General features: G+C 29.8%; 49 protein-coding genes and 1 pseudogene (1 of these 50 running past the window's edge). 34 read left to right on the plus strand and 16 right to left on the minus strand.

From position 1 onward, the window contains the following. Positions 1–282: 282 nt before the first annotated feature. From EYW44_RS18095 to EYW44_RS18110, 4 genes are all read right to left on the minus strand, one after another. Positions 283–1,017: a LytR/AlgR family response regulator transcription factor gene (locus EYW44_RS18095; RefSeq protein WP_132725964.1), complete on the minus strand. Its 735-nt coding sequence runs from the start codon at positions 1,015–1,017 to the stop codon at positions 283–285. Next, entirely contained in the window at positions 1,017–2,876 is a 1,860-nt protein-coding gene (locus tag EYW44_RS18100; protein ID WP_132725967.1) for a tetratricopeptide repeat-containing sensor histidine kinase, read from the minus strand. The genes EYW44_RS18095 and EYW44_RS18100 overlap by 1 nt, the downstream gene beginning before the upstream one ends. Before the next feature lie 126 nt (positions 2,877–3,002). Then, complete coding sequence (locus EYW44_RS18105) at positions 3,003–4,631, minus strand: acyl-CoA carboxylase subunit beta (protein ID WP_132726127.1); 1,629 nt, start codon at positions 4,629–4,631, stop codon at positions 3,003–3,005. Between the two features lie 268 nt (positions 4,632–4,899). Then, complete coding sequence (locus EYW44_RS18110) at positions 4,900–5,103, minus strand: hypothetical protein (protein ID WP_132725969.1); 204 nt, start codon at positions 5,101–5,103, stop codon at positions 4,900–4,902. 549 nt (positions 5,104–5,652) lie between these two features. Here EYW44_RS18110 and tnpA point away from each other — a divergent pair. Both tnpA and EYW44_RS18120 read left to right on the plus strand, forming a co-directional pair. Then, positions 5,653–6,087, plus strand: a complete 435-nt coding sequence (gene tnpA, locus EYW44_RS18115; protein ID WP_132726129.1) for an IS200/IS605 family transposase — start codon at positions 5,653–5,655, stop codon at positions 6,085–6,087. Between the two features lie 378 nt (positions 6,088–6,465). Further along, on the plus strand, positions 6,466–7,746 hold the full coding sequence (locus EYW44_RS18120; RefSeq protein WP_132725972.1) for a hypothetical protein: 1,281 nt from the start codon (positions 6,466–6,468) through the stop codon (positions 7,744–7,746). A 266-nt stretch (positions 7,747–8,012) separates the two neighbouring features. Here EYW44_RS18120 and EYW44_RS22720 read toward each other — a convergent pair whose 3' ends face one another. Further along, positions 8,013–8,144 carry a hypothetical protein gene (locus tag EYW44_RS22720; RefSeq protein WP_256369382.1) on the minus strand — a complete coding sequence of 44 codons (132 nt, stop codon included), beginning with the start codon at positions 8,142–8,144 and terminating at the stop codon, positions 8,013–8,015. Positions 8,145–8,540: 396 nt separating this feature from the next. Here EYW44_RS22720 and EYW44_RS18125 point away from each other — a divergent pair, with 396 nt between their 5' ends. Together EYW44_RS18125 and EYW44_RS18130 are read left to right on the plus strand one after the other, a co-directional pair. Beyond that, complete coding sequence (locus tag EYW44_RS18125; RefSeq protein ID WP_165872269.1) at positions 8,541–9,581, plus strand: helix-turn-helix domain-containing protein; 1,041 nt, start codon at positions 8,541–8,543, stop codon at positions 9,579–9,581. Positions 9,582–9,691: 110 nt separating this feature from the next. Further along, positions 9,692–10,828 (plus strand): nuclear transport factor 2 family protein, encoded by a 1,137-nt coding sequence (locus EYW44_RS18130; RefSeq protein ID WP_132725977.1) that lies wholly within the window; start codon positions 9,692–9,694, stop codon positions 10,826–10,828. A 141-nt stretch (positions 10,829–10,969) separates the two neighbouring features. On the opposite strand, the gene EYW44_RS18135 is transcribed toward EYW44_RS18130, so the two are convergent. Further along, a complete protein-coding gene (locus EYW44_RS18135; RefSeq protein ID WP_132725980.1) occupies positions 10,970–12,454 on the minus strand; it encodes a helix-turn-helix domain-containing protein in 1,485 nt (494 codons plus the stop codon). 128 nt (positions 12,455–12,582) lie between these two features. Here EYW44_RS18135 and aceB point away from each other — a divergent pair, with 128 nt between their 5' ends. The 14 genes from aceB (at position 12,583) to pbpC (ending at position 25,561) form a co-directional block, all read left to right on the plus strand. Further along, positions 12,583–14,178 carry a malate synthase A gene (gene aceB, locus EYW44_RS18140; protein WP_132725983.1) on the plus strand — a complete coding sequence of 532 codons (1,596 nt, stop codon included), beginning with the start codon at positions 12,583–12,585 and terminating at the stop codon, positions 14,176–14,178. A gap of 202 nt (positions 14,179–14,380) precedes the next feature. Further along, complete coding sequence (locus EYW44_RS18145; protein ID WP_132725986.1) at positions 14,381–15,991, plus strand: isocitrate lyase; 1,611 nt, start codon at positions 14,381–14,383, stop codon at positions 15,989–15,991. Between the two features lie 268 nt (positions 15,992–16,259). Next, a complete protein-coding gene (locus EYW44_RS18150) occupies positions 16,260–16,706 on the plus strand; it encodes a hypothetical protein (protein ID WP_132725988.1) in 447 nt (148 codons plus the stop codon). A gap of 197 nt (positions 16,707–16,903) precedes the next feature. Further along, positions 16,904–17,083, plus strand: coding sequence for a hypothetical protein (locus EYW44_RS18155; RefSeq protein ID WP_132725991.1), 180 nt, complete (start codon positions 16,904–16,906; stop codon positions 17,081–17,083). A 39-nt stretch (positions 17,084–17,122) separates the two neighbouring features. Continuing rightward, positions 17,123–17,944 carry a PhzF family phenazine biosynthesis protein gene (locus EYW44_RS18160; protein WP_243643696.1) on the plus strand — a complete coding sequence of 274 codons (822 nt, stop codon included), beginning with the start codon at positions 17,123–17,125 and terminating at the stop codon, positions 17,942–17,944. 13 nt (positions 17,945–17,957) lie between these two features. Further along, positions 17,958–18,437, plus strand: coding sequence for a hypothetical protein (locus tag EYW44_RS18165; RefSeq protein ID WP_132725994.1), 480 nt, complete (start codon positions 17,958–17,960; stop codon positions 18,435–18,437). A 28-nt stretch (positions 18,438–18,465) separates the two neighbouring features. Further along, positions 18,466–18,861: a hypothetical protein gene (locus tag EYW44_RS22505; RefSeq protein WP_132725997.1), complete on the plus strand. Its 396-nt coding sequence runs from the start codon at positions 18,466–18,468 to the stop codon at positions 18,859–18,861. 131 nt (positions 18,862–18,992) lie between these two features. After that, on the plus strand, positions 18,993–19,589 hold the full coding sequence (locus EYW44_RS18175) for a hypothetical protein (RefSeq protein ID WP_132726000.1): 597 nt from the start codon (positions 18,993–18,995) through the stop codon (positions 19,587–19,589). 14 nt (positions 19,590–19,603) lie between these two features. After that, a complete protein-coding gene (locus EYW44_RS18180; protein WP_132726003.1) occupies positions 19,604–20,062 on the plus strand; it encodes a hypothetical protein in 459 nt (152 codons plus the stop codon). Positions 20,063–20,181: 119 nt separating this feature from the next. Then, positions 20,182–20,994: an alpha/beta hydrolase gene (locus EYW44_RS18185; RefSeq protein WP_132726006.1), complete on the plus strand. Its 813-nt coding sequence runs from the start codon at positions 20,182–20,184 to the stop codon at positions 20,992–20,994. A 47-nt stretch (positions 20,995–21,041) separates the two neighbouring features. Next, positions 21,042–21,395: a VOC family protein gene (locus EYW44_RS18190; RefSeq protein ID WP_132726009.1), complete on the plus strand. Its 354-nt coding sequence runs from the start codon at positions 21,042–21,044 to the stop codon at positions 21,393–21,395. A 135-nt stretch (positions 21,396–21,530) separates the two neighbouring features. Next, positions 21,531–22,559, plus strand: coding sequence for an aminotransferase class I/II-fold pyridoxal phosphate-dependent enzyme (locus EYW44_RS18195; RefSeq protein WP_132726012.1), 1,029 nt, complete (start codon positions 21,531–21,533; stop codon positions 22,557–22,559). Positions 22,560–22,647: 88 nt separating this feature from the next. Beyond that, positions 22,648–23,025 carry a hypothetical protein gene (locus EYW44_RS18200; protein WP_132726015.1) on the plus strand — a complete coding sequence of 126 codons (378 nt, stop codon included), beginning with the start codon at positions 22,648–22,650 and terminating at the stop codon, positions 23,023–23,025. A 184-nt stretch (positions 23,026–23,209) separates the two neighbouring features. Continuing rightward, positions 23,210–25,561 (plus strand): penicillin-binding protein 1C, encoded by a 2,352-nt coding sequence (gene pbpC, locus EYW44_RS18205; protein WP_132726018.1) that lies wholly within the window; start codon positions 23,210–23,212, stop codon positions 25,559–25,561. 5 nt (positions 25,562–25,566) lie between these two features. On the opposite strand, the gene EYW44_RS18210 is transcribed toward pbpC, so the two are convergent. The 3 genes and pseudogenes from EYW44_RS18210 to EYW44_RS18220 form a co-directional block, all read right to left on the minus strand. Beyond that, positions 25,567–26,337 (minus strand): hypothetical protein, encoded by a 771-nt coding sequence (locus EYW44_RS18210; RefSeq protein WP_132726021.1) that lies wholly within the window; start codon positions 26,335–26,337, stop codon positions 25,567–25,569. A gap of 78 nt (positions 26,338–26,415) precedes the next feature. Then, positions 26,416–27,150, minus strand: a pseudogene (locus EYW44_RS18215) (DUF4184 family protein). Positions 27,151–27,160: 10 nt separating this feature from the next. Next, positions 27,161–28,375, minus strand: a complete 1,215-nt coding sequence (locus EYW44_RS18220) for a class I SAM-dependent rRNA methyltransferase (RefSeq protein ID WP_132726024.1) — start codon at positions 28,373–28,375, stop codon at positions 27,161–27,163. Between the two features lie 158 nt (positions 28,376–28,533). On the opposite strand from EYW44_RS18220, the gene EYW44_RS18225 reads away from it, so the two are divergent. Then, complete coding sequence (locus EYW44_RS18225) at positions 28,534–30,354, plus strand: cation:proton antiporter (protein ID WP_132726027.1); 1,821 nt, start codon at positions 28,534–28,536, stop codon at positions 30,352–30,354. A gap of 6 nt (positions 30,355–30,360) precedes the next feature. Here EYW44_RS18225 and EYW44_RS18230 read toward each other — a convergent pair whose 3' ends face one another. From EYW44_RS18230 to EYW44_RS18245, 4 genes are all read right to left on the minus strand, one after another. Further along, positions 30,361–31,770, minus strand: a complete 1,410-nt coding sequence (locus EYW44_RS18230) for a carboxypeptidase-like regulatory domain-containing protein (protein WP_132726030.1) — start codon at positions 31,768–31,770, stop codon at positions 30,361–30,363. Positions 31,771–31,820: 50 nt separating this feature from the next. Further along, positions 31,821–33,170 carry a Kelch repeat-containing protein gene (locus EYW44_RS18235; RefSeq protein ID WP_132726033.1) on the minus strand — a complete coding sequence of 450 codons (1,350 nt, stop codon included), beginning with the start codon at positions 33,168–33,170 and terminating at the stop codon, positions 31,821–31,823. Positions 33,171–33,289: 119 nt separating this feature from the next. Next, complete coding sequence (gene dnaX / locus EYW44_RS18240; protein ID WP_132726036.1) at positions 33,290–34,999, minus strand: DNA polymerase III subunit gamma/tau; 1,710 nt, start codon at positions 34,997–34,999, stop codon at positions 33,290–33,292. 127 nt (positions 35,000–35,126) lie between these two features. Further along, complete coding sequence (locus EYW44_RS18245) at positions 35,127–36,026, minus strand: DUF6607 family protein (RefSeq protein ID WP_132726039.1); 900 nt, start codon at positions 36,024–36,026, stop codon at positions 35,127–35,129. A 92-nt stretch (positions 36,027–36,118) separates the two neighbouring features. On the opposite strand from EYW44_RS18245, the gene EYW44_RS18250 reads away from it, so the two are divergent. The 3 genes from EYW44_RS18250 to msrA all read left to right on the plus strand — a co-directional run bounded on the left by EYW44_RS18250 (position 36,119) and on the right by msrA (position 40,559). Next, a complete protein-coding gene (locus tag EYW44_RS18250) occupies positions 36,119–38,272 on the plus strand; it encodes a TonB-dependent receptor plug domain-containing protein (RefSeq protein WP_132726042.1) in 2,154 nt (717 codons plus the stop codon). 5 nt (positions 38,273–38,277) lie between these two features. Then, on the plus strand, positions 38,278–39,819 hold the full coding sequence (locus EYW44_RS18255; RefSeq protein WP_132726044.1) for an HmuY family protein: 1,542 nt from the start codon (positions 38,278–38,280) through the stop codon (positions 39,817–39,819). A gap of 140 nt (positions 39,820–39,959) precedes the next feature. After that, the gene (gene msrA / locus EYW44_RS18260; protein ID WP_132726047.1) at positions 39,960–40,559 is read left to right on the plus strand and encodes a peptide-methionine (S)-S-oxide reductase MsrA; all 600 of its coding nucleotides are present in this window, start codon (positions 39,960–39,962) and stop codon (positions 40,557–40,559) included. Between the two features lie 104 nt (positions 40,560–40,663). Here the strand turns inward: msrA and EYW44_RS18265 are convergent, their stop codons facing one another. Next, a complete protein-coding gene (locus EYW44_RS18265; RefSeq protein ID WP_132726050.1) occupies positions 40,664–43,924 on the minus strand; it encodes a T9SS type A sorting domain-containing protein in 3,261 nt (1,086 codons plus the stop codon). 263 nt (positions 43,925–44,187) lie between these two features. Between EYW44_RS18265 and EYW44_RS18270 the strand changes: the two genes are divergently transcribed. From EYW44_RS18270 to EYW44_RS18320, 11 genes are all read left to right on the plus strand, one after another. Then, entirely contained in the window at positions 44,188–45,528 is a 1,341-nt protein-coding gene (locus EYW44_RS18270) for a microtubule-binding protein (RefSeq protein ID WP_132726053.1), read from the plus strand. Positions 45,529–45,606: 78 nt separating this feature from the next. Continuing rightward, on the plus strand, positions 45,607–46,656 hold the full coding sequence (locus EYW44_RS18275; protein WP_132726056.1) for a hypothetical protein: 1,050 nt from the start codon (positions 45,607–45,609) through the stop codon (positions 46,654–46,656). A gap of 36 nt (positions 46,657–46,692) precedes the next feature. Further along, on the plus strand, positions 46,693–47,058 hold the full coding sequence (locus tag EYW44_RS18280) for a four helix bundle protein (RefSeq protein ID WP_132726059.1): 366 nt from the start codon (positions 46,693–46,695) through the stop codon (positions 47,056–47,058). A 47-nt stretch (positions 47,059–47,105) separates the two neighbouring features. Continuing rightward, positions 47,106–49,070 (plus strand): AAA family ATPase, encoded by a 1,965-nt coding sequence (locus tag EYW44_RS18285; protein ID WP_132726062.1) that lies wholly within the window; start codon positions 47,106–47,108, stop codon positions 49,068–49,070. A 184-nt stretch (positions 49,071–49,254) separates the two neighbouring features. Further along, complete coding sequence (locus EYW44_RS18290) at positions 49,255–49,842, plus strand: NUDIX domain-containing protein (RefSeq protein ID WP_132726065.1); 588 nt, start codon at positions 49,255–49,257, stop codon at positions 49,840–49,842. Between the two features lie 16 nt (positions 49,843–49,858). After that, positions 49,859–50,320 carry an RDD family protein gene (locus EYW44_RS18295; protein WP_132726068.1) on the plus strand — a complete coding sequence of 154 codons (462 nt, stop codon included), beginning with the start codon at positions 49,859–49,861 and terminating at the stop codon, positions 50,318–50,320. After that, positions 50,313–51,548, plus strand: a complete 1,236-nt coding sequence (locus EYW44_RS18300) for a DUF6638 family protein (RefSeq protein ID WP_132726071.1) — start codon at positions 50,313–50,315, stop codon at positions 51,546–51,548. The genes EYW44_RS18295 and EYW44_RS18300 overlap by 8 nt, the downstream gene beginning before the upstream one ends. 50 nt (positions 51,549–51,598) lie before the next feature. Then, positions 51,599–51,955, plus strand: coding sequence for a four helix bundle protein (locus EYW44_RS18305; RefSeq protein WP_132726074.1), 357 nt, complete (start codon positions 51,599–51,601; stop codon positions 51,953–51,955). A 154-nt stretch (positions 51,956–52,109) separates the two neighbouring features. Continuing rightward, complete coding sequence (locus EYW44_RS18310) at positions 52,110–52,631, plus strand: hypothetical protein (protein WP_132726076.1); 522 nt, start codon at positions 52,110–52,112, stop codon at positions 52,629–52,631. Between the two features lie 59 nt (positions 52,632–52,690). Then, positions 52,691–54,388 carry a hypothetical protein gene (locus EYW44_RS18315; protein ID WP_132726080.1) on the plus strand — a complete coding sequence of 566 codons (1,698 nt, stop codon included), beginning with the start codon at positions 52,691–52,693 and terminating at the stop codon, positions 54,386–54,388. Positions 54,389–54,469: 81 nt separating this feature from the next. Beyond that, entirely contained in the window at positions 54,470–55,267 is a 798-nt protein-coding gene (locus EYW44_RS18320; RefSeq protein ID WP_132726082.1) for a hypothetical protein, read from the plus strand. A 64-nt stretch (positions 55,268–55,331) separates the two neighbouring features. Here EYW44_RS18320 and EYW44_RS18325 read toward each other — a convergent pair whose 3' ends face one another. Together EYW44_RS18325 and EYW44_RS18330 are read right to left on the minus strand one after the other, a co-directional pair. Further along, entirely contained in the window at positions 55,332–56,234 is a 903-nt protein-coding gene (locus EYW44_RS18325) for a DMT family transporter (protein WP_132726085.1), read from the minus strand. An 82-nt stretch (positions 56,235–56,316) separates the two neighbouring features. Then, a complete protein-coding gene (locus EYW44_RS18330; protein ID WP_132726087.1) occupies positions 56,317–57,252 on the minus strand; it encodes a LysR substrate-binding domain-containing protein in 936 nt (311 codons plus the stop codon). Positions 57,253–57,439: 187 nt separating this feature from the next. Here EYW44_RS18330 and katG point away from each other — a divergent pair, with 187 nt between their 5' ends. Further along, on the plus strand, positions 57,440–57,671 hold the 5' portion of the coding sequence (gene katG / locus EYW44_RS18335; RefSeq protein WP_243643697.1) for a catalase/peroxidase HPI. It continues 1,964 nt past the right edge of the window; only the first 232 of its 2,196 coding nucleotides appear in the window; its start codon is at positions 57,440–57,442; its stop codon lies beyond the right edge, outside the window.

Consider the following 57,671-nt stretch of genomic DNA (forward strand, 5'->3'; position numbering starts at 1 on the left):
CTATTTCTAATTCTATCATATCTTTGCTTAGTACTTGGTACATAGGGTTGTGTTTTTATGTTTCGCAACACAAATATCTACAACCCTTAATTTTTTCTCAAAAAAAGTCAAGATGACTTCATAGTCCTAAAACAACACTAAAAACAATTAATAAAATTTGTTTTAAATTTTCGGTAATAGATTTTTTCATGCTTCTATTTTTCTTGTTAACAATAGAAAGCTAAACTATTAATTAGATTTAAAACTTTGTTATTTTATTGAGTAAATATTAAAATATGAAGTTTATAAGCTTTTAATAAAGCTTAATAATTGTTCTTTTTTACTTTTAGCTACAGGTAGTGAAATGTTGTTTTGTAGTACAATTTCATCACTTTTTTTATGATATCTTTTGATGTATTTTAAGTTGATTAAGAACTTTTGATGAATTCTAAAGAATAGGTGAGGAGTTAGTTTTTCTTCAAAAGATTTTAGTGATTTAGAGACTAGTATTTTTTCATTATCGGTTGTGAAAACAGTAGTGTAGCTATTATCAGACATTGCGTAAATGATACTGTCAATAGAGGTTATGTGTATATCGTCAGAATTTGAAAGAATAATTTTTTTATCGCTAGATGTATGATTGTGGTATAGGGTTGCTAGTTTTTCTAGATAATTGATGCTGTTTTGTGATGAAATAACTTTATTAACGGCGCTTACAATTTCTGAGGGAGAAAAAGGTTTTAAAACAAAATCTAAAGCACTAAATTTAAAAGCTTCTACTGCATATTTACTAAAGGAAGTGATGAAGATTATTTTAAAAGTTGGATTTGGAAATGAATTTAAAACTTCAAAACCCTCACCATCATCTAAATTTACATCAAGAAAAATAAAATCAGGATTTTCATTTTGAATCAATTCAATACCTTTTTTAACAGAAGAAGCATGCCCTGTTACTCTAATATTTTTAAAATGGTCATTTACAATAGTTTTTAAAACTATTACCGTGTTATAATCATCCTCAATAATGATACATTTCATTAGATAGTTCCTTTTTTAGGAAATGTAAGCTTTATTTTAGTTTCATTTGGTGTGTTAGAGAAAACTTCATGAGTTATTTCGTAATTGTAGGTTTTCTGTAAGTTGAGAATTCTTTGTTCAATGACTTTAGAACTCGATTTTTTCTCTAATAATTGTTGGTTGCTTTTGCTTTCAAATCCTTTTCCGTTATCAAAAATAATAACTTCTATGCTATTGGGTTTATTGTTGTAGTTTACCGAAACTTTTCCGTTTTCTAGTTGTTTTATTCCATGCTGAATTGCGTTTTCAATATAAGGTTGAATAAACATTGGAGGGATTTTATAGTTTAAAATCTCTTTATCAGCATGAATTGAAAAATCTACATTATTTTTAAAATTTACTTTTTGAAGTTCTAAGTATGCTTTCATATGATCAACATCTTCCTCAATGGTGATAAAATCAATAGAAGAGTTATCAAAAATAGAGCGCATTAACTTACTGTAGTTGCTAATGTAATTTAGGGAATCTTCTTTTTTATTTAAATAAATGAAAGATTGAATACTGTTTAGTGAATGGAATAAGAAATGCGGGTTTAATTGTGTTTGAAATAGTTTGTGCTTCAGTGATGCTTCTTGAAGTGATTGTTTGTTTTTTTGATGTTTAAACCATAAAAAAGTAAAAGCAGTTAATAAAATGACTATTGACGTGATTGCGATAAGTAAACCTTTTTGATTTTGTATTTTACTTTCTTTTAATTTATTTTCTGAATTTAATAATTGTATTTGTTGTTCTTTCTTTTCTGATTCAAATTTCTCTGTAATAGCAGTAACTTTTTCTTTTTGTTGCGCATTGTTTAAAGAGTCTTTGTAACGGTCTTTAAGTTCGGCAAAAGTCATTGCTTTTTTGTAGTTGTCTAATCCTAAATAAGCGTCTTTTAAGTTGTTTAAAACATAACTTTTTAGAAGACCTTTTGCTGTTGGGAGTGCACTATCTAAATACATGATAGCGTTTTGGTGTTGTTTGTTTTTTAAATATGCATGACCTAGGTTATTGTATGCTAAAGCGAAATTGGCATTATGATTTTGTTCTTTTTTTAATGCTATCGATTTTTTACCGTAGGAAACAGCTTTTTTGATGTTAGTTTTATGGGTAGTGTAATAATCGGAAAGATTATTATAAATAACAGCTAAAGTTCTTTTTGAGTTGAATTTTAATGCTAGTTTTTCAGCGATAAAAATATTTTTTTCAAACAGATCAAATTGTTTTTGTTGTTTGTAAATATTGGTTAGGTTGGTTAGTATTTGAAGTCTTAGAGGTGTGTCTGGTTGAATCAGATCTAAAGATTTTTCAAGATATTTTTGAGCGTTTTTAAAATTTTGCAAGCGAGCATTAATAACACCTATGTTAGTGTATGTATTTACCAGTAGTTTTTTGTTGTTTGATTTTTCTGTTGTTTTAGCAGCTTCTACATACAATTCTAAGGCTTTTTCAAATTCTTGTTTTTTATATTGAATGGTACCTAGATTATGGATTGTTTGCCCTTTAATATGGAAAGGAAGCTCTTTCTTTAAATTTAATGAAAGTAGAGAATCTGCTTTTATTAATTGATTGGAAAGTATGTGTAAGCTACTTTTTTGTAACAGAGATTTAGCTAAAAGGGTATCGTTATTGATTTGTGATGCTAATTGAATTGATTTTTCAGAAAAATAGAAGGAACTATCAATAGCTTTTGGCGCTAATTCTTTTGATTTTTTTATATAAGATTCTATCAATTGCAAATTTTCAGTTTGTGCTTTTATTTTTTGAATTAAAAAGCAGAAAAGAAAAATATAAGTATAGCGTATGTTTATAAAATTAAAATAGCTTTTAAGTATTGTCATTCTGATTTATCATGGTTGCTTTGCAAGCTACTAAAATTTATTTTTAGTAAAATAGGGGTAAATAAAAAGAGTTTTCAATAATAATTAAAATTGAAAACTCTTTCTGTTGTTATATTGGTTTGTTTGTTAAACCTGAATAACCCCTAAGTTAAAAGGTTTTTCAATAGGAGCATGATTAGCAGCTTCAATACCCATAGAAATCCATTTTCTGGTGTCTAAAGGATTGATAACAGCATCTGTCCATATTCTAGCGGCTGCATAGTATGGAGAGATTTGCTCATCGTATCTCGATTTTATCTTGTTAAATAACTCTTCTTCTTTCTCTTTAGTGATTTCTTCACCCTTTTTCTTTAAAGCAGCAGTTTCAATCTGAAGTAAAACTTTAGCAGCAGAATTTCCACTCATTACTGCTAATTCGGCACTTGGCCACGCAGCAATTAAACGAGGATCGTATGCTTTTCCACACATAGCATAATTACCAGCTCCGTAAGAGTTACCAATTACAATAGTGAATTTAGGTACTACTGAGTTACTTACAGCATTTACCATTTTAGCACCGTCTTTGATAATTCCACCGTGTTCAGATTTACTACCTACCATAAATCCAGTAACATCTTGTAAAAATACTAATGGGATTTTCTTTTGATTACAGTTAGCAATAAAACGCGTTGCTTTATCAGCAGAGTCATTATAAATTACTCCACCAAATTGCATTTCACCTTTTTTACTTTTTACTAATTTTCTTTGATTGGCAACAATACCAACAGCCCAACCATCAATGCGAGCATATCCTGTAATAATAGTTTGCCCATAACCAGCCTTGTATTCATCAAATTCAGAATTATCAACAACACGTTTGATAATTTCCATCATATCATATTGTTCATTTCTGGCTTTAGGTAAAATTCCAAAAATATCATCTTGATTTTCTTTAGGCTCAACAGATTCTTTTCTGTTAAATCCTGCTTTATCAAAATCACCAATTTTATCAACAATATTTTTAATAGTATTTAAAGCATCTTTATCGTCTTTTGCTTTATAGTCAGTTACACCTGAAATTTCACAGTGAGTAGTAGCACCACCTAAAGTTTCATTATCTATAGATTCACCAATAGCAGCTTTTACCAAGTAGCTACCAGCTAAGAAAATACTTCCTGTTTTATCAACTATTAAAGCTTCATCACTCATAATAGGTAAATAAGCTCCACCAGCAACACAACTTCCCATAACAGCAGCTATTTGAGTAATACCCATGCTACTCATTACAGCATTGTTTCTAAAAATTCTTCCAAAATGTTCTTTGTCAGGAAAAATTTCATCTTGCATTGGTAGGTATACTCCAGCAGAATCAACTAAATAAATAATTGGAAGTCTATTTTCAATAGCGATTTCTTGAGCTCTTAAATTCTTTTTTCCAGTAATAGGAAACCAAGCACCAGCCTTTACCGTAGCGTCATTAGCAACTACAATACATTGTTTGCCTTTTACGTATCCAATTTTTACGACTACACCTCCAGAAGGGCATCCACCGTGCTCTTTATACATTCCTTCACCTGCAAAAGCACCAATCTCAATAGCATTAGCATCATCATCTAATAAGAAATCAATACGCTCTCTAGCAGTCATTTTTCCTTTTGCATGATGTTTTTCAATCCTTTTTTCACCACCACCTAAAGCTACTTTAGTAAGTTTTCGTTTTAAATCGGAAACTAGTAATTTATTATGATCTTCGTTTTTGTTGAAGTTGATATCCATAAAGTTGTCTGTCTGTTTTGTTTTCAAAATGTAAAAATAATAAAAATAGGGCGGATTTATTCAAGATTTCATAAAAGGGAGATGACGTGTTTTTGTTAGGATTTTTCTGTGTTTTGAAATTGTAAGTTTAATTTTTTGATAATCAATGTTTTTGTTGATGTAATGATGAGGGGGAAAAATACATTACTCCTAAAGAGGAGGGTTATTGAATTTTGGTAAGTATCATTTTTTTTGAAAATGAGCCATTGTGTCAAAATCACGTTTTCTATTATTTATAAGATTCAATAATACCTTTTACAGTACTTTCAATTTCTTTGTAGCGTTCTTTTCTTTGCAAACGCCAAGGTTCAGCAGCTCTATCAGAGCAATCCTTTACAGAACAACTTTCACAAGTAACACCAACTAATTGTTTTTCAAAAGTATCTTCCTTTAAAAACTGTAGTTTTCTTTTTAGGTGAGGAGAAAGTAGCATTCCAATACTAATACTTCTGTAAATATCTTTTTTAAACGGATCTTTATTAGCGGCAGAAAGTACTAGGTATTCATTTGGTGAATTTTCATAAGATGAAATTTGAATTCCAGAAGAAGATTTTTCCTGTGATGATTGCTGAAAATCGTGAATTGTTTTTAAAGATACCCAACGACGGCAATAGTGTTCTTGATTTCTATTTGCGTGTGGTGCTTGTTGTTGAGTAATATGTAGCTCTTTGCTTAATCTGTATGAATTAGAACCTTCTTTGTGAGTAAAACGTAAAAAGAATAAGTTTAATGTTGAATAAATTAAGAATTAAAACAGGTATAGTTTGAAAGGTAGTGCTATATTTGGTTTTATAGAAAAACTTGTTAGAAACATATAAATTTAAAAACATTGAATTTAGATAATCAATTAATATTTTTTTTCAGCGCTTTAGGGGCTTTTAATAGTACTATTTTAGGTATTTATTGGTCTCAAAAATAGTTAAAACTATGCACTTTAGTGCATCTCGCTTTAGCTTCTAAAAACTTTCGTTACATTTATAGAATGTCAGTTATTGAAAGAAGCAATAGCCATTCAGTAAGTCGTTTAACCGTTCATATAGTTTGGAGTACGAAGTATCGGTATGATGTTTTGCATGGAGATATCAAAATAAGATGTCGAACGATTTTGAAACAGGTTTGTGAATCTGAAAATGTTCATATTTTGAAAGGAGTAGTTTCAAAGAATCATGTTCATATGCATGTAGAATATCGTCCTTCGTTGTCAGTTAGTGATTTGGTTAAGAGGTTAAAGGGTAGGAGTTCAAGGAGATTACAACAAGAGTTTCCTGAATTAAATAAGCGTTACTGGGGTCGTCATTTCTGGGGTATAGGTTATGGATGTTGGAGTACAGGTAATATTACAGATGAAATGGTAAATGAATATCTAGAGCATCATAGAAAGCCTGATGATGACGGTTCAAATTTCATATTAGAATGACTTTCAGTCGTAACAAAAACTATGGCACTTTCAGTCCATAGTGGTTTATTTCTTGTTTTTTACTAAGCCCAAAAACATCTCAAATTACTTTTTGGGAGGTTTGTTATTTGTTCTTAGCATGATAGCATGGAAATCTCTGGTTAAAAAATTATAGAAAAGTTAAATTGTTATTGAATTTTACAGTATCAATCAGTAAATAATTTAGTTAACGAGTAGTCTATCTCAAAATTTGTTTGAAATTTTATTAGTGGTTTATTTGAGTGAATTTGATGATTGAGTTTAGTTGTTTTAATGATTATTTTATTTACTTTTGATCTGCTGTTGTGAAATTATAACACAGACTTCAAAAAAAAATTGATCAATAAATTATATATAAACATGAAAAGTAGAATTTTAATATTGTTATTTACAATAAGTATAGTTAATAGTAGCTATGGACAGTTTGGTAAGCTTAATAAATTGAAAAAGAAAACTTCAAAAGTTTTAAAAAAGAAAGTAAAAACTTCATCAAAGAGCACAAGTGTTAGTAGTAAATCTTCAAAGAAAGATAATAAGGAAGATGGAAGACCAGATGCAGGAAGCAAAATTTACTCAAAATACTCTAGAGTTAGAAGTTTATTAAGTTTTACAGAAAGTTCTTTAAATCAATATTGGAAAAACAACCCAGAATCATATAATAATGAAGTAATATCAAATTTAGAAGGAGCTAGAAAAGCGTTAGATTTCTTAAAGAAAGAAGGAGAGAGTGAAAAACCGTATTTCATCGATTTTGAATCTAAATACAAAGCATATTCAGATCAAAGAGAAAAACAATGGCAAGCATTTAGTAATAAAGACAAGTATACAAAAGCGTTAAGTGATTTTGAAAGATGGGTGGATTTTGGTAAGAAAGATTATTTTGCAGAGAAACTTACATATAATTATTATCCAGCTACCTGCAAAGGTTACCAAGCTTTAAAAGAAGAAATGCAAAAAGAAACTCCTGATGATTATAATTCGGAGGAAGTTCAGAAGAAAATGACCGAGCTAGACTATTTTTTTGATAAAGAAGTATATAACGTTATTCCAAGTATCGAAAAAAGATTAACAAAGTTAAGTACAGATATTCATAAGAAGAATTCTAAAGGAGAAGCGTACTATGAAGTAGGAGGTACGACACAATATTTAAAAGATTACAATGAATTAATAGCGTCTATTGAATATCAAAAAGAAACATTCTTATCGAATCACGATAAAATAAATTCTCTGTTAGAAAAAGCAGAACAAGAGAGAGATTTGATTAGTAGTTTTATTAAAGGGGGTGGAATAGAACGAAAAGATGCAGAACGAAAAGCAGGAGAAAGGGAAAAAGTTAGAGTTGGTAAAAGAGGAATGAGTAATGCTAATTACGAAAGTATGGCAAAAAAAGGAACAAAACATGAAGGAGAGGTTTTAAGAGTTGTTATAACATCTTCTTCTTGGAAAGTTAAAAAGAATGATTATGATTTACCGTTGCATAAGTATTTAGGAGTTGATACAGTAGTTAAAAAAGATGGAAAATGTTATTTGGCATACGGGCAAATACAAAAGGATTACGAAGGAGCTGGTGTATATGGCGGTCCTTATTATAAGTATTGGAGTCTACAAGAAGAAATGAATTGTAGTAATACAAATAAATAAAAAGAAGTAGTTTTTTTGTTATCAAAAGGCAGTAAATTTCATAATTTACTGCCTTTTTTATGGTGTTAGAAATAGTTTAAATTGTAATTTTGGAGTATTTTAATCTCGGTTTAAGTAGTTTTAATTGACTTGGATTTATACATTTAGTCAAGATACTGAGTCTACTTTGTGCTAAATACTAAGTACTGAAAAAACTATTTATACAAATTTATAATTTCCTTTACAGTGCTTTCAATTTCTTTACAGCGTTCTTTTCTTTGCATACGTCAAGGTTCAGCAACTCTATCAGAGCAATCTTTTACAGAACAACTTTCACAAGTAACACCAACTAATTGTTTTTCAAAAGTATCTTCATTTAAAAACTGTAGTTTTCTTTTTAAGTGAAGAGAAAGTAGCATTCCAATACTAATACTTCTGTAAATATCTTTTTTAAACGGATCTTTATTAGTGGCAGAAAGTACTAGGTATTCATTTGGTGAATTTTCATAAGATGAAATTTGAATGCCAGAAGAAGACTTTTCCTGTGATGATTGCTGAAAATCGTGAATTGTTTTTAAAGATACCCAACGGCGACAATAGTGTTCTTGATTTCTATTTGCGTGTGGTGCTTGTTGTTGAGTAATATGTAGTTCTTTGCTTAATCTGTATGAGTTAGAACCTTCTTTGTGAGTAAAACGTAAAAAGAATAAGTTTAATGTTGAATAAATTAAGATTTAAAACAGGTTTAGTTTGAATGGTAGTACTATATTTGGTTGTTTTGAAAAACTTGTTAGAAACAGATAAATTTAAAAACATTGAATTTAGATAATCAATTAATATTTTTTTTCAGCGCTTTAGGTGCTTTTAATAGTACTGTTTTAAGTATTTATTTTTTACTTTTTGCTAAATCCAAAAGTGTATCAAATTATTTTTTGGGAGGTTTATTAGCAGTTCTTAGTATTCGTGTATGGAAATCTCTTTTTTTCTATTTTAATCCACAATTGTCAAAAATTTATTTACAAATAGGTTTATCAGCTTGTTTTTTTATAGGACCTTTTCTGTATTTCTATATTAGTTCTAAAAGTTTAGGTTTAAAAAGGGTAAGAAATAATTTTTACATTCAATTTTTAATATTATTAGTTTTAACCATAATTACAGGTGTTTTATATCCCTATGAAAACTATGTTGATTTATGGTGTGATTATTTTTACAGAATTATTAATTATCAATGGTTGATTTATATTTTGTTATCTGCTTTTTTGTTAAAAAATGTATTTCTTAAAATTATTAGATTTAAAGAAAAGTTAAATTATTCAGAAACTTGGAAAGTAAGTGTGTTTTTTGGGGTTTTTGTTATTTGGTTAGCATATTTTACAGCAAACTATACCTCATACATTACTGGAGGTTTCTCGTTCTCGTTTGTTTTCTATTTATCGGGTTTACTTATTTTTTATAAAAGAAATAAAGAGTATGTAGTTTCAGTTAAAAAAGAAAAATATGCTAATGTTACTATAGAAGAAGAAAAAGTAACTCAATATTTGAAAGAAATAGAAAATGTTTTGGAAACAGAAAAACTGTTTAAAAACCCGAATTTAACATTGGTTACATTGGCTCAAAAAATTAATATTCGACAACAATTACTATCGCAATTACTAAACAATAATTTAAACAAAAGCTTTTCTCAATTTATTAATGAATATAGAATAGAAGAAGCAAAAAAACTTTTAAAAACTCATCCTCACTTAAAAGTAGAAGTGATAGCAGAAGAATGTGGGTATAATTCAAAGAGTACTTTTTATACAGCTTTTAAAAAAATAACAAACACAACGCCAGTTAAATATGTTAAAGGGGAATAGGGTCTTAAAATTCCTGATGTGTAATTTAGGACTTTTAAAGTATAAAATAAGACTCTAAATAGCAATTTGCATAAGTATTATTGTTCAAAAATTAATTTAACAAAATACTTATGAAACATTTTCTTTTATTACTCGTATTTCTAATTTTTGGAACCTCTACAGAAGCACAAACAGAGGAAGCTAAAATACGTACTACTGTAGTAAATTATATTAACGGTACTTCTTATAATAAACCAGAGCTTATTCAAAAAGCATTTTATAATGATGCAAATCTTTATTTAGATCATAAAGAAAAAGAATTATGGATTGTAAAAGCTAAAGAATATGCTAGTTGGTATAATAATAATAAATATGGTGAGTTTTCGGGAAGAATAGGTAATGTGGTTGCCATAGACCGAGTCAATAAAATAGCTACAGCCAAAGCAGAAATAATTTTTCCAGAAAAGAATTTAAGGTATGTAGATTTATTTCTTTTAAAAAAAATAAAGAACGATTGGAAGATTATTAGTAAAACAGCTAGTATAGATGATAGTGAATTTTCAAGTAAAGCAAATGGCGATAAAATTTTGTTTATAGTTTCAAATGCATCGTTTTACGGAACTTCAGAGATTGCAACAGGAAATAGTTTTTCTGAATTAGTGAATGCTTATGATACTTTTAAAAAAGCAGGTTTTACAGTAGATTTTGTAAGTCCAAAAGGAGGAGGTGTTCCTATTTCATACATAAACACATCTAATGCTATGGTTAAGAAGTATGTGTACGATACAGATTTTATGTATGGACTAAAAAACACCAAAACACCTAGTGAAATAGTTTCTAAAAATTACAAAGCAGTTCATTACATAGGAGGAGGGGCAGCAATGTTTGGGGTACCAGAAAATAAAGAAATTCAAAAAATTGCAATGACTATCTATGAAGATTACGATGGAATAATTTCTTCGGTATGTCATGGAACAGCAGGTATTGTAAATTTAAAAACTAAAGATGGGAGTTATCTTTTTAAAGGAAAAGTGGTAAGTGGATATCCTGATTCATTTGAGAAAAAAGAAGCGGAGTATTTTAAACATTTTCCATTTTTAATTCAAAAAACCTTAGAGGATAGAGGTGCGATTTTTAAGTTTTCGCCAAGAAACAATTCTCATGTAGAGGTACAAGGAAATTTAATAACGGGGCAGAATTACCTTTCGTCAAAAGATGTTGCGTTAAAAATTATAGAAAAGTTAAGTGATAATAGTAAAATTGAATAATTATAGTTTTTTTATCAAAAATTAAATTAATAGTTGGTTTAAGGGAAGTTGCTATGAGAAAGTTAGATTTGTAGCCAGCGTGATTAGATATAATATACTTCATTTTTTTAATGAGTCATTATATCAAAATCACGTTTTCTATTATTTATAAGACTCAATAATACCTTTTACAGTGCTTTCAATTTCTTTATAGCGTTCTTTTCTTTGCAAACGCCAAGGTTCAGCAACTCTATCAGAGCAATCTTTTACAGAGCAACTTTCACAAGTAACGCCAACTAATTGTTTTTCAAAAGTATCTTCTTTTAAAAACTGTAGTTTTCTTTTTAAGTGAGGAGAAAGTAGCATTCCAATACTAATACTTCTGTAAATATCTTTTTTAAACGGATCTTTATTAGCGGCGGAAAGTACTAGGTATTCATTTGGTGAATTTTCATAAGATGAAATTTGAATGCCAGAAGAAGACTTTTCCTGTGATGATTGCTGAAAATCGTGAATTGTTTTTAAAGATACCCAACGGCGGCAATAGTGTTCTTGATTTCTATTTGCGTGCGGTGCTTGTTGTTGAGTAATATGCAGTTCTTTGCTTAATCTGTATGAATTAGAACCTTCTTTGTGAGTAAAACGTAAAAAGAATAAATTTTTAATATTAAATACCTTAGGTAAGATATTTGTCAAACGTTGGTAAAAAGTTTCATCAGAACAGTTGTAGCTTTTTACAATCTTATGTAATCGTAAAGGTTGAAAATCCGTTTGTGAAAAGAGGTCTTTTAATTGATCTACCAAGCTTTTTTTAGGAATGATAAGAGCTCCTGCAAAATAAGAAGCTATAAAATTATTTAATACCTGGTCAAAGCTTTCAAACTTAATCCATGGAAACGTATAAAGTCTGTCTTTTATCTTTAAAAAATTATAAGCGATTTCTTTTGCGTATATGAAAGTTTTCTGAGCTTCAGTAATTTCATTACTTAATAGTAATGTTTTCTTTTTAGGTATGTAAACATTTCTTAAGTCAGTTAAGTTTTTATGTTTAGCAAGCTCTTTAGTGTCTATTATGTAATTGAATTCTTCAACCAATACTTCTTCTAAATCTGTAGAGGTAATTCTTTTAGATAAATCTATCTGATATGATTTAGCAAATTTTTCTACACTCTCTTCAATGTCGTCAAAATAATTATTATGAGCTTCTTGATAAGAACGTAATGAAGCTAAGAAAAAGCTTTCTCTAGTTAAATTATAGTTTTGAGATATCTTAATAATAGTACTGATAAATGCGTTTACTTTAGCAGGTGCATTAGCAACAATATCTATTAAGTTGTTTTCTTTAATACCAAATAAATCAAGAGGAATTTCTTTTAATATTTTAGATTGAAGAATTTCACCAATAGGAGCTAGGTTTTTATCTAATTTTAATGAAACTAAATGATCATAAGGAACTTCCAAACTTTCTGCTAGTATGGCAACTTTATCTGTTTTTGGATATTTTTTTCCTTTTTCAATTTCGTTTAAATACGATTTTGATAGTCCGGTAAGTTTAGCCAAGCCAAATAACGATAGGTTTTTGTCTGTTCTAATCTGTTTTAATTTTAACCCAAAAATTAGGCGAATATACTCGTCTTCTATAATCATAATATCAAATTTATGAATATTAGCGAACATAAAAAAATAAAGAATTTTTAAAATTTAGCGAACGTTCGCTTGTAGAGTTCAGAAATAATTTCTAATATTGTAGTGTAATTATTTAATAAAGAAGAAAAATGGAGACAAAAGCAATTCTAAATGAGGTTCAGTGTAAAGGATTCGAAGAGCAAAAATATGCGTCGATTTTAACACCAGAAGCAAAAACTTTTTTAGTCGAATTACACAATAAGTTTAATTCAAAACGATTAGAGTTGTTAAAAGAAAGGGTCAAGACGCAGGCATATTTTGATGCTGGTAATTATCCTTCTTTTCCAGAAGAAACTGCTTCGGTTAGAAATTCTGAATGGGTATGTAAACCATTACCAAAAGATTTATTAGATAGAAGGGTAGAGATTACAGGACCAGTTGACAGGAAAATGGTAATTAATGCTTTAAACTCGGGGGCAAAGACGTTTATGGCAGATTTTGAAGACAGTAGTTCGCCAACACTTGAAAATATGTTAAGCGGTCAAATTAATTTATTAAATGCAAATACGAAAACGATTTCGTTCTATAATGAGTTAAAAGATAAGACCTATTCTTTAAATGAAGAAACAGCAGTTTTATTAGTAAGACCTAGAGGTTTACATTTAGATGAAAGACATTTAGAGGTAAACGGAGAAGCAATGTCAGGGTCGTTAGTAGATTTTGGTTTGTATTTCTTCCACAATATTAAAGTATTGTTAGCACAGGGTACAGCAACCTATTTTTATTTACCAAAATTAGAGCATTATTTAGAAGCTCGTTGGTGGAATGAAGTATTTGTGTTTGCTCAAGATTATTTAAGCATTCCACAAGATACTATTAAAGCTACTGTATTAGTAGAAACAATTACAGCAAGTTTTCAATTAGATGAAATTATCTATGAATTGAAAGATCATATGGCTGGTTTAAACTGTGGTCGTTGGGATTATATTTTCTCATACATCAAAAAGTTTAGAAATCACGAAGGATTTTTAGTACCAAATAGAGATCAGGTAACCATGAGTTCTCCATTTATGAGTGCATATTCACAAAGAGTGGTTCAACGTTGTCATAAAAGAGGAGTGCATGCAATGGGAGGAATGGCAGCACAAATTCCAGTAAAAAATGACGAAAAAGCTAATGAAGCAGCTTACAATAAAGTTTTAAAAGATAAGCAGCAAGAGGTTAAAAATGGTCATGATGGAACTTGGGTAGCGCATCCAGCTTTAGTAAAGGTAGCGATGGATGTATTTAATGAAAACATGCCTACAGCAAATCAAATTGAAAATAAGCGTGAAGATTTAAATATTACCGAGGAACAGTTAGTTGAGTTGCCATTAGGAACAGTGACTGAAAGTGGAATTCGTAAAAACATTAATGTAGGTATTCTATACATAGAAAGTTGGTTATCTGGAAATGGAGCGGCTGCTTTATACAATTTAATGGAAGATGCTGCTACTGCAGAAATTTCAAGAACTCAAGTATGGCAGTGGTTACACAAAAAAGTTCAGTTAGAAGACGGAAGAACATTTGATAAGTCAATTTACGATACACTTAAGTCAGAAGAAATTAAAGCAATTTCTGATATGATAGGCGAAGAGGCATTTAATAAAGGTTGTTTTGAATTAGCTATTCAATTATTTGACGAGTTAGTATTATCGGAAGACTTCGTTGAGTTTTTAACCTTACCAGCATATCAATACATATAAAATTTAAAAGTCATTATGAAAGAGGGATAACGAAAGTTCAACTAAACGATTAATTGGTTTCTTTTTAAAACTCTTTCAAAAGACAAAATAATCATAAATCAAGAGAGATCATCTCAATAAAATAAAAAAGCCCCAAAAATGCGGCAACATTTAAAGGGCAAAGTCATTAATAAAAATAACTTTTTCAAAGAAAAGCAAAATTATGAATAATTCAGCACAAAACAGCTATAGTTCAGCATTAGAAACAGTAAGAAATTTGAAGGCGAAATACGGTAGTACATGGAATTCTATTAGTCCTGAAAGTGCCGCTAGAATGGCAACGCAAAATAGGTTTAAAACTGGATTAGATATAGCAAAGTATACAGCAGCTATCATGAGAAAAGATATGGCTGAGTATGATGCAGATACTGCAAATTACACACAATCTTTAGGATGTTGGCATGGATTTGTAGCACAACAAAAAATGATTTCTGTAAAGAAACATAATAAGACTACAAGTAAAAGATATTTATATTTATCAGGATGGATGGTTGCTGCATTACGTTCGGAATTCGGACCATTACCAGATCAATCAATGCACGAAAAAACAGCAGTACCAAGTTTAATTGCTGAAATATATGACTTCTTACGTCAGGCAGATGCCATTGAATTAAATGATTTATTCAGAAGATTAGAGAACGGAGAGGACGTACAAGATCAAATAGATAATTTTGAAACACATGTAGTGCCAATTATTGCAGATATCGATGCAGGTTTTGGTAATGAAGAAGCTACGTATTTATTAGCGAAAAAGATGATTCAAGCAGGTGCTTGTGCTATTCAAATTGAAAATCAGGTATCTGATGCAAAGCAATGTGGACATCAAGATGGAAAAGTAACAGTGCCACACGAAGATTTCATCGCTAAGTTAAATGCAGTTCGTTATGCGTTCTTAGAGTTAGGAGTAGAAGAAGGAGTAATTGTTGCAAGAACAGATTCTGAAGGAGCAGGATTAACTCAAAAATTACCGGTAAGCCAAGAGCCAGGAGATTTAGCATCTCAATATTTAGATTTCGTTGAGTGTGAAGAGGTTTCTATTGACGAGGTTTCTAATAACGAAGTTTTATTCAAGAGAGATGGAAAATTAGTACGCCCTGTTAGATTACCAAACGGATTATACAAGTTTAGAGATGGTACTAATATTGATAGAGTAGTATTAGACTGTGTTACTAGTTTACAAAATGGAGCAGATTTATTATGGATTGAAACGCCAACTCCACACGTAGGTCAGATTGCCGCTATGGTAAACAGAGTAAAAGAAGTTGTACCAAATGCAAAATTAGTTTATAACAACTCGCCATCATTTAATTGGACATTAAATTTCCGTACACAAGTATATGACGCAATGTTAGCAGCTGGGGAAGATGTTTCTGCATATGATAAGGCTAATTTAATGGATGTACAGTACGATGGTACTGAGTTAAGTAATCGTGCAGATGAGAAAATTAGAACTTTCCAAGTAGACGGTTCAAGAGAAGCAGGAATTTTCCACCACTTAATTACATTACCAACATATCATACAACTGCATTACATATGAATGATTTAACTGAAGGATACTTTGGTGAAGAAGGGATGTTAGCATATGTAAGAGGTGTACAAAGACAAGAAATTCGTAAAGGAGTATCTTGTGTGAGGCACCAAAGAATGGCAGGATCTGATTTAGGAGATGATCACAAAACATTCTTCTCAGGTGATAATGCTTTAAAAGCAGGAGGATCTAAAAATACATCAAATCAGTTTGAAGCTTCTAGTAAAGAGGTAGAAACGGTTTAAGTATCATAATATACTAGAGCCGAAAGGCTTTAGTCGTTGTTTGTTTACACACATTTTCTAGTTTGAAGTAAAAAGACTATCTAATTTTTAGATAGTCTTTTTTGTTTTTGATATGATTCTAAAAGGTATGTGTAGTGCATGATTTAATAATAAAAGATTGCTTACATTAGTACTCTGTACAAGTAGTACATTTACCATAGGTAATTTTACAGAGTTTTTATATTTATTTCTGTAAATAACTGCTTGTTATCGCTATAATTATGAAAAAATGAAAAATATCCCAAACAAACTTAAAACAGTAATCCCAATTCAAGAAATTACAAGTATTGAAAATTGGTGGAATAAGCTAAGTAGAGAAAATCAAACAGAGTTAGAGGTCTTGTATAACGAAGAGTCAGAGATTCAAAATCAAATGGTTGAACTTGAGTTTTGTGGCGAGTATGTTGAGCGAGAAATAACAGAAAGCGAAGATGCTTTTTGGATACATCAATTTTATGAATATCTTGTAAATCATGAATTGATAGTTGATGAATCGCCAAGATATTATGTGTGTTCTGCAAATAATGAAGCTGAACAAGCAATAAGAAAGGGCGTAATAAGAAAAGATTTTGTATGTCCAGAATCGAATAAAAATTGCCTTATGAGAAAAATTATAGATTTTAAAAAAGGAGAAAAATCACTTAAGCTTTTTGTCAGATTTAAATTAGTGGAATGAGAATATCCTGTAAGGTATTTTTATTTACAATAAAATTATTGTGAGAAATGGCAATACCCAAAAAAGGAGCAAGAAAATAATAGTAAATAATCATAATTTTAAATGGTTAATAAGAAAGAAAGCAAACTATAAAGGGTGATTATGGAGATGGCAAATTACATGTTGCAGTTGAATTAGAAGAAAATCCAGGAACTAGTTTGTTTGTTCTTACTAATCTAAAACATCCTGAAGATATATGTACAGAAATAATAAAACCTGTCCTACCTTTAGATGTTGCTAATTGGATTCAACAAGCTTTTGTATTAGGATGGGATCCTTCAGAAAATGGAAAACCACCTCAAATTGTAATTGTGAATGAGAAAATGGAATTAAAATAAAGTACATTTACAATACACAAAATCTTATTATCAACCAAGATGAAAACAACGATCGAAACTTATATTGTAGATTCTTTTACAAATGAATCATTTAAAGGAAATCCAGCAGGAGTATGTATTCTTGAAGAAGTGCTTTCAGAAGATCAAATGCAATTAATAGCTAAAGAATTAGGGCTTTCAGAAACAGCATTTGTAAAAAAGATAGATGAGGAATTAGATACTTATTCAATTCGGTTCTTTTCGCCTAAAATGGAAATACCATTATGTGGTCATGCTACCTTGGCTTCTTCAAAAGTAATTTTAGAAAAGAATCCGAAGCTAAAGTTTTTACAGTTTTTAAATATCAATGAGTTAATTCTTAAAATAGAAAAGAATGAATCTTCGATAAAGATGAATTTTCCTGTTTATAATACGGAGCCTCAAAATGTACCTAAAGAATTACTAAATGCGCTTGGTATTGAAACTATCAACAATTCAGTATTTAATAAAGAGACTAATATATTGCTGTTAGAAATTGAAGATAGTACTGTTTTAAAAGAATTAACGCCGAATTTTGAGCGTTTAAAAGCTTCACACAATAATATAGATGGAGTTTTAGTAACAGCATTATCGAATCAAGATGATTTTGATTTTGAATCAAGATATTTTTGGCCATGGAGTGGTACAAATGAAGATCCTGTAACTGGGGCAACACATACCTTTTTAACAAAGTATTGGGGTAAAAAACTTCATAAAAAAACAATGAGATCATTTCAATGTTCAGAAAGGACTGGTTTTATGACTGTAGCTTTGTTAAATGAGAATAATATGACAATAGAAAGTGAAGCTCAAATTGTTTTTAAAGGAGAGTTAATGGTTTAAAACAAATGTTTGTATGAGAGTTTTATATAAAAACAAAAAGAAGGTTTTAGAAGTTAGGGATGTTTTGAAATCGATGTTTATTAATGTGCCAGTTTCAGCTGTTTTAATATCTCTGTTTTACAGTTTACTAACTTGGTCTAAGCCTGAGTTTTCAGATATAATGAGATATATTCTATATCTTGAAGTAGGTACTATAATAATTATCTTTTTTAGTGTAAATAAAAAGCGTTTGAAACGTATTTGTATTGATCATGATAATCAGAAATTATTAATATCTCAGTTTAATTTTTTAAAGTTTTCGAAAGAATTAGAATTTGATCTTAATTCTTTAAAATTATCTGAAATAAAGCATATGCCAATATCATCATTTGCGATTTATAATTTTTTTCTAATAGAAAATAGTCAGATTCAGGTAAAGATAAAAACAAGTGATTTAGAGTTTTATGAATTTGATCAGATTTATGAGGAATTAAAAAAAGTTAATAGAAACTAAAATAACAGCTATCTGATTTTTAGAGTTTATGGAATTGATAATTATACCTTTTTTATTTGGTGCTTTTATTTTAGGAGTCTTTTCAATTGTAAAAATAATAAGAGAACTGAAAAGTAAAAAAATTGAAGTAAAAGAAATCTTATTAGGGGGATTAACTTCAATCGCAATTTTTGGTGCAATTTGTTTAAGTTATTTATGTCAAGAGAAGGTATGGGTACTAAGCCATGGTTTTATAGTACCAATATTTATGTTTTACTTACCCTTTATGTTGTATCTAATAGCAACTGTAATCAAGAAGAATAGTTTTAACTATATATCAAAAATAATGATGATAAGTGTAGGAATCTCTTTGGTCTTGTTAATAATATTTAATGATTATTATATTAATTTGATAGATTATTTAGGTGTTAGCAAATATTACTAGAGTATTTTTCTTCAAAAAATATAATCTTTAAAAGGCTGATAATTCAGTAGTTTTTTTAGTGAGAATAATGACAGAAAGTGAAGCTCAAATTGTTTTTAAAGGTGAGCTAATGGTTTAAAACAAATGTTTGTATGAGAATAAGAAAAGGTATTTTGATTCTTTTATCACTTCAAGTAATGACTTATTTCTTGATAGGTGATTTTATGTTGGAGAATGAAGTGTTGAATAATTTTCAAGAGTTCAGCAAAAGAAGGTTAAATAATAAATACAATGTAGAAAAGGATAGTATATATGAAGAGTTTCTTTTTTCTTCATGTGGTGATGAGTTTTTTAGAGATAAAAGAAAATTAGAAGATGAAATCTATAAATCTAATCCTAGTAGGTATTATTCTAGTGATGAAATAAGGTCCTTGGAATTAATTGATTTAGAGTTTGCATATGAAAAATTTAAACCTATTCTAGTATCACATTCTCAATATTACCAAAATATTATAGAAATGTTTAGAAGTAATATTCATATAGAAGGAGAAAAAAATGTTATTCATTTTGGAGCTTGTAGAATAAAAAATATTCCTTTTGTTTATTCAAAAATAGAGCTTAAAGAAAGTTTTTCAACTCATCTTGATTTTCATTCAATGTATCATAATAATCAGATGCATGAATATGAGGTGGATTATATTTGGATATTATTTAAATGGTTTAGAGTTAGTAAAAAAAAGACAAGGTAGTCTAAAGGTTTGTTATGAATAAAAAAGGAAAAATAAAAATAGAGTTTGGACGTCCTTCGCATGGATGGTTATCTATTTTTTTCAATTACAATGATTATAATTTAGAGTTACAGGTTTCTAACATTCCTGTTGATCCAATGAAGCAGCTTTGTGATGCTTTAATTCAGCTTAGTAAAGGAATAAAAGAACCAAATGAAATTGTTTGGCATTTAGAACCTTATTACTATTATCTAAAACTAATGATAGTAGACAATAGTTACAAAGCAATAATTTTAGAATCTGAAAGATTCTATGGGACTTCTAAAATAGTAAAAGAAATTTCAGGAAGTTTTGAAGAGGTAATTCTTCCATTTTATAGAAGTTTGAAAAAATTTTATTCAAAAATATATGATGTAGTTCATTGGGGAAATGTAGAAATTAAAAGGATTGAAGAATTAACAATCTTGATTAAGGAGAAAAAATATAATCTTTAAAAAGCTGAGAACTCAGTTGTTCTTTTTAGTGAGAATATCCTTAAATTTAGCAAAACTTTGCAGCATTATTTAAAGTGCAGTTTTTGTTATTGCTGTGATAGTATTCAACCAAACATAAAATGAAAAAATATATACTACTATTCATTATTGTGCTAGTAAAACTAACTACTAATGCGCAAGAAAATTTCTGTGTTAATAAAGCAATTAAACATACTATTCATTCTAAAAATTTAAAAGAAAACAGAGAGTATTGGGTTAGTTTACCACTTCAGTATTCAGATTCTTTAAAGTATCCGGTTATTTACGTGTTTGATGCAGAATGGAGGTTTGATTTAATAAGAAATATGACTTTTGATTTAGGAGCAAATAAAAAAATACAGTACTCAATTATTATCGGAATTCCGCATGTTGATTGGGAGAAAAAAAGAGGACAAGATTTAACGTTCAGTCAGTCGAGAATTGAATACGATGGAGATAAAGTAGACGAAACTTGGTATAATGATTCAAACTCGGGAAAGGGAACGAGTTTTTATAATTATTTATTGAAAGAATTAATTCCAGATGTAAATAAAAAATACTCAACTAACAATCATGAAACTCTTGTAGGGCATTCGTATGGAGGGTATTTTGGAGGTTATATTTTATCGCTAGAGCATCCTTTTGAAGTCATTCATATTTACGATCCTTCTATTTGGTTTAGTAATGGAGAAGTTATAGCCAATTTCAAAAAAGTAAATTACAAAAGGAAAACAAAAATTCATTTAACGTATCAACCGAAGCCAGCTTTTCACAAAAGAAAAATAGAAGAATTTATAAGAGAGCTTGAGAATAATAAGCATATAGAATTAACTAAAGAATTGTATGAAAATGATACTCATAATTCATTGTTTTTAGATAGTTTTTACAAAGGAATTCTGTTAACAAATGAGTAATCAATATTTTTCACACATAATTTTTAAGACAGAAAACTTTTCTTAGAATGAACTTAAATTTATTGGTAATTAGAACTAATGATATAGAAAAATTAAAAAGTCAATACGAGTTATTAGGTTTTACATTCGATTATCACCGTCATGGAAACGGTCCTTATCATTATGCAGCTGAACATAGCGGATTTGTTTTTGAAATTTATCCATTAACTAAATCAATGACAAAAGCAGATAATTCTTTAAGATTAGGTTTTGGTATTGAAAATTTAAAGGATAGTATAAAAATATTAAAACAAGGTGGTTGGGAAATTATTTCAGAACCCACTAAAACTGAATGGGGAATAATTTCAGTAGTTCAAGATTTGGATGGTAGAAAAGTTGAATTAAAAAATATAACTAGATAATAGTTTTCTCTACTTTTTTAAATTAACTTTCAAATGGATAATTTAAAAAACGAAGAAAATGAAAATCAAAGATTTTGCAGTAGAAAGATACTTTGCTAAATATGAATTTTCAGCAAAATATTTAATGTCAAGTTCATGCAATATGTGTTAGACTTAGCTTCTGATGAAGAGAGAGCATCGTGGGAACATTTAAAATTAGGATACACAGAAACAAGAGGAAGTGAGCCATTAAGAGAAGCAATTCAGCAACATTATCAAACAATTAATTTAGATGAAATTATTGTTTCTTCACCTGGTGAAGCAAATTTTATTTTAATGAATGTTTTGCTGAGTAAAGGTGATGAGGTTATTTGTATGGCACCTATGTATCAATCTTTATATCAAGTAGCAAAAGATTTAGACTGTTCATTGTCTTTTTGGAAACCAGAAGAGGAATCAGGTAACTGGACGTATCAACCGTCAGATTTAAAAAAGTTAATAACAGATAAAACCAAATTAATAGTAGTTAATTTCCCTCATAATCCAACAGGGTTTTGCCCAAATATTGATGATTACATGGAAATCATATCTATTGCTAGAGCACATGGTATCACAATATTTTCTGATGAAATGTATCGTTTTTTATCTCACGGTAATAAAGAAACATTACCTTCTATGTGCGATGTATATGAAAACAGTGTTAGTTTATGGGGTGCAGCAAAAACATTTGGTTTAGCAGGTTTACGCTTAGGTTGGTTAACATCAAAAAACAAATCATTACTTCAAAAAGTAGAAAATTTCAAAGATTATTTATCGATTTGTAATAGTGCAACTAGTGAAATTTTAGCGACCATCGGTTTAAATAATATGGAACATTTTGTTCAGCCAAACTTGAAAAAAATAACAAGTAATATAAATTTGTTTTCAGAATTTCATGAGAAGCACCAGTCATTTTTTGATTTTAGCAAACCTAGCTATGGATCAACGGCTTTTATAAAGTTGCATATACCTGAAACAACTTACGAATTTGCAGAGAAATTGGTGAAAGAAACAGGAATTATGCTATTACCAGCAGAAACATTTGAGTACGGAACTTCACACGCAAGAATAGGTTTTGGAAGGGAGAACTTTCCAGAGGTTTTAAGAATATTTGAGGATTATTTAGTTAAAAATTACAAATATTAATAAGTTTTAATCATACATTTTAAGAGTAAATGCCACGGCTAAAAATATTTTACTAAATTGTAGATATATTAACATAAAATAAATTAAAATGATTAGAGCTATTGTTGCTATTTTAGGAGGGGTAATTGCGGCTTCTTCACTGATAGTCGCTAAAAAACCAAATGCAAAAGATTTAATAGATAAATTAGTACCTTTTCAAGGTTTAATAGGTGTATTATTAACTATTTGGGGTGTTTTAGGAGTACTTTCTATTTTTAAACACGGTTCGATAATAGCGCTTTTAGTTGCTGGTTTAGAATTGGTAGTTGGTTTTTTACTGGCATATAGTTTAATTTCTAAATACATTTTAGAGAATAATGACGAAGCAAAAGAAAAAGGTCAAGCATTAAGGGCAAAATTAGTACAATACCAAGTTCCGGCAGGTGTTGCTTTAGCTATATTAGGAGTGTTATCAATTATTTTTTAATTTTATTGACGTTTACTTAATTAAAGTATAAAATCAAAGGTTTTTCCAATATTGGGAAAACCTTTTTTAGTATTCGTATTTTGGATGAATTTCAACGATAATGTATTAAAAAGGAACTAAAAAATACTTTTAGTATTGGATTTAAAAAGTTCTTTATATTTTGGTTCTAAAATCAAATTGAAAATTGAAGATAAACATCATACATACTATTCAAAAGTACCCCAAAAAGAGTATAGTCTTTATTATAGTTTGTATTTCATATTACTTTTCGTTACCAAAACAAATTTTTAAAGCACCAACATCTACAGTAATAACAGATAAATCTGGAGAACTATTAGGAGCAACAATTGCTTCTGATGGTCAATGGCGTTTTCCTGAATTAGATTCGGTACCTCGCAAATTTAAAGAATGTATTATTCAGTTTGAAGATGCATATTTTTATAATCACTTCGGATTTAATCCAGCATCAATAGGAAAAGCGTTTTTAGAAAATAGAAAAGCAAAAAGAGTTGTGAGAGGTGGAAGTACATTAACGCAACAAGTAATTAGATTATCAAGAAAAAATCAGCAAAGATCTTATGTAGAGAAGTTAAAAGAACTCATTTTGGCTACACGATTGGAGTTTAGATATTCAAAAGAAAAAATTTTAAAATTGTACGCCTCTCATGCACCATATGGAGGAAACGTTGTTGGACTAGAAATGGCATCATGGCGTTATTTTCGTTTACAACCACATCAATTATCTTGGGCAGAAAGTGCAACTTTAGCGGTTTTACCTAATGCACCATCATTAATTTATCCAGGAAAAAATCAACAAAAATTAAAGAATAAAAGAGATAGACTTTTGCAAAAACTATATCAAAAAAATATAATTGATAGTTTAACATATGTATTGGCTACAGAAGAAGAATTACCACAAAAACCACATCATTTACCAACTGTGGCACCGCATTTTGTTCAGAAATTAACGAAAAAACATAAAGGAGAACGTTTGGAGAGTTCTATAGATATTCATTTGCAAGAGAAAGTTAATTATTTAGCAAAAAGACATTATGAGAAGTTAAAGCAAAATGAAGTATACAATTTAGCGGTTTTAGTATTAGATGTAGAAACAAGAAAAGTATTAGCATACGTAGGGAATTCACCAACCGATAAGAAACATCAGAAAGATGTAGATAATGTAATATCAGCAAGAAGCACAGGTAGCACGTTAAAACCTTTTTTGTTTGCTTATGCTTTACAATCTGGTGATTTATTGCCTACTCAATTACTAAAAGATACACCAGTGGAAATAGCAGGTTATACGCCTAAAAACTTTAATTTATCGTATGATGGTGCTGTTCATGCTAACGAAGCTTTAACAAGGTCATTGAATATTCCAGCTGTAAGAATGTTACGCTCTTATGGATTACAAAAATTTAGAGAAGATTTGAAATCTTATAATATCAACGGAATTGATAAGTCAGCTGATTATTATGGTTTATCGCTTATTTTGGGTGGTGCAGAGGCTAATTTATGGGATTTGTGTAAAATTTTTGCAGGTTATGCAGGGACTGTAAATCATTATGAAGATTTAAAGCATAAATATTACAGTGATGAATTTCAATCACCATTATACTTAAAAAATCAACAAATAAACTTTGGAACCGTTACTGAACAAACAAAATATGTAGATGCTGGATCTACGTATTTAACATTAAATACCTTAACAGAGGTAAACAGACCAACGTCAGATCAGGCTTGGAAATATTACGATTCTTCTCAAAAAATAGCTTGGAAAACAGGTACTAGTTTTGGAAACAAAGATGCTTGGGCAATAGGAACTACGTCAAAATATGTAGTAGGAGTGTGGTGCGGAAATTCTGATGGTGAAGGTAGGCCAGATTTAACAGGAGTAGGTAGTGCATCTCCCTTAATGTTTGGTGTGTTTGATGTATTGCCAAAATCAGATTGGTTTTTAGAGCCTTATGAAGATTTAATAGAGGAAGAGGTGTGTGTGCAAACAGGATATTTGGCTTTGCCAATTTGTACCTCAGAGAAAAGAAGGATTCAAAAAAATGGAATTAGAGCTAAATCGTGTCCATATCATAAAGAAATACAGTTAGATAAAACGGAAAGTGTTCGAGTGAATTCTAATTGTGAGTCGGTTCAAAATATGATTACTAAAACATGGTTTATATTGCCTCCAGTAATGGGATATTATTACAAGCAGAAAAATCCGAATTACCAAAAGCTTCCCGATTTTAAAGCAGGATGCACAACGTTAGATACAAACACGATTGATTTTGTGTTTCCTACGAAGTTTAGATCTATTATTTCTTTAACCAAAGGAACTAATGGAGAAGAAAACCCTGTGATTTTAAAACTAACACATACCAATCCGAACGCCACTGTATATTGGTATTTAGACGATGTTTTTATTACTGAAACCAATGATTATCATGAGATTCCTTTAAAACCTTCTATTGGAGAACATGTGATTACTGTAATTGACGGTTTAGGTAACGAGAAAAAATGTGTAATAGAGGTAGAGTAAATTCTTTAGTTTTTTTTATCCTCATCAGGAGTATAAAAAGCGCTTTCTCTTTCTTCCATGAACTTCGGATCTTTACTAAAGTTTCCTTTTCTCCAGTTTTCAATGATTTTTTTTGTAGAAATAGAAAATGATTGAGAAGTTATCATTTGAGATGGATATTTATTCCAAGGACTTCCATAAGTAGCTTGTTTTAATATTACCTTAATTGAGTCTCCATAAATTTCTTTAAATAGTTTAGGAAATTTCTCACTATGTAGTGGTAAAGGATCATTAGTGTACGGATTAAACAATAAAGGAGAGTAATTTTTATTTGTGATGGTTTCATTTATCTCCATTTTTTCGAGATAAATTCCAGTACTACAATCAAAACCACCAAAAGGGATAGGAGTTTCAATGCCATTTTTATATACAATAAAATGTTCTCTTATTCTAGAAAAAGGAGTGCCCCAGCTCATATAGTACATATTTTCTCCAGAGATGTTTTTTAAACTTATAGAAATGTAGTTTAAAGTTTCTAATCCTTTAACATCCCATTTCATAGGTCTTTGTTCTGATTTCTTAACATCGCTCCAAACTGTAGTGCTATCATAAACATGTAAAAATTGATATAAAGAAAAGTGATCTGATTTACGTAAAAATCGATCAGCTATATATAAATCAAAATGCTTCTTATTACTAACATTACTTTCATATTTATTAAAATCTTGAATCAGGTAAATAGTAAAAATTATCGTTAGCGAAAGAATAACAAAGAAGATTCGTTTTATAGTTTTCATAGCTTAGTTTTATTTGAGGTAAATTAAATTTGGTGATGCTTGTAAATGCATCAAAAATTATACCGAAAAACTAAAATATTAACGTAGATTTTTTTTCTTCAATAAAATAAAAGGAGTAAAAATCAAACTAATCATAATAGCAGAAATAATAGTTACAATAACGTTTCCATATTCTGCTAATTTCAGTCCATAAGCAAATCTGAACATTACAATACTTATCGTAATTATTAAAATATAAAACCAATATTTAAGAATAATAGGTTGTTTTTCAGTTTTATGAAGGGGTAGTTTATAAACTGCAAAAAAGATAATTACTGCACCAATAAGCGTAGATAAATGCTGTAATATTTTAAAAACAGGAATTTGTTTACCTAAAAGAGAAATATCACTTTTTAACAGCGGAACTAACGCAACAAAAAATCCATCGTAATGTGTAAAAGCATCCCAAAATAAGTGAGAAAAAGCACCAACGATTATTGAAGAGATCACAACAAACCAATTTTGTTTAAAATAGTTGTTCTAATTAAATTTTTTAAAAACAATGAATCGTTCTTTGAAAAATAAAGGAAGATTATCAAATAAAGTATTTCTTACAATATTGTGGAAAATAAAAGTGAGTACAATACCTACGGGCAAACAAAAGAGGAAGAGACCGTATAAGGTATGTCCAATTTCTCCTTTAATTTCCATTCTTAAAAAATATTCAAAATCGGGAGTTAAGCTGCCAATAACCAAGCCAGTCAAAGAAAACCATTGTTTGTGTATACGTTGTAATGGTAAAATGATAGCAGGATGTGAAAATGTAAAAGGCATTAAAATTATTTTATAATATTTCTACATATACACATTTTAAATATGCTCCTTCTTTAAAACTTATAGGGTGATCTATATCATGTAGTGTTTTTTGTTTAACAGTATATTTTACTCTACTGCGTTGTAATACTTCTTCAACAGCATCAAAAAATACTTCAGAAGTAATTCTAGAACTACAAGAAGCTAATACTAATGTTCCTTTTCTTCGAACTAATTTTAACCCTAATTTGGTTAGTTTTTTATAGCTAGCCAAAGCTCGGTCAATTTCAGCAGCACTTTTGGCGAAAGAAGGCGGATCAATAACTACAATATCGTATGTTACTTTTTGATTAGCTAATTTTTGTAGTTCTTCAAAAGCGTCACCAGCAATTGTTTTATGAATTCCTGTGAAATCGTTTAGTTTAGCATTGTTTTTAGCAATTTCTAAAGCAGGTTTGCTAATGTCTAAACTAGTAACTTCTTTAGCGCCGCCAGTTAAAGCATGAACAGAAAAGCCTCCGGCGTAAGAAAATACATCTAAAACGGTTTTATTTTTAGACATTTCACCAACTTTTTTTCTATTGGCTCTATGATCTAAAAAGTATCCTGTTTTATGACCATGTATGACATTTGCTGAAAAATGAACACCATGTTCTTTAAAAATAATAACCTCGTTTTCTAAAGTTCCATCTAACACTTGACCATCTTTAAAACCATATTCATTCTGCTCTTTTTGAACATTTCTGCTTAAACGTAATACCGTTGTTTTAGCATTGCTAATCTCGATAAGTTTAGGAAGCATTTCATTTAAATAAGCAAACCAGAAAGAAGCATAAAGTTTTACAACTAAAACTTCTTTATACACATCGGCAACTAAAGAAGGTAAGCCATCATTTTCACCATAAATTAAACGATAACTATTGGTGTCTGTTTTTAATAAAGGAATTCTTTTTTGATAGGCGTTTTCTATTTTTTTGTCAAACCAATCAGCATTAATAGTAGCAGGTTTATTTGCTTGTAAAATTTTAATACGAATAGGAGAGTGCGGATCATAAAATCCACAAGCCAAAAATTTATTGTTTTTTGTATCGAAAATAACAGCTAAATCGCCAGATTTACCTTCTTTATTCTGCTTTATAATACTATTTTCAAAAACCCAAGGATGCCCTTTTTTAATTAACGTTTCGGCATTAGGTTTTACCTTAATGGCTATTTTTGATGTACTTATGTTAGGTAATGTTATCAAATGATGCTGATTATATGTGAATTACTAAAAAACGATGTAAAAATACTATTTCAAAAAACAATAACAATTATAAATTTTATCGTTTTAAAATAGCATTAATAATAAAATTTTATAGTACTGTAAAAAAACTTACTTTTACAGAAATAGTCAATTGGAATATGTTAGAATTAGCAGGAATCATTATTTTAGGAATTTTAGCACAATGGTTTGCTTGGAAGTTTAAAATTCCAGCAATCTTACCATTAATTTTAATAGGATTGTTAGTAGGTCCTATAGCTGCAGAATATTTTAGTGAAAATGGAAGTAAATGGATTGAACCAATTTGGAATGGAAAAAAAGGTTTATTTCCAGGAGAAGGATTATTTTATTTTGTATCGTTAGCAATAAGTATTATACTTTTTGAAGGCGGATTAACTTTACGAAAAAGTGAAATTAAAAATGTAGGACCAGTAATTACTAAACTGATTACATTAGGTTCTGTAGTTACCTTTTTTCTTTCAGGAATTATAGCACATTATTTATTAGGATTAAGTTGGGAAATTTCTTTACTATTTTCTGGGTTAATTATAGTAACAGGTCCAACAGTGATATCTCCAATTTTAAGGAACATTCCTTTAAAGAAAGATGTGGCGGCTGTATTAAAATGGGAAGGTATTTTAATTGATCCAATAGGAGCTTTAGTAGCAGTATTGGTTTTTGAATTTATAAGTGTAGGTAGCGAAGGTTTTACACAAACTGCTCTGTTAGAGTTTGGAAAAATTTTATTGTTTGGTACTACTTTCGGATTCACATTTGCCAAGGCATTGATCGCTATAATTAATAAAAAGTTTGTACCTCATTATTTATTAAATGTGGTTTCATTATCTGCAGTGTTATTAGTATTTGTATTGTCAGATTTATTGGCACACGAATCAGGATTATTATCTGTTGTAGTAATGGGAATGGTGATAGCGAACAGTAAGCTTAAAAGCTTTGAAGAGTTGTTGTATTTTAAAGAATCGTTATCAGTTTTATTAATATCAATTCTTTTCATTCTACTTTCAGCTAATATGAACATTAAAGACTTACTACTTGTTTTTAATTGGAAAGCTATTTTATTATTTGCATTAATAGTGTTTGTTGTACGTCCGTTGGGTGTATTTTTAAGCACTCATAATTCAACGTTAAAATTAAACGAAAAATTATTTATTAGTTGGGTAGGTCCAAGAGGTATTGTAGCTGCTGGTATTGCATCATTATTTGGATCAAAATTAATGAAACAAGGAGTAGCTGGTGCTGAATATATTACACCGTTGGTTTTTATGATTGTTTTAGGAACAGTTTTGTTAAATGCTACCACGGCTAGGTTATTTGCAAAAATGGTTGGTGTATTCTTAAAAAAGTCAGAAGCAGTTGTGTTTGTAGGAGCATCACAATCAGCAAGGGTAATAGCTTCTTATTTAATGAAGTATAACAAGCGAGTGATTTTATTAGATAGTAATAAAGATTATGTAAAAGCTAGTAAAGATTTAGGTATAGAGGCTTTTAATATTGATATTTATAATGAAAGTTTAGATGAAAATATTGAATTAAACGATGCAGGGTATTTAATTGCAATGACAGGTAGTGATACAGTAAATAAATATGCTTTAGATCGTTTTTCAAGTGTTTTAGGAGAACTGGGAGCTTATAGATTGGCATCTTCGGAAGAAGTTTGTTCAGATCAGCTAGAAAATTCTGATGTACTATTTACTGCAAAAGACGATTTTATTAATTTAACAGAGGCGGTAAGAGATTTTCCTCAAGTAAATGAAATTGCAGTAAAATCTCCTGAAGATTTCAAAGAACAGATAGAAGTGATTTACAATCATGAAAAATCTGTACCTGTGTTTTTAAAATCTAAAGGAGAGTTTAAAATTTTAGCAGAAGTTGATGAAAACCAAATAAAACCTGAAGATATTATTATATATGTAGGAGAGGAGTTATTTACAACTTCTTAATAATTTCTAGTTTATATCTGTATTATTTAAGTTTTTTGATTTGTAAACTTTAGTGTTAGAAAACTCTTCTATGGCTATTTTATAAATACCCGTAGAAGGCGATTTTGTATAGTTTTCATCAATATATCCAGCTATAATGTAAAGATTGTTTTCGTGGCAATGCATTTTGGCATTCTTAACGTTTAAATTGATTTTATATGATGCTAAGCTATTTTCATTAGTATCATACACTACGATTTCTTGATTGTCAAAAATGTATATTTTATTGTTATGAGAGGTTAAACCAGGTTTTTTTATCCCTTCAAATAAATTACCTTCTTTTTTCCATTTGCCAGTTACAAGATTATAAGATTCAATGTCATCTAAAGCTTTACCATTAAATCCGCCAATTAAATAGATTTTATTGTTTACTAAAACCCCTTGTGTTTCTTTAGCTGATAACATATTTGTTAAATCATACCAATATCCTGTATTTGTGTCGTAAATATGTGCTTTATTAGTATATACTTTTTTATTCCCTTTGTGTACTTTAATATTTGCTCTCATTACAGTAATCTCCTTTTCTTTAATAGAACCGCCCATTGTAATAATATAGTTTTCGTGAGCAAAAGAAGCGAAGTTTATAGCTTGGTGAGGATTTGTATGATCTATTTTTACTGTATTTAGATTTAAATCAAGAATTTCAATCTTATTATCTAAATATTCCAGAGTTTTCTTTTTAGACAACATTTTACCACCTAAAATGTATAGTTGATTTTTAATGGCAACTATATTATTATTGGTACGAGCTCTAAATTTTAAATCAGAGGTATAGCAAGAATCTTTTAAAATGTCATAAAGCTGTAGGTCCTCATTATATCCTTTGTAAGAAATACTTGGTCTTCTCAAGTCACGCAAAAGTCTACCAATATCATTAGGAGAAGAATTTTCACTTAATGTTCTTAAAGCTATTTTACCTACATCTTCTGAATATGATAGATTACCGCCAACTAAATATATTTTATCACCAACTAAAGCAGTTCCAACATTGTAAACCCCTTTATTTAAGTTTGATAATTTTTTATAGTCAATTCTAGTTTTAAGTTTTTTTTCAGAAGAAACGATAACTTCATCTAAGTTTTCTATTTTTTTGATAAGGTTTATTGTAAAGTTCAGTTTCTGTAATTCACTTAAAGTAATTTTTTGAGTGTCGTAACCGATTAGAGAAAATCGAATCACATCATTTTTTCTAATCTTAGAAATTGTATTTAAGATATAAACACCTTTATTGTTAGAAACAGATCCAGTATTTTCTTTTTCAAAAAAAACAGTTACATTTTCTAAAGGTTTTTTAGATTCGGAATCTATTATGGTTCCTTTAATACTTTGTGCGGTTATTGTTAATGCAAAAAGCGACAGAATAAACGTTAATTTCATAGTCTAATTATAGTTGAGTTGATGTAAAGCTTTGTATTGAGTTTAGTTTTTTAAAAGTTAGAAATTATTCTTTTTACGTTTTGAACTTTGGTATTTGAAAATTCATCTAAATTAATAGTATATACATCTGCAGATGGAGATTTAGTATAGTAATCTTCAATATATCCACCAACAATGTATAGTTTGTTTTGATAATAGTGCATTTGAGCATTCTCTATGTTCAAACTAACTTTATATTCCTTTAAAATGTTTTCATTAATATCATAAACTAATATTTTACCATTGTTAAAAATATAAATGGAGTTGTTGAATGAAGTCACAGCAGGTTTTTCCATTCCTTCAAATAAATTACCTTCTTTCTTCCATTTGCCAGTTGTAAGATTGTAAGATTCAATGTCATCTAAAGTTTTACCATTAAATCCGCCAATTAAATAAATTTTATTGTTAACTAAAACTCCTTGCGTTTCTTTAGCTGATATCATATTTGTTAAATCATACCAATATCCATTCTTTGTGTCGTAAATATGAGCTTTATCAGTATATTCCTTTTCTTTAATAGAACCGCCCATTGTAATGATATAGTTTTCGTGAGCAAAAGAAGCGAAATTTACAGCTTGATGAGGATTTGTATGATCTATTTTTATTGTATTTTGATTTAAATCAAGAATTTCTATCTTATTATCTAAATATTCCAGAGTTTTCTTTTTAGATAGCATTTTACCTCCTAAAATGTATAGTTGATTTTTAAAGGCAATTATGTTATTGTTGGTACGAGCTCTAAACGGTAATTCAGAAATGTATGAACTATCATTTTTTATGTCGTAAATTTGTAGCTTATCATAAAAATTATTGTAAACAAAGCTTCCTTTTCTTAATTCTCTTATTAATCTTTTAAGGCTAGGTCTAGGATCATTGCCAAATTCATACAAAGCTCTTTTTTTAGCATCTTCTGAATGTGAATTATTTCCAGCAACTAAATATATTTTATCACCAACTAAAGCAGTTCCAACATTGTAAACACCTTTGTTTAGGTTTGACAATTTTTTGTATTCAATTCTAGTTTTGAGTATTTTTTCAGAAGAAACGATAACTTCATCTAAGTTTTCTATTTTTCTAATAAGGTTTACAGTAAAGTTCAGTTTTTTTAATTCCTTAAAAGTAAGTTTTTGAGTGTCGTAACCGATTAGAGAAAATCGAATCACATCATTTTTTCTAATCTTAGAAATTGTATTTAAAATATAAACACCTTTATTGTTTGAAACAGATCCAGTATTTTCTTTTTCAAAAAAAACAGTTACATTTTCTAAAGGTTTTTTAGATTCTGCATCTATTATAGTTCCTTTAATGCTTTGTGCAGTGATAGATAAAACAAAAAATGATAGAATAAAAGATAATTTCATAGTTGCGTTAGATTTGGTTGATTATAAAACTTTTTCTAACTTGAAACTATCAAAAATTGTGCCTATATGCGTAAATGAAAGGTTATTTTTAAATTAAATATAATAAGAAATAAATGGGCTTAAATGTCTAATCCAAAAGTGTTTTTTAACTTCTCTAAAAGAGGGTTTTTCTCTTTTAGTTTCTCGTATTTTTCTTGTGGTGTATATGCAAATTTCTTTTCAACAACTTCGTTTACTTCTATAGTAATTTGAATACCGTAATTATTTAACCTTTCCCTAATAAAACGCAATATTTTTGGTTTACCACGTTCTAATTGATTTTTCATCAAATTATTTGGAAGAGTTACAACTACAGCATAATTCTCTTTTAAAACAGGTTGTCCAGCAATTAATATAGACCCCATGTTTTTTTCTCCCAATTCTTGTAGTTTGAAGTAATACTTTTTCCAAGTTTCCTGTAATTGTTCTTGGTTAAAAGGAGTACGAGGATGGTTATCATAATTTTCTTCTTCTTGTGTTACAACCTTTGTTTCTCTTTTTTGTTGTAAACTCTTTAAAGATAAAGCAGAAGGTCTACGTTTGATGTTTTTTATAGAAGGTGTAACTGGTTCTTGCGGAATAGTTTGTTCACTAGTAGCGGCTTGTACCTGTTGTTTTTTTTGTTGTGCAACTTGCTGAATAGAATTTTCAATCTTTTTAGCTGTTGGAGCTAAAGAGGTAAAAAATGTTGCTGGAATTATGTAGTTGCTACCTTTTTTTTTTTCTCCATCAAAAGTGATAGAGGCAATTTGCATTAAACAAAGTTCAACGAGTAAACGTTGATTTTTGCTAGATTTATATTTTAAATCGCAATCGTTAGCTTTGTCTATAGAAGGTAGCAGAAACTGCATGCTAGCTTTTTGAGCTTGCTCTAGATAACGTTTTTTAACAGTATCACCAACCTCTAAAAGAGCAATTGTAGCAGTATCTTTAGCTACTAATAAATCTCTAAAATGAGAAGCTAGTCCACTTATAAAGTGTTGTCCTTCAAAACCTTTAGATAACACTGTGTTAAAAGCCATTAATACTTCAGGAATTTTGTTTTCTAACAATAAATCCGTCATATTAAAATATACTTCGTAATCTAAAACATTAAGGTTTTGAGTAACAGCTTCTCTAGTTAAATTATTACCTGAAAAACTAACAACTCTATCAAAAATAGATAAAGCGTCACGCATGGCACCATCAGCTTTTTGAGCAATAATATGCAAAGCATCGTCATCAGCAGTAATATTTTCTCGCTCACATATTACCTTTAAATAATTTTTAGCATCTAAAACACCAATTCGTTTAAAATCAAAGATTTGACAACGAGAAAGTATCGTTGGAATAATTTTGTGTTTTTCAGTAGTTGCTAAAATAAAAATAGCATGTGCAGGAGGTTCTTCTAAAGTCTTTAAAAAAGCATTAAAAGCAGCCTGAGAAAGCATGTGAACCTCATCAATAATATATACTTTATATTTTCCTGTTTGAGGAGGAATACGAACCTGATCTGTTAAGCTACGAATATCGTCAACTGAGTTATTAGAAGCCGCATCTAATTCAAAAATATTAAATGCAAAATCTTCATCAGTATTATCGCTATCAGAGCTTTCTTGATTGATTCTTTTAGCAAGTATACGTGCACAAGATGTTTTACCAACACCTCTAGGACCAGTAAAAAGTAACGCTTGCGCTAAATGGTTGTTTTTTATAGCATTTTCTAACGTGTTGGTAATGGCTTGTTGCCCAACAACATCCTCAAAATTTTGAGGGCGATATTTACGTGCAGATACTATAAAATGTTCCATTAATAACTATTTACTGACGCAAAAGTAACAAACCCATTTAGTACATACAAACAAAGTTGTAAACAATAAAAAATCCCGATGCTAGTAACAACATCGAGATTTTATCAACACAAAAGACAAGAATAAATTAGTTTAAAAATTGTTCTATAATTTTATTTACTTCTTTTTTAGAGGTATCCGCTTTTAAGGCGAATAAATGAGAGTACATTTTTTTGTTGTTTACTTTTTCTTTTAAAACAATATCTTTTTTCTCACTGAAAGTTTTGCTCCATTTTTTACGAACTTTTTTCCAAAGTCCTTTGTTATCTTTCCACCATCCTTGAGCAGCTTTACATTTGTTGTCTGCTACTTTGGTATAAACGTTATATCCTTTTTCTTGAGCAAGTAAAAAGTCATCTTTATTATCTTCTCTAATTACTTTATCATTATCTTGGTTGTGTATCCAACCATCTTTAGTTATTTCATGTCTATTTCTTCTATGCATCACATTGTAATCAGATCTTTTTGTTATTTCTCGTCTTGCTAATGGAGCATCAGTAGCATTTTCCCAAAAACTTTTTCCATCCACATGAACCCATGTAGCTGATCCTTCGTAACGTGGGCTATCATCTACTTGATATACTTTTTGAGTCCATTGACCTTTTACTTGGTCTTTTGGAAACTCATTGTATTTCCAAGTAGTTCCTTTATCAAACATAAAAAAGTCTTGGTTTTCATATAACCAGTCCTGTCTCCAATGCTTTACAATATGTGGTTGATTTGGAGGTCCAACAATTAATAAATGTTGTAACTGTATTTCGTTATTACCATCTGTTACAACCTCAACCCATTCTAAGGCTTTGTCATGCTTCACTTTTGAAGGTTTGTAATCTTCTTTGTCAGAATAGTTAAATGTTTCAGTAAAGTTAAAGGCTACCTTATAACAACCACTCATAGATTTTATAGCTTCAATATCTTTTTGCTTTTTACTCATTTGTGCATTTAAGCCACTAACTACTGCGAGTAATGCAATAAAAGTTTTCTTCATTTTTAATTGATTATGTATTTCTGGGAACAAAAATATAAAATTTATTTAGATTGAATTAAAATAAAATATATATTTGCTGAAAATTATTAAGAATGTTTCTAAATAAGAGTTTAATTATAATTGTTTTACTATCTCTTTTAAATTTTTTTGCTGAGGGGCAAGTAAAAGAGCAAGATTCAATCAAAATGAATAAGCTAGATGAAGTAATTGTTGTTGGAGAAAGCAACTTAATGTCGTTGAGCAAAAAATTATTTAATGTAGGTGTCATCAATAAAAAAGATATAGCCAAGGTAGCGGGTAATAATTTGGCAGATATTTTAACTCAAAATTTAAATCTTACTATTATACCAGATGCAAGTACCGGAAGATCTACTGTAAGTTTATTTGGTTTAGATGGGCAGTATACAAAGATATTGATCGATGGAATTCCAATGGTAAGTGATAATGGAGTAGGAAACAATATTGATATCACTCAGATAAATTTAGAAGATGTTGAGCGTGTTGAAATAGTAGAAGGTTCTATGGGAGTTTTGTACGGAGATAATGCAGTAGCTGGCGTTATTAATGTGGTTACCAAAAGAGGTTTGAAAAATCATAAATGGCAAATTCAACTCTCTACGCAAGAGGAAACAGTGGGGGTAGAGTACAATTTTAATGATAGAGGTAGACATATACAGAATTTCAAGTTGTCAAATCAAATCAATAAAAAAGTAAGTTACTCTGTTGGTTTTTCGCGTAACAACTTTGAAGGTTTTTACAATACTTTTAGAGGTAGAGATTATGTAAATATTCAAGATAATATAGTTGTAAACGATCAGTTAAGAGGAACCGAATGGAATCCAAAGGAGCAACTAACTTTTTCTGCAAATGTAGATTTTAAATTAGGTAGGCATAAATTCTTCTATAAATTTCAAAATTTTAATGAGTTAGTAAATGTATATGATCGTTTTGTAACTGGAAGGTTAGATGCTGGTACAGGACAGTTGATACCAACAGCTACAGATGAGAATTTTAAAACAGACAGATATGTAAATAACCTGACAGTTTCAGGACCATTAAAAGGAAAAACAAAGTACAACCTATTTTTTTCACAACAGAATCAGAAGAGATATTACGAAGAGTATGTGTATAATATTTTTCAAAGAGGTGTGGAGTCATATATTACAGACGCTTTAAGTCAATCAAGTGATTTTTGGTACACCAAAGGTTTTGTAAGTAATATAACACCAAATTCAGACTTTTTTAATTTGCAATTAGGGTACGAATTTCTATGGCAAACAGGTTTTGATGCTATTGCTACTGGTAATTATTCGACACAAGTTGTAGAAAATAGTTTAAGTAATTACGATTTTTTTGCGGTTACAGATTTTGATATTTCTGAAAAATTATCATTTCATCCAGGAGCCAGAGTTACTAATAATTCTCAGTTTGGTAATCAGTTTATTTGGCAATTTACTTCTAACTATAAAATTACTGAAGATATAACAGCTAAAGGAGTTTTTGGTTCAGCATTTAGAGCACCAAACTTTGAAGAACTATTCTTCTATTTTGTAGATGCTAATCATAATGTAAGAGGAAACCCAAATTTACAACCAGAAGACGGTATTTCTATTTTTTTAGATGTAAATAAGGATTCTAAATTATCAGAAAAAACAAGGTTAAAAACAATTTTCAAAGGTTTCTATTTTGATATTGAAGATGAAATTGCAAGTATTATTACTGAAGATGAAGATGGCAGAACGCTTTTTACTACAGATAATGTAGATAATACAAAAACTGCTGGTGTAAGTTTACAAAACACGATTAACAGTGATCGTTGGAATTTTGGCATTGGAGCTACTTACATAGGTAAGGCAACATCAATTAGTTCAATAGATGATTTTGATCCAGAATATTTATGGAGATTAGATGTTCAAACAAATGTAGACTATATAATTCCTAAAATAAAAACCACTTTAACGGGTCAGTTAAAATACACAGGAAAAAGACAAACACTTTTACTTAATAACGGAGATATACAATTAGGTCAAACTGATGGTTTCAGTTGGTTTGATGCTTCTATAAAAACAGATATTATTAACAATTTAGTATTTACCCTAGGTGCACGAAATATTTTTGATGTAGTTACTGTAAATGCTTCTGATGTTCCATCCGAAGGACACGATGCTTCTGTCGTTGCAAGTAGGTTATTCGGTAATGGAAGGTCGTATTTTTTTAAACTATTATATAACATAAATTTTAACTAATAATAATGAGGAATTATTTTTTAATCGCAACAGTATTTTTTGTAGCTTTTTTAAGCTCATGTGGTAGTGATGATGAATTAGATTTAGTAAATTTTTCTGTCACTTTTAGTACAAATACTTTAAGTATGACAGCAGATGAACAAACTAAAGAAGTTGTTTTAACATATTCAAGAGCAGCTACAGAAGCAGGAAATATTAACATTGCATTTAGTGGTGAAAATGCAGTTTATGGAACTGATTTTACTACAGACCCTAATGGATCGTCTGGTTCAATTTCAATTCCGGTAGCAGTAGGAGATACACAAGCATCTTTTACATTTACAAAATTACAAGATCCAATTGAAGGAACTTCTAAATCAGTAAGTTTTTCAATCAATAGTTTTGATAACACAAGTTGGGTAAATGGTGCTACAACAACAGCACAGGTAAGTTTTACGCCAATAGCATCTTTAGGTGGAGTAATTGATTTATTAACAGGTGGATCAACTCAACCAAATCAATGCTATATTGATTTAAGTACAGGTGTTCAAAAAGCAGTAAAAAGAGATACTTGGGAGTTAGGAGTTTATAATGGAACTGAAAACAGAGTATTTTTAAATTCAGCTTTACTAGTTTCTGCAGCACAAATAAAAGGAGCAACAGATATTTTAGCTGTTACAGAAGCTACTGCGTTAAGCGAGACTTTAACATTCAATACTATTGACGCTACTTTTTCACCAACCACAGTAGATGTTTCAACAGTGAGTGAGATAATGGCAGGTTTACCTTTAGGTTATACACAGTATAGTAATCATGCAGAGGGAAATGTGTTTACTGATTTACAAGCAGGAAATTTAGAAGATACTGCTTTTGCAGAAGTATCAACTACAGATAGTGAGAATTTCGTATACATTGTTTCTTTAGGAAACGAAGTACCAGCAACTGAAGCTAATCCTGGGGCAATTAATACTACAGGAGATCATAGAGGTTTTATGAAAGTTAGAATTTTAACTGATGGTAATTCTTATACAATTCAGTATGCTGATGTGAACGAAACAGCTTCATTTAATACGATAACAGTAGCAAAAGAAGCGAATAAAGTATTAACAGCGGTTAGTTTATCAAGAGGAGAAAAAGTTGATGTTGAGCCTGCATCTGACCAGTGGGATATTAATTTTTCGGGAGTATTTAGTTATAACGGAGCGCAAGGTCCTGGTTATTTTGGATTAACATATTCTGATTATGGTTTACACAATACTATTGGAAATGTAGGAATGTATCAAGTGACAACTTATGAAACAGATGCAAGTGGAGCTAGAGTAGACTTAAATGTGCCTTCGTATACAGACTTTTCATTAAGTGATATTGATGATAGTTCTTTAGAGTATGATGATAGAACAGTAATTAGCAGCAGCTGGAGAAGTACTACAAATGGGGTTGCTAAGGATGATCGTTACTTTATTTTAAAAGATGCTAGTGGTAATTACTACAAATTACGTTTTACAGCATTGTTAAGTAGTGATGGAATAAGAGGAAATTCACAATTTGAGTATGCTAGGTTAAATTAATCATACTCATATTATAAAGAAAAATTTCAATCGTTACGTATTGGATTTTTGTTAGTTTTTTTATAAGCTATTCGGTATATTCGAATAGCTTTTTGTATGAAAAGACTTTTTGTAACGACAAATCTCAAAATTTTAGTATCATGAAAAAAACAATTATAGTCTCAATTTTATTTCTTTACAATGTTTTAAATGCCCAATCTAAAAAGGAGGTAGCTTATTTTGCAAGTGGATGTTTTTGGTGTGTAGAAGCTATTTTTGAAAGTGTGGAAGGAGTAGAGGAAGCAGTTTCAGGTTATGCTGGTGGACACACAAAAAATCCTACGTATAAAAAAATAGGTACAGGAACTACGGGACATGCCGAAACAGTTGCAGTATATTATGATTCTAAAAAAGTTAGTTTTAAAACGTTAGCCGATGTGTTTTTTGGTTCACACAATCCAACTACAGTAAACGGGCAACATCCTGATTATGGAACACAATATAGATCTATAGCTTTTTATAAAACAGATGCTGAAAAGAAAATATTACAAGCAAAAGTAATGGATTTAAATGCTGAAGTATATAAAGGTAAAGTAGCTACAGAAATTACAAAGTTTACTAAGTTTTATGAAGCGGAAGATTATCATCAAAATTATGAGCGTTTACATCCAAACAATCCATATGTGAAGAATGTTTCTATTCCTAGATTGAATAGATTTAAAAAGAAGTTCCCACAATTACTAAAAAAAGGAAGTCATTAGTACAAAATAAACTGAATTAATAATTTTTTTGTACAAAAAGAAAGAGGTAAGTTTTAAACTTACCTCTTTTTTGCTTTTTAGCTAATTTCAACCTGTAAACTAAATTATTTTATAATTATTTTTTTAGATGAATATCCGTTTTTAGTCTGTATTAATAATAAATACGTTCCTTTTGCATATTCAGAAGTGTTAATTGTTTCTTTATGCATAGCAGCTTGTTTTTTAAATACCACTCTACCTTTTAAATCTACTAACGCCATAATTCCTAATGATTGTTTCGTAGGAACCTCTATGTTTAATGTGTTACTTGTCGGATTTGGATAAGCTTTTACATTTAAATTAGTTGGAGTAGGAGTAGCAATAGAATTAAAGGCTGCTCTTTTACTGATATCGCCAGTTGGAGCTGCTTTTGGTCCTGCTGTTTGACCAGGAGGTGTGCTTGCGTTAAAAACCATACATTTTGTACAGCCTGTAGCAGGATTTTCAAATACCACTCTAATCCAATCATTCAATCCAGTGAAAGCAAATAAAGAAGAGTTTGTAGTTGGCAAAGGATCGTTAAAATCATAAGGAGTTCCTCCTGTACAAGCAACTTCATCTAATTCCCCAGCATTTTGAGCTTGAAACCAAGTTATAATTACAGGGCTATCGCTTTTTACTGACAATAATGTACCAACGCCACCACCAACAGGAGTAGCAGCAAATCTAATAAGACTTGGAGGTGATACATTTTGTGTTGTAGATTCACCTACACAACCATTGTTTTCTGGTGTAACAGTAATATCTCCACCATTTCCGTCAAGTTGTAAAATAATTGTATCTGATCCTTGAGCACCACCAATAATTGTCCAGTTACTTGGAATGTTCCATTGGTAATTTGTTACGTTTCCTGTAGAAGAAGCAGTAAATTCCGCTTGGTTATCACATCCAAATCTAGTTTCAGTAATTGTTGGTTTAGAAGGCGCAACTTTTACATCTAAAGTATTTGGTAATGATTTACAACTAGCTTCATCATAAGTAACAGCTTGTATGGTAAAGTCGCTACTAATAGCAGTAAAATTAAAGTTACTAGGACTAGCAATAGTTGCAGTTTGTACAACAGTTCCAGTACCGTCTAGAACAGATACTTCAGCATTACTAGCTCCATTATAATCAATAGTATAATCGTAATTATTATTAGGAATTACACATAAAGGTCCGCTAATTAAAGGAGCTGAAGGAGCTGCTTTTACATTTAAAGATGCAGGTAATGATCTACAACTGCTATCTAAGTAAGTAACCACCTCAATTTCAAAATCACTGCTAGGAGCAATGTAAGTGAAATTGTTTGGTGCTACAAGATTTTCAGTACGTAGTACAGTTCCTGCTGCATCTGTAACAGTTACCTCTGCACTAGTGATAGTTTTATAATCAATGTTATAAGTATAAGAGTTTCCTGGTATTACACATGAGTCTCCTGTAACTTCAGGAGTTAACAAGGCTTTTACGTTAAAAGAAGTTGGTAATGATCTACAACTAGCGTTGCTGTATGTTACAACTTGAATTTCGTAATCTCCATTAATCGCTGTAAAATCAAAATTACTAGGACTAGAAATAGTTTTAGTAAGTACAGTACTTTTACTAGCATTTAAAACAGCAACTTCTGCAGTAGTTGCTCCTTTATAATCGATATTGTAAGTATAGTTGTTGCTAGGAATAGCACAAGCCGCTCCAGTTACAATTGGAGATAATGGAGCAACTTCAAAGCTGTAATTAGCAGTTTGAGCACCAGTACATCCATTCAAAGTAGCAGAGATATTAAATTGACCAGTAGTACTTTGATTAATTCCAGAAGCAGGAGGAGTTAATGTTAATGTATTGCTTCCAATTTGTACATCCCAACCATTGCTATCATCTAATATTTCACTAGGAATATTCCATTCATATTTTGCAAACGGAGAAGCAGTAAAAGTAAATGCATTTACAGCATCATTAGGAACACAATTAGGTCCGTCTATAGAAACAGTACCGCCACCAACTCTGTTTACAAATACAGCAGTTGGAGAACTGTCACATTCAGGTTCTGATTGATCCGTAGCTTTTACATTTAAAACACCACTTTCATTATCGTTAAAAGTAACTTCAATTTGACTTCCATTAGAAGTAGTTGAAGTAACTACCCAATCTTTATCGCCAGAAACGGTCCAAGTATATATTTTGTTAGGTTCTGGATTGTCAACTTCTAAGCTGATAGTAGCACCTAAACTTGCATCAGCACAATATACTTGTTGTGCTGTTTTTGGGCTATCTGGGCTAGAAGTAATTTCTCTGTAAAAAGAATATTCACCAAAAACAGTATTGGTAATTTTCATCACAAAATTTCCAACATTAGAAGGAGAATATCCATCTTGATAAAATACAACAGCAGCATTTCCGTATAATTCGCTAGCATCAATTTTTAATTTAGAAGTATCGAAAGCAGTTACTTGATCCGTTTCAAGTATTTCCCAATCAAAAATTCCGTTACTAGCAACTTCATCTAATACAGCATACACAGTAGACTTGCTATCATCAAGATTATTGTCTCTTAAACAAGTAACACCTAAAATTCCATCCGGAGTAAAGTTTTTAAGTATTTCCCAGTTTATGTAAGAACCACCCCCACAAACACCAGTACAAGTGTCAATGAAAGAAGCTCTTAAAAACCCTTTGTTGATTGATCCATCACTAGCAATAGTTACATTTACTTCATATTTTCCATTTCCGTTTAAAGTAGCAACGTTGTTTTGATTTACAATATTTACGCCTCCACTAGCAAACCAAACTACACTAAACATTTGGTCGTTTACTATAGTTACAACTTGGTTGTTGTTGCTTTGCACGTCTAAAGGAATCCAACGATTTCTAGTTTTGATATAATCAGGAGCATTAATGTTCCCGTATTTAACAGAATATGTAGGGTTGATAACATTTCCAGTAGGAGAAATATCAACATCATATCTAATTACAGTTGCAGGAACAGTAGAATTATCAGTAATTTTTAAAAAAACTTTTCCTTCACCTCTAACATTTAAATTCACTTTATTGTCACCAGTAATAGTAAGAGATCTAGATCCACTTCCTGTATTACCAGCTCTTCTAAAAGTAAGTGCACCAGTTGCATCCCATGCAAATGTACTACTAGCAAGATCTACACTGCTAGCATCAGCTACTAACTCAATATTAGCGTTACAGCCGTATGCTTGTCCGTTGTTTACGTTAATGTCTTGTGCCTTAGCAACAAAACTGGTTAAAAATAGCGTTAAAAAAAAAGTAGTTGTTAATAAGCTTTTAGTAGCCCGTTTTAAAAGCAATTCTTTTTTTTGTTTTACTTTCTTTGTCTTCATAAATAGTTTTACTTATTTGGTTGGTTATTAAGGTTGATTTTAGCTCTAAAAAAGCTACTCAAAAATACAATTGAAATTTTATAAAGACTCACCCAAAGAAGGTGATTTTACTTCTTTTTCTGCTTTTTTTAATATCTTTTTTTAACAGTGTAACATTTTGGTTAAAAGAGATACATATATTTGGAAAATAATTATAGGAAGTAATTTTTTTTAACGAAATTGCTATTTTTAAAAATTGTACAACTATTTAAAACTTATACAAAATGTCTGATGATTTTGATTTATTAGAAACTAATTCTAACGAGAAAACAGAAAAAGTAGATGTGAATTGGGGAAAAGCTATCGATTCAATGAAGTCGAAGTTAGCGCAAGAAGATGATCCACAAGTACGTCAAAAAATATTAAATGCAACGTTGGATGATGTTGTACACATGGCAGAGAAGGATAGAACTACGCTTTTAGATGCTATTAAAGACCTTACAGATTATCAGGATGAGGTGGGAATTATTTTTGAAAAATTTTCATCTTTAAATGCTGATGAGCAAAAAATTATAGACGATGCTCAGAAAGCGTTAGAAAGAGCAAAAATTAAATTAGAAGATGCACAAAATAAGCCAGATACTTGGTGGAATAATTTATTAGGAAGGAAAAGTAAAATTGCCAAAGCAGAGCAAGAGCTTAAAGATGCTGAAAAAGTTAGAAGCAGTGCAGATAATAGAGCTAAAGCAATGTTTCAAGAGCGAATTGAAAGTGCAGATGTTCAAACATTGTTAAGCGAACTTTCATACAAATCGCAAGCAGCGGTATCTCGATTAAAAAATAGAGAAGTAGAAATTAAAGAAGTAGAAGATAAACTACAAACAGCAATTGTTGAAGCTACTAAAAATCACACCAAAGCTTTAGAGAAAAAGCAAGAAGTAGAAGGGCAGTTAGAAGAGCAATATGCATTACTAAAACAAGCACGACAAGAGTTAGAAGAAATTGCTGATAAGCAATCTACTGAATATGCACAGGCTATTGGTAAAGTAACTGGATTAGAACAAAAAGTAGAAGAGTTAGAAGGATTGAAAAATGCTTACACAACTTTAGCAGCCAGTAAAGATAGTTTTGTACACAAACATAATTTAACTATTAAAGTATTAACATCTTTACGTAGTAACTTACAAACACACAGAGCAAAATTAAAGTCTGATACAGAAGAACGTTTAAAGTATTATGATGGTTATGTAGTTGCATTAAAGGCAAGAACTGATCAAGAGTTTGCTGCTATTTTAGAACATTTAGGAGTTAAGACAGATGAGCATATTGGAGAAACTTTAGCTGCTATGCATACAGCAAGTGCAAAAGCTCGTCAAGAAATGATGGATAACATTCCTGTTCATGAAAAAGTAATGCAAGGTGTGTATGGATCATATGCAGAGGCTTTACAAGAAATTCGTGAGAAGGATACTGAAATTCAAAAGAATTTTGCAGATCGTTACGGAATTGATATGAAAGAACTTTTTGAAGATTATTATAAATCTGACGGAAATAGTACTCCAGAAAAAAATGACGAACCATCTAAACCTGAACCAGACGCAGGAGATGATGATTTATTATCGTAATGTAAAACAGTGAACAATTATCAATTATCGGTGATCATATTGATTACTGATAATTGATTACTGATAATTGAAATAACAATGATTGTAACCCCTTTAGATTCTGCAACACTAGATTCAAAAGAGCAATATGTGTTTTACCATAAAATGGTAGATTTTGTTTTAAAAGAATTAATAGTCAACATTCAAAAACAAAATTTATGCAGTCAACAAGAGCTTACTATTTTTAAACAATACACCGATTTATTATTATACTCAATTGAAGCAATGCGTATTAAATATATGTATGATGATGAGGATAATATGAAAATAGATTTAACAGAATCTGGCTTTCCTAATTATTTAGAATTTAGGTATTTATTTAATGATTTATCTTTAAGAAATGAATACTTAAGTAAATTAGAAGATGTTGATTCGTTAAAAGAGGAGTTTTTAGATACTATTTTAAGAAAAAGAGAAAAAATAAAAAAGAGAAGATTGTTTCAAGCTTCTTCAATAGTTTATTATAATTCAGTAAAACAAGAATATATATTCAACAGATTTGTTCAAGGTAAAATAATTGATGCGCCAGAAAATAGTCCAGCTAGTTTATTAACAAGTTGGAGTTTTTATGATGTGTCAGACAACAGACCTTATGTGTGTTTTATGTATTTTGATTATGAAGGTAAAAAAGGTAAAGATTATAAAACTGAATTATATAAAACATTAAAAGAGAGTGCAGATAGAAATATGCCACTGGATACCATGGCGTATATGATTGATAGAAAAAATGTGAAAATTCATCCGAAGTACATAAAAAGAATAGATTTAGGTCCGTTGCATAATGTATTTGCCAAAGATGAAAACAAAATAACACATGCTATTTTAGAAGGAATCGGAAAAAAAGAAGTACGACTAGAATCATATGCTGTTTCTTTAAAAACCGATGAGGTTTTTTCGAATGATACTTTTACAGAAGGCGGATTCTTTTCAAAACAGATTTTGCAAAAATGGAATGATGTAGAGCGAAGAAATTATGTTTTTGCTCCACATAGAATTATTCAATTATTACACAATAAAGTTCCTGAAGTACTTAATAAATTAGCGAAAGAACCAGTGCAAACATCTGACCTAAAATTCAATGGTCTGTGATCAATTAACAATGATCAATACAAAAAAGAATAAGTTATGAAATTAGAGAATAATCCACTGCAAAATAAATCTTATGATTTTGCTTTGCAAGTGGTTAAATTATGTAAAAACTTAATGAAAAATCAAAAAGAATTTGTTCTGTCGAAACAATTACTGAGGAGTGGAACTTCAGTTGGAGCCAATATAATAGAGGCAAATGGAGCAATTTCTAGAGCAGATTTTTCATCTAAAATATCTATAGCATATAAAGAATGCTTGGAAACTAAATATTGGTTATCGTTATTGAAAGATAGTAACGATTTAAAAGAGGATAATTTTAAATTTTTATTTGATAAAGCAGATGAAATAGCAAAGATTTTATTCTCAATTCTAAAGAAAACACGTATTAACAAATACAATTAACATTCAAACACTGATAACTGATCACCGATAATTGATAATTGAAAAGAATGGAACACAACTCAACTTTCCCGATAAAACAAAATGAATTAGATATGCTTCGTGATGAAGCAAGTGGATATTTAAAAAGCGTTCAGTGGGAACAAGGACAAAGAGCAAAAAATAAAGACAAGGATGCAAAAGACGATTCAATATTATTGTTTTTGTCAAGAGCAAAAGGAGGAGCAGGAGCAGCATCAGAAATCACTTCGGTTTCTAAAACAATTTTAGCATTAAAAAAGCGATTATTACCTGATTCTATTGCAATTCCTGTATACTTAAACCAAACACTATTTGCGGTTCAAGAAGGAATTACTTTAGGAATTTGGATAAAAGATAGTTACACAGATGCATCAGGACTTTCAAGTTTAGCAGAACGTAAGTCAGCATTAGATGCGAGTGGAAAAAGAGAGTTTGAAAGTAAAATGCAAACAGCTACGGCATTTCAATTGTTTGCAACAGCATATAAAATTTTAAATGATTTAAAAGAATCAGCTTCAGATGATTTATCTGTGATGAAACAAAAGTTTGCAGGAATTCCAGAGGTGTCATTTTTCTCACCATTAAAGGGAATTTCATGTTGTTTGTTTTATTATGAAAAATACTTATCACATCCAGAAATAATTCAGTCAGATAAAGATGTAATTGATTTTACAGTAGTATATTTTGAAGCATTAATTGATGAAATTCAGTTAAGAAAAGGTAGTTTAGAATATACAGAAACAATTACGGATAGAACTTACAAACTTGAAAATTCAGATTTTGCAGTTTCAGGATGGGAAAATACATTTAGTGGTACGGCAAAAAGCGTAGAATTTAATAAGATAAAGTTCGAACAAATAGTAGGAAACAAAGATGCAAAACACTTTTCTCGCCGTTTAACAGAAAGAATGTTAAGCTACGATTTTGAAGCGCAGAAAAACCCGTTTCAAGAGTTAGGTGGTTTTATGCCAGTATTTATGGGGTACGGAATTCCAGGTACTGGTAAAAGTATGTTGATAGCAGCAATTGCAACACGTTTAAAAGAGTATTGTGATAATTTAGAAATACCATTTTTATTTCATCCAATGCCAGATACTCTGATATCAACATTTCAAGGAGGATCAGCAGAAAAAATGGTGGAATGGATGAAGCCAATGCAAGATCCTACAAAGTTAATCTTTGCTCCTATAGATGACGCTGAGAATAATTTACAAGAACGAACTGCACAAGGAGTATCAGCTGGTGTAAAAGAAGTAATCGGTGTGTTTTTAAGATACACTGAAGGAGCCTATGCTGTAAATTATGGAAATAGTTCAATAGGATTATTTACAAATTTACCAGAAATGTTAGATAAGGCTGTAATTTCTCGTGTGCAAGGTAGATTTAAAATTGATGGAGCAAGAACTGAACATGACTTTTTAGATCAAGATTATATCTGGTGGCGTAAGTTGCAAGAAACAATGCCTGATTTCATAAATATGGCAGATCCATCTGGATATACTTATTTACAAGGACAAGGATTGGCAAAAAACATGGGAGATATTTTAGAAAGTATCGAAAAGCCATCAGAAGAGAGAGTGTTAGATGTATACGATCGTGTTGAGAAATCTCATAAAACAAACGATCATTTGTTTTTTGCTAGTTTATATAAGGAGATTCAGCAAATATTTCCATTCTTCTCATCAAGAGATGTGCGTAATATTCAATCGGCAATATCATTACGTTTAACTGATTTTGATTTAGAAGAAGATTGGTTTGGAAATCCAGAAATTTATTTCAAAAAAGATTACGATACAAAACTGAATATGTTACAAGAATTGATGAAGGCGAATATGAAAGGTTTAGATTTTTCAGAAATTAGACGTCAAGAAGTAGTTCGATATTTAGATAATGTAGCAACCATTGCTGATACTGATTTTAAACGTAAAGTAGATGCTCGTATCAATCAAATGAATATTGAATTGGAAGCAAGAGAAAAGTTTGATAAAAGGTAAGTTTTGATAGCTGTATTTGAATTTTTATTAGAAGTGATAATTCAATTTTTTGTAGAATATGTTTTCGGCTATATAATAGTAGGTATTTATAATTTTATTAGTTACGTATTAAAGTCAATTAAAAAAGGAATACTAAATTTTTTCAATTTTCTTTTTAAAAAAGAAGAGGAAGTTAAAAACTAAAATGAAGAACAGATTAAAAAATGTTGTTTATAAATTATTATCAAATAATTGGGCAACACTACATAGAGTAGATTACGACTTTTTGTTTAAAGACGGAACGTGGAAACGTTTGTCGAGAGAAAGGTACGATAGAGGAGACGGAACTTGTGTGTTACTTTATAATAGAGAAAAAGAAACGGTTGTGTTAACAAGACAGTTTAGATTGCCTTTATACGATGAAAATAATTTTTCAGAGAGCATGTCTATAGAGGTTTGTGCAGGATCAATAGATGATAATGAGCAACCTGAAAAGTGTATTATTAGAGAAGTAAAAGAAGAAACAGGTTACGAAATAAAAACCGTAAAAAGAGTGTATGAGTCTTACATGTCACCAGGAGCGGTAACAGAAAAGTTATTTATGTTTGTAGCTGAGTATTCAGATGATATGAAGGTGGATTCTGGAGGAGGTTTAGAAATAGAAGGAGAAGAAATAGAAGTGTTAGAATTGTCTTTTTCTGAAGCACTTCAAATGATAGAGACCAAAGAGATTAAAGATGCAAAAACAATTATGTTATTGCAATATGCACAGATTCATAAATTATTAGAATAGTTCTTAAATTATAACTATGAGTGAAGGAGCTTTTGATGAATTTGATATAGGTAACAAAGAGTTAGATATTGCTCCAATTTATATTCGAGTAATAGCTTTCGTGATTGATATAGTTATTTACTATTTGTTAAGTTTAGCTTTTGGAATTTTATTTGGAAAACACACAAATGTTGATACGTTTGGTTTTTCTTTAACTGGATTTCCTGCACTTATGTTGTTATTAATCACTTTGTTTTTATGGCCTGTAAGTGAAGGTATCTATGGGCAAACTATTGGTAAGCGATTTATGGATATAAGAGTAATAGCTAATAAAAATAAAAAAATGACAATTGGTAGAGGTTTAATTCGATTTTTTGTAGGGTTATTAGATATGATTTTTCTCATTGGAATTGTAGTTGCTATTTTTGATAATAACAGTAATAGAATAGGAGACATTATAGCGAATACTGTCGTAGTAAAAAATAAGTATAATGGATAAGCTAAAAGAAGCAGATTTATATAAAGGAGAGTTGATACCAATTAATGGAAAATTGGTAGAACGTTATAATAAATGTTTGGAAAAGTTAGGTTTTACTGAAACAAAGTTAGAATCGTTTTTTATTGATGGAATAGGATGGAGTCCTGAAGTAGCTAAAGAAAAAAATGAAGTTCATTATTTAAATAATGGAGAGGCAAATCCGCATTGTATTATTATTACACCTTTACAAAAAGGATTGCCAGTCTACAATCCGTTTCATTCGTTCGATAGAGAATTAATGAAACAGGTATTCAAAATACATAGCACCAAAATAGAAAACATCACAAGAGATTCTGCAATTTGTGTAGATTTTGATCAGAAGATAGATGTGTTTTATGAACCTTTAGACGTTTTAAAGTACGATAATATTACTGTTAAGTTTAGACTGATAGATAATTTAGATGAGGCAAGAGAAGAACAATTAAACTTAATAGAGTTATTTAAAAAAGATAATAATTTTGTAGATGAAAAAATTCACGAAAAATTATTAGAATCTGCCAATAAGTATGGTGATTTAAGAGAGCGAAATCTAAATTTAAAAGATATTGTGTATAGTGTTGATTCATTTTACACAGAAGCATTTGGTGGAATTTTTGTCATAAAAAGCTTTTTATCACCTATTTTAGTGTTTGAAGATGTAGATGCTTACAATGATGCAATTCAAGATACAAGTCATAATGTTTTAATGTATCATGTTTCTCAAAAAGAGTTGATTGACAAATTACGTTCACATTTAATTATTGAATGTGATTTAGATTTAGATATGACTTTAAGAAGGTATGATCGTATCAAGAAATATTTATTATCTGAAATTTTAGAGGAAACACAACATCCAATCAAAGAAATCTTGAATGATAGTGTGCTTTTCAAGAGTTATTTAAATAAAATAGATATTAAAGCTCGTAAAAAAGTAATGGGCTTAGATCGTTATTTAGAAAAAAGAAAAACAGACAAAACTATAGAAGTGAAAGGTATTATAGATGACGATGTGTATTTGTCACTGCACAGTCCGCATTCATCATTAAAACCCAATGAGCAAGATTTAATTTGGAAATTGATTGTAACCTTAGCACCAAAAGATGTTTTATTTTTATATTGGTATGATAAAGAGGAGTTTTACAAGCAATATAAAGATTGGGATGAATCAATGAAAGATTGGGTAATTCATACGATTAAAGGGAGTTTCTAGAGTTGGGTGTTAGAAGCTAGAAGTTAGTAGATGAGTAAAAAAGTTATGAAATGAAATTTAAATTTGAGAAATTATTGATTTGGCAAAGAGCTATGGATTTAGGAGAGAAATTAAATACCTTAGCGTATGAAAATTTTCCTAAACACGAATTATACAATCTGTCATCACAATTATCGAGAGCATCAGATTCTATAGCATTAAATATATCCGAAGGAGCTATTTTACAGTCTAAAGCTGAATATAGGAGATTTTTAGGGTATTCAATTAGGTCGTTAGCAGAAGTAGTTACTTGTTTACATAAATCGAAAAGAAGAAACTATATTTCTGAAAATGAATTCAACTCTTTTTATGAAGAATGTTTTAATTTAATGAATATGACTATAGCATTTAGGAATAAAGTAGAATAACATCAAGATAGAGAGGTTAAGTTGAGGAGTAAAAAACTTCTAACATCAAACTTCTGACTACTGACTTAAAAAAACTGTAACAAGAGGGCAATATTTTAAACTTATATATTAAAGCATCACAAGTTATTTCAACTTATAAACAAAACAATCAACTATGACACTAGAACTCATTTTTTTTGTAGCATCAATTTTATTAGGAATTGTATTGTATTGGAGAGAATCTAAAGGAAATAAAGTATATCGCTTTTTTAACAAAATGATGAACTCAAAAGAATTACAGATGAAACCATCGGAAACGAAAGGTTTTATATATCAACAATCTTTTTTACCAAGATTTGTATTTGTTACTACTTTATTTTTAATAGGTATGCTAGTAGTTCAATTTTTGTTACCAATAGGTATGGCAACAATTTCTCTTTTTGCTTCTATGATTATAGGTACACTTTTAGGAACTTACGTAGCAGGTTTCGTTTTTAAATCTGCCGAAGTTATTGATGAGCATTCTGATTCTTTAGAAACAATCATGCATGATACTCTTGAAAAAGGAAAAGAGTTTATAAATGATTTAAAAGAAGATAAAGAAATAGTAAAAGAAGAAGTGAAGAAAGTTGATCAAAAACCAGAAGAACCTCAAAAAAGTGCCCGTGAACGTTTAAAAGACAAAGGGTATTTGTAGGAAGGGATAAAAGAATCAAAACAAAAACAACTAGAATAATCTGACTTAAAAATCAAAAAATGATGAAAAAATACTGGAACAAAGGTGGAAAGCAAAGAAGTAGATTGATCTTTGTATTGATAATCTTATTGATAGCTTTATTTGTCTTAAGGGATGATTATCAACCTTTTTTACTTTTCATAAGAAAATATATCTTTTTGTTATTATTGACGTTATCGATACTGTTTTTAAGTATTCGAAAATTTAGAAAAACAGTCGGAGCAGGTAAACGACTTTTCATATTTATAGGATTATCTGTGTTTTTTGGATTGTTATATGTAGTTGGATGGCATTATAAGATGTATGACTATTTAAAAACATACAATGTATTTAACAATTTAAATAGATATGAAATTAATGAATTACCATTAACGCAGCATGAACGTATTCAGCCGTTAATGAATATTTTCTCAATGGCAAATGAGTCTGTAGCAGAAACAAAAGACGTATCGTTGCCACATTTAGTTCGAATAGATTCTATTAATAAATGGACAATGGCTATACAGCCTGCTGAAAAGTATTCTTGGCAAGCAATGACAGATAACACGGAAGAAATTTTTGCAGTGTCTAGTACAACTCCATTTCCAAGATTTTCTAGTGAAAATAGAATTCCGGTTACCTTTTCAATAGGTGAGTCTCTACGATTTAGTAGAAATACCTATAATGCAGTAGTGCAACGATTCAATTTGTTTCAATTATTTACTATGGAGCCAGGTGATACTTATTATATGAAAAATGATAAAGGAGCTTGGGTAGAAGTGGTAAGTTTAATAAAATGGAAAGGTTTCTTTTTTCCATATCCAACATTTGGGGGAGTAATGGTTATTGAAAACGGGGAGCATGATTTTAATGATTACTTAGAGCGTATTTTAATAGGAAAAGGAACTTACATTTCTCCTGAAGAAATGAAAGACTATCCGTATTTAACAAGACAAAATACATTGTCGGAGAAAGTATCAAGATTACAAGCAGAATCATTAAAGTTTTTAGGAGGTTTTAGCGATCCTTTGCCTTGGAATATGAAAACAGCAGTGAAAATTCCAGATTTAGCGGACGATCAGAATCAACAGCCTTTTGTAACTGATTTTGATTTTTCTGATACCAAAACTGGAGCTTACAGTGGATTGTATCATTGGTTTGGGTTAGAGCCAGTGGGTGCCGAGCGTACTAGTTTAACCTACAGTGTTTTTATTCCTGCTGATGGAACAGATAAGTTATACTTCTATGATCACGAGTCTAAAAAACAAGGTTACGCAGGAGTTTCAGCAATGCCTTTAAAAGTAATTGAGTCTCGTAAAGAGTTTGATTGGTCTGTAAACAAGCCAGTGGAGTTTAGACCATATATTAAAAACATTGCAGGTAGAAAGCGTTTATTTTTCTTAGGAACTATTTCTGCTGTTAGAGATGATTCTAGTAAGTTTGATGGTTCAGCAACACCTGATTTAGCAATTGTAGATAGTGAATATAGAGATGTGGTTTGGATAGATGCAAAACATCCAAGTAAGTGGGATGTAAATATTTTTGAACAATTAGGAGAAGCTTGGAAAGAGAGTGAAACTAACAATGATTACTTTAAGATCAACTCGAAATTATTTGAAGATCAAAGTAAAGTGCAGCTTGATTCTATGAAAACAATGTTGCAAAAAGAGATTAATGATAAAGAAATTGAAGCACTTCAAAGAAAGATTGATTCAATTAAATCTTTAGGAAGTAAATAATATAATTTAGAACTTAAGAATAAATCATTCAGACCTCACAGGTTTTTAAAACTTGTGAGGTTTTTTAAAATAGCTTAGAAAATGAACAAAGAATTGAATTTAAATAATAAGTACCTATACTTTATCGTGATTTTTATTTTATCATTCAGTTCTAACTCTCAAGAAATATTTGTATTTAATATTCTTGAAAGAGAAGTTTCTTATAAATCTCTTGAGTATTTATTAGATGATTTTATACTTTACAGAAAAATATCAAAAGAACCTTTTTATAGTGACGAACAGTATTTGGTTAGAAAAACATGTTGTGGTGAGTGGGGAGGAGCTATTTGGTTTAAAAATAAAAGAACAGGAATAGAATATTCTTGTGCAGCTACCTGTCCAAAATCGATTAGTAAATATCAAGGTAAATATATTGTTTCTACTTCTTTGAATCATGGCAGTGGAAGTTCAAGTATATTAGAGATTGTAGCTCCTGAAAAAATGGAAGTGTTTGTAAAACCTAAACCAAGAAATGAAATATTTAAACCTCCTTATTACATATGGGAAATTCAACCTAAATCTCAAAAAGGAGTAAAAGAATTATGGAGTGATTACGGAGGTGTTATGATTTATTTTAGTTTTCTTTATAAGGAAAAATTATATCATATAGTTGAAAAAGATGGTAAAACATATATTGCTATACTAAACGAAGAAAAACAAATGAAAATTTTAGATAAAATATCAGACAAACGGATATGGAGTCATTATGATTTGATAAGATTAGGAGATAATCATATATTTCAGTTTTTAGGGCAACGATCTGTTATAAAGGGGTACATTGAAATTATAGATAATAATGTTAATTTAGTATGGTATTCGTTCCCTAAAAGAATGTATTAGGTTGTAATTTATTCTTTTTTAAAGTAGTTAAACTACAAATTTCATAGTCTCAAAAAACACTGTTTTAAGCCGAATACAAAATAAGAGCAACTCCAATCATTACGCCAGCAAGCGGAATTAATTTTTTTCGTTTGTTTTTCTCTTTAAATAGAATACCGCCAATTACTACAGCAATAATTAATTGACTTCTTTTAATAGCAGAAAGTAGCATAATTAAAGCTTCAGGATCTTGTAAAGCTTTAAAATAAAAGTAATCAGCAGTTTGTAGTAAAATTCCAACAGCAGGAATTGACCATCTCCATATAAAAGCTTTTCTTTTTTCAACTTTAGGAAACCATATAATACTTAAAACAATCAATAAAATAAGAATACAATAAAAGCAAAACCAAAATTGTAAAGTTTGTGGATTTAAAGCAATTTTCTGAATTAAGAACTTATCATATAATCCGCTTGAGGCACCTAAAAAAGTAGCGCCAATAATAGCATAAATCCATTTGTTTTTTTTGAAAACAATACCTTCTTTTTTTCCAACTTGTGAATATAAATACACCGAAAAAATAATCAAGAAAAAACCAATCCATTGCCAAAAATTAGGACGCTCATTATATAAAAAGATAGCACCTATAAAGGTGAAAAATGGTCCAGCAGAACGAATAGGAGTTACAATGGTAATAGGTAAATGTTTTAAAGCTTGATAAGCTAAAATCCAAGAAGAACACATAATCATCGATTTTATCAAAATAAAACCATGCTTTTCAATTGGAATATCTTCAATTAAAAATCCCATTTTTAAGGTTTGCTCAGGAAAAAATTGAGATCCAATGTAAAAGGGAAGTAATGTACATAAGCCAGCAATCAATGTACCTAAAAGTACTGGATATACTTCGTTGTTTTGTACCGCATGTTTTTTACATAAATTATGCAATCCTAAAAAAAGTGCAGCCAATAAGCCTAAATACATCCACATACCAAACACGTATAAAAATTAAAGCTGCAAAACTACTAATTTAATCATCTTGTAAAAGCAAAATAAAAAATATTAATAAGGATTATAGAGGTTTTAAAACAGTAAACTCACCAGAAACAGGAAGATGTTTAGAAGTTGCTTTTAGAATCACTTTTTTTAATTCTCTCAATAGTTTTTTCTTTACAAAGAATTTATTAGTAACTAAACCTACATTTCTAGCAGGCACAGGAAATTTAAATTCAACTAAACGCTTTTGGTGTTTTTCAGGCAAATCTATGGCAGCTAATAAAGGAAGAATGGTCATTCCTTTTCTTGTTTCGGTAACGCGTAATAAACTGTCCATAGAGCCAGATTCAAATTCGAAGTTGATGTTAGATTTTAAAACTTGGCTAGAGAGATCACAAATTCTTTGTACCTGTGTTCTTAAACAATGTCCTTCTTGTAAAAGACATAATTTTGAATAATCTAAATTGTTTACTGAAACTTTAGAGTTTGCAATTTCACCACTACAATCGTACAATAAAAAAGGTTCAGAATATAAATTGATTTCATTCAAAGAATTATCCTCTAAAGGCAAAGCTAAAATTCCAATATCTAAAGTTCTATTTTTAATACTTTTTTTAATATTAGAAGTAGTCATTTCTTTTACAATGATTTTTACCTTCGGGAATAAACTTGCAAAATCAGTTAAAAATAATGGAAGTAAATAAGGAGCTATCGTTGGAATGATACCAATACTTAGCTCACCTAACATTTCTCCTTTTAGTTCTTGTGTTAAATTTTTTAATGAATCAATTTCATTTAAAATAATTCTTAATCTGTCTATAATTTGTTTTCCTTCAGAAGTTATGGAAACAGGTTTTGTTTTTCTATTGAAAATTTTAATACCTATTTCGTCTTCAAACCTACGAATCATGGTGCTTAATGTAGACTGTGTTACAAAACATTTTTCTGCGGCAGCTTCAAAATTCTTTAAATCGACAACTGCTAATACGTACTGGAATTGCTGTATGTTCATAATTACAAATATAATATTTACATTATAGATGTTGTGTTAGATAATATCGTTTTTATAAATAAATCACTTGTCGTTACTTTGTATTAGTAAACAAAATAAAACTAACATGAAATTTCATTTATTAACCGGTCTATTACTATCAATTTTCGTTTCATGTAGTAGTAGCGACAGCAAAACAGAAAGTACAATGGAAAAAAAGGGTAGTTGTCCTTTTGGTTTTGACAAAAAACCATCAACAGGACTTACATTAAAAGGAGAAGGTCACAATAATAAAGATTGGTGGCCAAATAGTTTAAACTTAAGTGTATTGAGATTACATTCTTCATTATCAAATCCGTTAGGAGAAAAATTTGATTATAAAGAAGCGTTTGAAGATTTAGATTACTATGCACTTAAAAAAGATATTGCAGTTACTTTAA

Source organism: Tenacibaculum sp. M341 (genome assembly GCF_004337695.1).
GTDB lineage: Bacteria > Bacteroidota > Bacteroidia > Flavobacteriales > Flavobacteriaceae > Polaribacter.

What these genes read in the sequence shown, in the direction of transcription:
- EYW44_RS18175 (WP_132726000.1), top strand. Translation starts at nt 18,993, where the DNA reads ATGAGAATAAGAAAAGGTATTTTGATTCTTTTATCACTTCAAGTAATG.
- EYW44_RS18315 (WP_132726080.1), top strand. Translation starts at nt 52,691, where the DNA reads ATGATGAAAAAATACTGGAACAAAGGTGGAAAGCAAAGAAGTAGATTG.
- EYW44_RS18180 (WP_132726003.1), top strand. Translation starts at nt 19,604, where the DNA reads ATGAATAAAAAAGGAAAAATAAAAATAGAGTTTGGACGTCCTTCGCAT.
- EYW44_RS18225 (WP_132726027.1), top strand. Translation starts at nt 28,534, where the DNA reads ATGTTAGAATTAGCAGGAATCATTATTTTAGGAATTTTAGCACAATGG.
- EYW44_RS18185 (WP_132726006.1), top strand. Translation starts at nt 20,182, where the DNA reads ATGAAAAAATATATACTACTATTCATTATTGTGCTAGTAAAACTAACT.
- EYW44_RS18295 (WP_132726068.1), top strand. Translation starts at nt 49,859, where the DNA reads ATGAGTGAAGGAGCTTTTGATGAATTTGATATAGGTAACAAAGAGTTA.
- EYW44_RS18325 (WP_132726085.1), bottom strand. Translation starts at nt 56,234, where the DNA reads ATGTGGATGTATTTAGGCTTATTGGCTGCACTTTTTTTAGGATTGCAT.
- EYW44_RS18095 (WP_132725964.1), bottom strand. Translation starts at nt 1,017, where the DNA reads ATGAAATGTATCATTATTGAGGATGATTATAACACGGTAATAGTTTTA.
- EYW44_RS18150 (WP_132725988.1), top strand. Translation starts at nt 16,260, where the DNA reads ATGAAAAATATCCCAAACAAACTTAAAACAGTAATCCCAATTCAAGAA.
- EYW44_RS18145 (WP_132725986.1), top strand. Translation starts at nt 14,381, where the DNA reads ATGAATAATTCAGCACAAAACAGCTATAGTTCAGCATTAGAAACAGTA.
- EYW44_RS18300 (WP_132726071.1), top strand. Translation starts at nt 50,313, where the DNA reads ATGGATAAGCTAAAAGAAGCAGATTTATATAAAGGAGAGTTGATACCA.
- EYW44_RS18290 (WP_132726065.1), top strand. Translation starts at nt 49,255, where the DNA reads ATGAAGAACAGATTAAAAAATGTTGTTTATAAATTATTATCAAATAAT.
- EYW44_RS18265 (WP_132726050.1), bottom strand. Translation starts at nt 43,924, where the DNA reads ATGAAGACAAAGAAAGTAAAACAAAAAAAAGAATTGCTTTTAAAACGG.
- EYW44_RS18285 (WP_132726062.1), top strand. Translation starts at nt 47,106, where the DNA reads ATGGAACACAACTCAACTTTCCCGATAAAACAAAATGAATTAGATATG.
- EYW44_RS18110 (WP_132725969.1), bottom strand. Translation starts at nt 5,103, where the DNA reads ATGCTACTTTCTCCTCACCTAAAAAGAAAACTACAGTTTTTAAAGGAA.
- EYW44_RS18190 (WP_132726009.1), top strand. Translation starts at nt 21,042, where the DNA reads ATGAACTTAAATTTATTGGTAATTAGAACTAATGATATAGAAAAATTA.
- EYW44_RS18305 (WP_132726074.1), top strand. Translation starts at nt 51,599, where the DNA reads ATGAAATTTAAATTTGAGAAATTATTGATTTGGCAAAGAGCTATGGAT.
- EYW44_RS22720 (WP_256369382.1), bottom strand. Translation starts at nt 8,144, where the DNA reads ATGCTACTTTCTCTTCACTTAAAAAGAAAACTACAGTTTTTAAATGAA.
- EYW44_RS18275 (WP_132726056.1), top strand. Translation starts at nt 45,607, where the DNA reads ATGATTGTAACCCCTTTAGATTCTGCAACACTAGATTCAAAAGAGCAA.
- EYW44_RS18230 (WP_132726030.1), bottom strand. Translation starts at nt 31,770, where the DNA reads ATGAAATTAACGTTTATTCTGTCGCTTTTTGCATTAACAATAACCGCA.
- EYW44_RS18255 (WP_132726044.1), top strand. Translation starts at nt 38,278, where the DNA reads ATGAGGAATTATTTTTTAATCGCAACAGTATTTTTTGTAGCTTTTTTA.
- EYW44_RS18200 (WP_132726015.1), top strand. Translation starts at nt 22,648, where the DNA reads ATGATTAGAGCTATTGTTGCTATTTTAGGAGGGGTAATTGCGGCTTCT.
- EYW44_RS18330 (WP_132726087.1), bottom strand. Translation starts at nt 57,252, where the DNA reads ATGAACATACAGCAATTCCAGTACGTATTAGCAGTTGTCGATTTAAAG.
- EYW44_RS22505 (WP_132725997.1), top strand. Translation starts at nt 18,466, where the DNA reads ATGGAATTGATAATTATACCTTTTTTATTTGGTGCTTTTATTTTAGGA.
- EYW44_RS18135 (WP_132725980.1), bottom strand. Translation starts at nt 12,454, where the DNA reads ATGATTATAGAAGACGAGTATATTCGCCTAATTTTTGGGTTAAAATTA.
- EYW44_RS18250 (WP_132726042.1), top strand. Translation starts at nt 36,119, where the DNA reads ATGTTTCTAAATAAGAGTTTAATTATAATTGTTTTACTATCTCTTTTA.
- aceB (WP_132725983.1), top strand. Translation starts at nt 12,583, where the DNA reads ATGGAGACAAAAGCAATTCTAAATGAGGTTCAGTGTAAAGGATTCGAA.
- tnpA (WP_132726129.1), top strand. Translation starts at nt 5,653, where the DNA reads ATGTCAGTTATTGAAAGAAGCAATAGCCATTCAGTAAGTCGTTTAACC.
- EYW44_RS18165 (WP_132725994.1), top strand. Translation starts at nt 17,958, where the DNA reads ATGAGAGTTTTATATAAAAACAAAAAGAAGGTTTTAGAAGTTAGGGAT.
- EYW44_RS18320 (WP_132726082.1), top strand. Translation starts at nt 54,470, where the DNA reads ATGAACAAAGAATTGAATTTAAATAATAAGTACCTATACTTTATCGTG.
- EYW44_RS18280 (WP_132726059.1), top strand. Translation starts at nt 46,693, where the DNA reads ATGAAATTAGAGAATAATCCACTGCAAAATAAATCTTATGATTTTGCT.
- EYW44_RS18160 (WP_243643696.1), top strand. Translation starts at nt 17,123, where the DNA reads ATGAAAACAACGATCGAAACTTATATTGTAGATTCTTTTACAAATGAA.
- EYW44_RS18310 (WP_132726076.1), top strand. Translation starts at nt 52,110, where the DNA reads ATGACACTAGAACTCATTTTTTTTGTAGCATCAATTTTATTAGGAATT.
- EYW44_RS18120 (WP_132725972.1), top strand. Translation starts at nt 6,466, where the DNA reads ATGAAAAGTAGAATTTTAATATTGTTATTTACAATAAGTATAGTTAAT.
- EYW44_RS18245 (WP_132726039.1), bottom strand. Translation starts at nt 36,026, where the DNA reads ATGAAGAAAACTTTTATTGCATTACTCGCAGTAGTTAGTGGCTTAAAT.
- EYW44_RS18130 (WP_132725977.1), top strand. Translation starts at nt 9,692, where the DNA reads ATGAAACATTTTCTTTTATTACTCGTATTTCTAATTTTTGGAACCTCT.
- msrA (WP_132726047.1), top strand. Translation starts at nt 39,960, where the DNA reads ATGAAAAAAACAATTATAGTCTCAATTTTATTTCTTTACAATGTTTTA.
- EYW44_RS18100 (WP_132725967.1), bottom strand. Translation starts at nt 2,876, where the DNA reads ATGACAATACTTAAAAGCTATTTTAATTTTATAAACATACGCTATACT.
- EYW44_RS18105 (WP_132726127.1), bottom strand. Translation starts at nt 4,631, where the DNA reads ATGGATATCAACTTCAACAAAAACGAAGATCATAATAAATTACTAGTT.
- EYW44_RS18270 (WP_132726053.1), top strand. Translation starts at nt 44,188, where the DNA reads ATGTCTGATGATTTTGATTTATTAGAAACTAATTCTAACGAGAAAACA.
- EYW44_RS18195 (WP_132726012.1), top strand. Translation starts at nt 21,531, where the DNA reads ATGCAATATGTGTTAGACTTAGCTTCTGATGAAGAGAGAGCATCGTGG.
- EYW44_RS18210 (WP_132726021.1), bottom strand. Translation starts at nt 26,337, where the DNA reads ATGAAAACTATAAAACGAATCTTCTTTGTTATTCTTTCGCTAACGATA.
- dnaX (WP_132726036.1), bottom strand. Translation starts at nt 34,999, where the DNA reads ATGGAACATTTTATAGTATCTGCACGTAAATATCGCCCTCAAAATTTT.
- EYW44_RS18235 (WP_132726033.1), bottom strand. Translation starts at nt 33,170, where the DNA reads ATGAAATTATCTTTTATTCTATCATTTTTTGTTTTATCTATCACTGCA.